This window comes from Anabaena sp. FACHB-1391 (assembly GCF_014696755.1).
Taxonomy (GTDB): domain Bacteria; phylum Cyanobacteriota; class Cyanobacteriia; order Cyanobacteriales; family Nostocaceae; genus Dolichospermum; species Dolichospermum planctonicum.
In genome coordinates this window covers 1-57,671 of record NZ_JACJQS010000028.1, presented here as the reverse complement: position 1 = coordinate 57,671, position 57,671 = coordinate 1, and the positions used below count along the sequence as shown (strand labels likewise).

The 57,671-nt window shown below is 36.2% G+C and carries 50 protein-coding genes and 3 pseudogenes (1 of these 53 running past the window's edge); 26 read left to right on the top strand and 27 right to left on the bottom strand.

Annotated elements, in window-relative coordinates; genetic code table 11:
• Window positions 1-1,413, bottom strand: partial view of a magnesium chelatase ATPase subunit D gene (bchD, locus tag H6F62_RS14025; RefSeq protein ID WP_137908867.1) — the 5' portion only. The gene continues 612 nt to the left of window position 1, outside the view; the window shows 1,413 of its 2,025 coding nt (coding positions 1-1,413); it begins with the start codon at window positions 1,411-1,413; its stop codon lies beyond the left edge, outside the window.
• A gap of 91 nt (window positions 1,414-1,504) precedes the next feature.
• Here bchD and H6F62_RS14020 point away from each other — a divergent pair.
• The 3 genes and pseudogenes from H6F62_RS14020 to H6F62_RS14015 all read left to right on the top strand — a co-directional run bounded on the left by H6F62_RS14020 (window position 1,505) and on the right by H6F62_RS14015 (window position 8,657).
• Window positions 1,505-1,976, top strand: a pseudogene (locus H6F62_RS14020) (Uma2 family endonuclease).
• Window positions 1,977-2,333: 357 nt separating this feature from the next.
• Complete coding sequence (locus H6F62_RS21235) at window positions 2,334-2,459, top strand: hypothetical protein (RefSeq protein WP_255501582.1); 126 nt, start codon at window positions 2,334-2,336, stop codon at window positions 2,457-2,459.
• Between the two features lie 24 nt (window positions 2,460-2,483).
• Window positions 2,484-8,657, top strand: coding sequence for an AAA family ATPase (locus H6F62_RS14015; RefSeq protein ID WP_190372298.1), 6,174 nt, complete (start codon window positions 2,484-2,486; stop codon window positions 8,655-8,657).
• A 181-nt stretch (window positions 8,658-8,838) separates the two neighbouring features.
• Here the strand turns inward: H6F62_RS14015 and H6F62_RS14010 are convergent, their stop codons facing one another.
• From H6F62_RS14010 to H6F62_RS13995, 5 genes and pseudogenes are all read right to left on the bottom strand, one after another.
• The gene (locus H6F62_RS14010; protein WP_137908869.1) at window positions 8,839-9,438 is read right to left on the bottom strand and encodes a superoxide dismutase; all 600 of its coding nucleotides are present in this window, start codon (window positions 9,436-9,438) and stop codon (window positions 8,839-8,841) included.
• 258 nt (window positions 9,439-9,696) lie between these two features.
• Complete coding sequence (locus H6F62_RS14005; RefSeq protein WP_228036429.1) at window positions 9,697-10,119, bottom strand: type I restriction endonuclease subunit R; 423 nt, start codon at window positions 10,117-10,119, stop codon at window positions 9,697-9,699.
• A gap of 494 nt (window positions 10,120-10,613) precedes the next feature.
• The gene (gene bchB, locus H6F62_RS14000) at window positions 10,614-12,140 is read right to left on the bottom strand and encodes a ferredoxin:protochlorophyllide reductase (ATP-dependent) subunit B (RefSeq protein WP_137908870.1); all 1,527 of its coding nucleotides are present in this window, start codon (window positions 12,138-12,140) and stop codon (window positions 10,614-10,616) included.
• 290 nt (window positions 12,141-12,430) lie between these two features.
• Window positions 12,431-12,782: pseudogene (locus tag H6F62_RS21005) on the bottom strand (BsuBI/PstI family type II restriction endonuclease).
• A gap of 19 nt (window positions 12,783-12,801) precedes the next feature.
• Window positions 12,802-14,712 carry an N-6 DNA methylase gene (locus tag H6F62_RS13995; RefSeq protein ID WP_242026019.1) on the bottom strand — a complete coding sequence of 637 codons (1,911 nt, stop codon included), beginning with the start codon at window positions 14,710-14,712 and terminating at the stop codon, window positions 12,802-12,804.
• 97 nt (window positions 14,713-14,809) lie between these two features.
• Here H6F62_RS13995 and H6F62_RS13990 point away from each other — a divergent pair, with 97 nt between their 5' ends.
• Both H6F62_RS13990 and H6F62_RS13985 read left to right on the top strand, forming a co-directional pair.
• A complete protein-coding gene (locus H6F62_RS13990; protein ID WP_190372297.1) occupies window positions 14,810-15,508 on the top strand; it encodes a Uma2 family endonuclease in 699 nt (232 codons plus the stop codon).
• Window positions 15,509-15,569: 61 nt separating this feature from the next.
• A complete protein-coding gene (locus H6F62_RS13985) occupies window positions 15,570-16,151 on the top strand; it encodes a Uma2 family endonuclease (RefSeq protein ID WP_137908873.1) in 582 nt (193 codons plus the stop codon).
• Between the two features lie 68 nt (window positions 16,152-16,219).
• Here H6F62_RS13985 and H6F62_RS13980 read toward each other — a convergent pair whose 3' ends face one another.
• From H6F62_RS13980 to H6F62_RS13970, 3 genes and pseudogenes are all read right to left on the bottom strand, one after another.
• Complete coding sequence (locus tag H6F62_RS13980) at window positions 16,220-17,290, bottom strand: HaeII family restriction endonuclease (RefSeq protein WP_137908874.1); 1,071 nt, start codon at window positions 17,288-17,290, stop codon at window positions 16,220-16,222.
• Window positions 17,268-18,305, bottom strand: coding sequence for a DNA (cytosine-5-)-methyltransferase (gene dcm, locus H6F62_RS13975; protein WP_137908875.1), 1,038 nt, complete (start codon window positions 18,303-18,305; stop codon window positions 17,268-17,270). Before dcm ends, H6F62_RS13980 begins: the two co-directional genes overlap by 23 nt.
• A 118-nt stretch (window positions 18,306-18,423) precedes the next feature.
• Window positions 18,424-18,600: pseudogene (locus tag H6F62_RS13970) on the bottom strand (DUF5615 family PIN-like protein); the annotation flags it as partial.
• A 152-nt stretch (window positions 18,601-18,752) separates the two neighbouring features.
• Between H6F62_RS13970 and murF the strand changes: the two are divergent.
• Both murF and H6F62_RS13960 read left to right on the top strand, forming a co-directional pair.
• A complete protein-coding gene (gene murF, locus H6F62_RS13965; RefSeq protein ID WP_137908876.1) occupies window positions 18,753-20,111 on the top strand; it encodes a UDP-N-acetylmuramoyl-tripeptide--D-alanyl-D-alanine ligase in 1,359 nt (452 codons plus the stop codon).
• Window positions 20,112-20,483: 372 nt separating this feature from the next.
• Window positions 20,484-20,702, top strand: a complete 219-nt coding sequence (locus H6F62_RS13960; RefSeq protein ID WP_190372301.1) for a hypothetical protein — start codon at window positions 20,484-20,486, stop codon at window positions 20,700-20,702.
• 143 nt (window positions 20,703-20,845) lie between these two features.
• On the opposite strand, the gene H6F62_RS13955 is transcribed toward H6F62_RS13960, so the two are convergent.
• Window positions 20,846-21,175 carry a hypothetical protein gene (locus tag H6F62_RS13955; RefSeq protein WP_137908877.1) on the bottom strand — a complete coding sequence of 110 codons (330 nt, stop codon included), beginning with the start codon at window positions 21,173-21,175 and terminating at the stop codon, window positions 20,846-20,848.
• Between the two features lie 202 nt (window positions 21,176-21,377).
• Complete coding sequence (locus H6F62_RS13950; protein WP_028082616.1) at window positions 21,378-21,779, bottom strand: fasciclin domain-containing protein; 402 nt, start codon at window positions 21,777-21,779, stop codon at window positions 21,378-21,380.
• A 114-nt stretch (window positions 21,780-21,893) separates the two neighbouring features.
• Between H6F62_RS13950 and H6F62_RS13945 the strand changes: the two genes are divergently transcribed.
• The gene (locus H6F62_RS13945; protein WP_190372296.1) at window positions 21,894-22,832 is read left to right on the top strand and encodes a putative 2-dehydropantoate 2-reductase; all 939 of its coding nucleotides are present in this window, start codon (window positions 21,894-21,896) and stop codon (window positions 22,830-22,832) included.
• A gap of 177 nt (window positions 22,833-23,009) precedes the next feature.
• A complete protein-coding gene (rpiA, locus tag H6F62_RS13940) occupies window positions 23,010-23,720 on the top strand; it encodes a ribose-5-phosphate isomerase RpiA (protein WP_190372295.1) in 711 nt (236 codons plus the stop codon).
• Window positions 23,721-24,118: 398 nt separating this feature from the next.
• Here the strand turns inward: rpiA and H6F62_RS13935 are convergent, their stop codons facing one another.
• The 3 genes from H6F62_RS13935 to H6F62_RS13925 form a co-directional block, all read right to left on the bottom strand.
• Entirely contained in the window at window positions 24,119-24,520 is a 402-nt protein-coding gene (locus tag H6F62_RS13935) for a transcriptional regulator (protein WP_236097162.1), read from the bottom strand.
• Window positions 24,504-24,803 (bottom strand): type II toxin-antitoxin system HigB family toxin, encoded by a 300-nt coding sequence (locus H6F62_RS13930; protein ID WP_137908881.1) that lies wholly within the window; start codon window positions 24,801-24,803, stop codon window positions 24,504-24,506. Before H6F62_RS13930 ends, H6F62_RS13935 begins: the two co-directional genes overlap by 17 nt.
• A gap of 66 nt (window positions 24,804-24,869) precedes the next feature.
• Window positions 24,870-26,180, bottom strand: a complete 1,311-nt coding sequence (locus tag H6F62_RS13925) for a hemolysin family protein (RefSeq protein WP_190372294.1) — start codon at window positions 26,178-26,180, stop codon at window positions 24,870-24,872.
• 417 nt (window positions 26,181-26,597) lie between these two features.
• Here H6F62_RS13925 and mfd point away from each other — a divergent pair, with 417 nt between their 5' ends.
• Window positions 26,598-30,092 (top strand): transcription-repair coupling factor, encoded by a 3,495-nt coding sequence (gene mfd, locus H6F62_RS13920; protein ID WP_190372293.1) that lies wholly within the window; start codon window positions 26,598-26,600, stop codon window positions 30,090-30,092.
• Window positions 30,093-30,188: 96 nt separating this feature from the next.
• Window positions 30,189-30,746, top strand: coding sequence for a Uma2 family endonuclease (locus H6F62_RS13915; RefSeq protein WP_137908883.1), 558 nt, complete (start codon window positions 30,189-30,191; stop codon window positions 30,744-30,746).
• A gap of 192 nt (window positions 30,747-30,938) precedes the next feature.
• Here H6F62_RS13915 and H6F62_RS13910 read toward each other — a convergent pair whose 3' ends face one another.
• From H6F62_RS13910 to H6F62_RS13885, 6 genes are all read right to left on the bottom strand, one after another.
• Window positions 30,939-31,751, bottom strand: coding sequence for a Uma2 family endonuclease (locus H6F62_RS13910; protein WP_137908884.1), 813 nt, complete (start codon window positions 31,749-31,751; stop codon window positions 30,939-30,941).
• A 124-nt stretch (window positions 31,752-31,875) separates the two neighbouring features.
• The gene (locus tag H6F62_RS13905) at window positions 31,876-32,829 is read right to left on the bottom strand and encodes an NAD-dependent epimerase/dehydratase family protein (protein ID WP_137908885.1); all 954 of its coding nucleotides are present in this window, start codon (window positions 32,827-32,829) and stop codon (window positions 31,876-31,878) included.
• Window positions 32,830-33,024: 195 nt separating this feature from the next.
• A complete protein-coding gene (locus H6F62_RS13900) occupies window positions 33,025-34,347 on the bottom strand; it encodes a CO2 hydration protein (RefSeq protein WP_028090925.1) in 1,323 nt (440 codons plus the stop codon).
• Window positions 34,348-34,523: 176 nt separating this feature from the next.
• Complete coding sequence (locus tag H6F62_RS13895; RefSeq protein ID WP_137908886.1) at window positions 34,524-36,017, bottom strand: NADH-quinone oxidoreductase subunit M; 1,494 nt, start codon at window positions 36,015-36,017, stop codon at window positions 34,524-34,526.
• Between the two features lie 50 nt (window positions 36,018-36,067).
• Window positions 36,068-37,927, bottom strand: coding sequence for an NAD(P)H-quinone oxidoreductase subunit F (locus H6F62_RS13890; RefSeq protein ID WP_190372292.1), 1,860 nt, complete (start codon window positions 37,925-37,927; stop codon window positions 36,068-36,070).
• 300 nt (window positions 37,928-38,227) lie between these two features.
• Complete coding sequence (locus tag H6F62_RS13885) at window positions 38,228-38,422, bottom strand: hypothetical protein (RefSeq protein ID WP_137908888.1); 195 nt, start codon at window positions 38,420-38,422, stop codon at window positions 38,228-38,230.
• A 198-nt stretch (window positions 38,423-38,620) separates the two neighbouring features.
• Between H6F62_RS13885 and H6F62_RS13880 the strand changes: the two genes are divergently transcribed.
• Window positions 38,621-40,162: an FAD-binding oxidoreductase gene (locus H6F62_RS13880; RefSeq protein ID WP_190372291.1), complete on the top strand. Its 1,542-nt coding sequence runs from the start codon at window positions 38,621-38,623 to the stop codon at window positions 40,160-40,162.
• A 74-nt stretch (window positions 40,163-40,236) separates the two neighbouring features.
• On the opposite strand, the gene H6F62_RS13875 is transcribed toward H6F62_RS13880, so the two are convergent.
• A complete protein-coding gene (locus H6F62_RS13875; protein ID WP_190372290.1) occupies window positions 40,237-41,421 on the bottom strand; it encodes a CBS domain-containing protein in 1,185 nt (394 codons plus the stop codon).
• Between the two features lie 246 nt (window positions 41,422-41,667).
• Entirely contained in the window at window positions 41,668-42,009 is a 342-nt protein-coding gene (locus H6F62_RS13870; RefSeq protein ID WP_137909622.1) for a recombinase family protein, read from the bottom strand.
• Between the two features lie 196 nt (window positions 42,010-42,205).
• Between H6F62_RS13870 and H6F62_RS13865 the strand changes: the two genes are divergently transcribed.
• The 4 genes from H6F62_RS13865 to H6F62_RS13850 all read left to right on the top strand — a co-directional run bounded on the left by H6F62_RS13865 (window position 42,206) and on the right by H6F62_RS13850 (window position 44,367).
• Entirely contained in the window at window positions 42,206-42,862 is a 657-nt protein-coding gene (locus H6F62_RS13865) for a nucleoside monophosphate kinase (protein WP_137909623.1), read from the top strand.
• Window positions 42,863-43,072: 210 nt separating this feature from the next.
• Window positions 43,073-43,432 carry a thioredoxin gene (gene trxA / locus H6F62_RS13860; protein WP_137909536.1) on the top strand — a complete coding sequence of 120 codons (360 nt, stop codon included), beginning with the start codon at window positions 43,073-43,075 and terminating at the stop codon, window positions 43,430-43,432.
• Window positions 43,433-43,444: 12 nt separating this feature from the next.
• The gene (locus H6F62_RS21340; RefSeq protein WP_306420261.1) at window positions 43,445-43,789 is read left to right on the top strand and encodes a hypothetical protein; all 345 of its coding nucleotides are present in this window, start codon (window positions 43,445-43,447) and stop codon (window positions 43,787-43,789) included.
• 11 nt (window positions 43,790-43,800) lie between these two features.
• Window positions 43,801-44,367 carry a CBS domain-containing protein gene (locus H6F62_RS13850; RefSeq protein WP_137909537.1) on the top strand — a complete coding sequence of 189 codons (567 nt, stop codon included), beginning with the start codon at window positions 43,801-43,803 and terminating at the stop codon, window positions 44,365-44,367.
• Window positions 44,368-44,505: 138 nt separating this feature from the next.
• Here the strand turns inward: H6F62_RS13850 and H6F62_RS13845 are convergent, their stop codons facing one another.
• Window positions 44,506-44,718, bottom strand: coding sequence for a bluetail domain-containing putative surface protein (locus tag H6F62_RS13845; protein ID WP_190372289.1), 213 nt, complete (start codon window positions 44,716-44,718; stop codon window positions 44,506-44,508).
• A gap of 335 nt (window positions 44,719-45,053) precedes the next feature.
• Window positions 45,054-45,626 (bottom strand): Uma2 family endonuclease, encoded by a 573-nt coding sequence (locus tag H6F62_RS13840; protein ID WP_137909538.1) that lies wholly within the window; start codon window positions 45,624-45,626, stop codon window positions 45,054-45,056.
• Between the two features lie 64 nt (window positions 45,627-45,690).
• Between H6F62_RS13840 and H6F62_RS13835 the strand changes: the two genes are divergently transcribed.
• The 3 genes from H6F62_RS13835 (at window position 45,691) to alaS (ending at window position 50,166) form a co-directional block, all read left to right on the top strand.
• Entirely contained in the window at window positions 45,691-46,371 is a 681-nt protein-coding gene (locus tag H6F62_RS13835; protein ID WP_137909539.1) for an ATP-dependent Zn protease, read from the top strand.
• A gap of 35 nt (window positions 46,372-46,406) precedes the next feature.
• Window positions 46,407-47,219 (top strand): Uma2 family endonuclease, encoded by an 813-nt coding sequence (locus tag H6F62_RS13830; protein ID WP_190372288.1) that lies wholly within the window; start codon window positions 46,407-46,409, stop codon window positions 47,217-47,219.
• A gap of 304 nt (window positions 47,220-47,523) precedes the next feature.
• Window positions 47,524-50,166 (top strand): alanine--tRNA ligase, encoded by a 2,643-nt coding sequence (alaS, locus tag H6F62_RS13825; protein WP_190372287.1) that lies wholly within the window; start codon window positions 47,524-47,526, stop codon window positions 50,164-50,166.
• Window positions 50,167-50,209: 43 nt separating this feature from the next.
• Here alaS and H6F62_RS13820 read toward each other — a convergent pair whose 3' ends face one another.
• Both H6F62_RS13820 and H6F62_RS13815 read right to left on the bottom strand, forming a co-directional pair.
• Entirely contained in the window at window positions 50,210-50,425 is a 216-nt protein-coding gene (locus H6F62_RS13820; RefSeq protein WP_137909542.1) for a type II toxin-antitoxin system HicB family antitoxin, read from the bottom strand.
• On the bottom strand, window positions 50,425-50,616 hold the full coding sequence (locus H6F62_RS13815; protein ID WP_137909550.1) for a type II toxin-antitoxin system HicA family toxin: 192 nt from the start codon (window positions 50,614-50,616) through the stop codon (window positions 50,425-50,427). Before H6F62_RS13815 ends, H6F62_RS13820 begins: the two co-directional genes overlap by 1 nt.
• Before the next feature lie 264 nt (window positions 50,617-50,880).
• Here H6F62_RS13815 and H6F62_RS13810 point away from each other — a divergent pair, with 264 nt between their 5' ends.
• The 5 genes from H6F62_RS13810 (at window position 50,881) to H6F62_RS13790 (ending at window position 54,431) form a co-directional block, all read left to right on the top strand.
• On the top strand, window positions 50,881-51,462 hold the full coding sequence (locus H6F62_RS13810) for a hypothetical protein (protein ID WP_190372286.1): 582 nt from the start codon (window positions 50,881-50,883) through the stop codon (window positions 51,460-51,462).
• Between the two features lie 100 nt (window positions 51,463-51,562).
• Window positions 51,563-52,723: an AAA family ATPase gene (locus H6F62_RS13805; protein ID WP_190372285.1), complete on the top strand. Its 1,161-nt coding sequence runs from the start codon at window positions 51,563-51,565 to the stop codon at window positions 52,721-52,723.
• A 2-nt stretch (window positions 52,724-52,725) separates the two neighbouring features.
• Window positions 52,726-53,382: a DUF3226 domain-containing protein gene (locus H6F62_RS13800; RefSeq protein WP_190372284.1), complete on the top strand. Its 657-nt coding sequence runs from the start codon at window positions 52,726-52,728 to the stop codon at window positions 53,380-53,382.
• Window positions 53,383-53,521: 139 nt separating this feature from the next.
• The gene (locus tag H6F62_RS13795) at window positions 53,522-54,106 is read left to right on the top strand and encodes a Uma2 family endonuclease (protein WP_137909546.1); all 585 of its coding nucleotides are present in this window, start codon (window positions 53,522-53,524) and stop codon (window positions 54,104-54,106) included.
• Window positions 54,107-54,176: 70 nt separating this feature from the next.
• Window positions 54,177-54,431 carry a hypothetical protein gene (locus H6F62_RS13790; protein WP_190372283.1) on the top strand — a complete coding sequence of 85 codons (255 nt, stop codon included), beginning with the start codon at window positions 54,177-54,179 and terminating at the stop codon, window positions 54,429-54,431.
• 76 nt (window positions 54,432-54,507) lie between these two features.
• Here H6F62_RS13790 and H6F62_RS13785 read toward each other — a convergent pair whose 3' ends face one another.
• Window positions 54,508-55,416: a pyridoxal-phosphate dependent enzyme gene (locus H6F62_RS13785; RefSeq protein WP_190372282.1), complete on the bottom strand. Its 909-nt coding sequence runs from the start codon at window positions 55,414-55,416 to the stop codon at window positions 54,508-54,510.
• Between the two features lie 202 nt (window positions 55,417-55,618).
• On the opposite strand from H6F62_RS13785, the gene rnhA reads away from it, so the two are divergent.
• Window positions 55,619-56,530: a ribonuclease HI gene (gene rnhA, locus H6F62_RS13780; protein WP_137909549.1), complete on the top strand. Its 912-nt coding sequence runs from the start codon at window positions 55,619-55,621 to the stop codon at window positions 56,528-56,530.
• 229 nt (window positions 56,531-56,759) lie between these two features.
• The coding region (gene iscB / locus H6F62_RS13775; RefSeq protein WP_190372281.1) for an RNA-guided endonuclease IscB at window positions 56,760-57,671 on the top strand (912 nt) is incomplete at its 3' end.

Here is a 57,671-nt window from a genome sequence, read left to right as displayed (position 1 = left end):
TACCAACCGCTTAGAACGAATATCTCCCTGTTCAACAATGACTTTTTTATCTGGCTGTCTAGCTCGGCGTGCTTTTTGATATGGGGCTGCGGCTCGCAATGTGGCATCTACGGCGATGCGTCGGGCTTTACCTTTGGGAATCATTGGCTTGATATACCGTCCCCGGTCGTCTGAGAAGATAATACTGCGACTTCCCGATTTACCTTGACGTTGTGCCATTTGAGTAAAATAAAGCACCTCTGGGTCAAGAATTACCCCTTCTGGGTCAAAAATAAACTCTTCGGGAATGTCTGGGGGTTCTTGCTGTTCTTGGTCTTCTTCTTTTTCCTCTTCCTGTTCTGACTCTTGTTCTTCTTCTTGTTCCGACTCGTCTTGGTTTTCTGGTGGTGGGGGTGGAGGTGGAGGTGGTTGCTGTTCGTCTGGTGGTGTTTGGATGATCGTGGTTCTCGGAACTATGACCAATTCCACAGCGCGACGTAAATCATCCGCTGTTACGGTATTACGTCCTTCTAAAGCCGCAGCGGCTTTGGCTACGCGCACTGCAAATAGTTCTGCGCGATGTCCTTCCACACCCCCGCGAATGGCTTCATTGACGAGGTAGGTAATTTGTTCTGGGGTAATGGTGACTTCCTTTAACCATTCCCGTGCCAGGATGATTTGGGTTTTCAGGGAGTCTATGTCTTCGCTGTATTGTTGCAGGAATTCTGTGGGAGACTTGGAATAGGCGATCGCTTGTGCAACTGCCTGTACTCTTTGATCTATACCCAGAACTCCGTCTGCTGATAAGGCGATCGCTATTCTATCAAGTAAATGTTCTCTTAATGCCCCTTCTTCGGGATTATAGGTGGCAATAAACAACGGTTTACAAGGATGTTGAAAACTAATTCCTTCCCGTTCAATTTGGTTACGTCCGTCCGATAATACCGATAAAAGTTGGTTACTAATTTGGTCATCTAATAAATTGATTTCATCTACATACAGCACACCTCGATTAGCTGTAGCGAGTAACCCCGGTTGAAATACTGTATCACCCTGCTTAACCGACTGTTCCACATCCACAGAACCCAAAAGCCGGTCCTCAGTCACACCCAGGGGAATTTGCACAAAAGGTGCGGGAATAATTTCCGTTTCTATCTCCTGTCTTTGTTCAGCTAAGAGTTTATCATCCCATTCTTCTGGATGGTTGGGGTCACAGTTGCTAACAGAAGCTTTCACAACTTCAATAGGTGGTAATAAAGCGTGGATTGCACGCGCCATTACAGATTTAGCAGTACCGCGACGACCTGCAATTACCACACCCCCCAAAACGGGGTCTACTGCTGTCAACAGCAAAGCTATTTTAATTGCTTCTTGGCCAACTACAGCGGCCAAGGGAAAAGCAGTCATTGTCGGGGTAAGAGTAGGCGATCGCATTGTTTCCTTAATAGTTACTATGATTCTAGCATAGCAATTCTTGGCACATTTTAGAATATATGTAATGGCAATTCCTCAAGGAGCAAGATATATGACTAGGATTCAGGTTAAAAGTTTTACTCTGGAAGAATATCACCAACTCACCGAAATCGGCTTTTTCAAAGAAGATGATAGCTGCGCTCGCCGTAGGCATCACATTCAATTAATTAACGGAGAATTGATAGAAATGGTATCAAAAGGTAGAGCGTATGAAACTTGTTTACGTAATTTATTGCGGGAACTTCCTAGAAGTTGCAGATGCTGCAATAGATTATGACCAAAAGGTAAAAATACCTCTGTATGCAAAAGCCGGAATTGTTGATTATTGGATATTTAATTTATTAGATAATTGCTGAGAATGTTACAGTAAACCATATCAAAATAAACAATGTCAATTTGGTTATGCAAATAGGCGAATTGTCTTACCAAATCAAGTGATATCTTTACCCTGTTTCCCTGATTTATCGCTAGACTTAAGTAAAGTATTTCCTCCGCAGATGGAAAAAAGTTTCTCACATTTCTAGAATTAAATCAACGTGCTGAACAAGAACGTCAAAATTATCAAGACTTATTAGCAAAATTAGAAGCTAAAGGTATTGATATTAATAGTCTCTAAAATTCATATCCCTGACTTATTAAAAAAGTTGGGGATATCAACTTTAGGATTATACAATTTAAGTGCGTAACAGCTGATGATCAGGGATAAATAAACATACTTACGTATAAATAATAAAATTAATAAAATTACGAACCAATAAACTACAAAGTAGCAAAGAACACGAAGTAAAGGAGGCTGCACAGATATGGGGCTTCCAAGCTTCTGTGTTATTGCTTCACAAATTGTTACAAATGAATTAACCACTGCAATTCAAGGATGAGGTATGAATAAAATTCTGTGGTTATTGGCAATATGGCAACTTTTGCGTTATGATATTTTTGATTTTGAATTGATGATCATGAAAAAAATAGCAGCCATTATCACAAGCACTTTTATTTCGCTATTGTGACAAACATTTGGTGAAAAAAATTTTATGGGTTTATGGGATATGCAAATGGTAAAATTAACAGGTTATAAAATAGTTGAAAAAATTTATTCTAGTAGTGAAACTTTGGTCTTTCGATGCATAAGAGAAAAAGACCAAATATCAGTAGTTATCAAATTTTTACGTCAGGAGTACCCAAAATTCGAGAAATTGGTGCAGTTTCGTAATGAATATACTATTATCAAAAATCTGAATATTGCCGGCATTATTAAAACCTATGGACTGGAAAATTATGAAAACGGCTATGCTTTGGTAATGGAGGATTTTGGGGGTGTTTCTCTCCAGGAAAAAATCAAAGAATGGGGGGCAGGAGGTATGGGAAACAGCGCAGTAGGATTAAAAGAATTTTTCACTATTGCTCTACAAATAGTTTCTATTTTACAAGAATTGCATCATCAAAGGGTGATTCACAAAGATATAAAAACCGCTAATATTCTGATTAAACCTAGCACCTTAGAAGTTAAGCTAATTGACTTTAGTATTGCTTGCTTACTTAAGAGAGAAACTCAAACTCTCGCTAGTCCTAATGTTCTGGAAGGAACTCTATCATACTTATCTCCAGAACAAACTGGACGTATTAACCGCTTGGTTGACTACCGGACAGATTTCTATTCTTTAGGTGTGACATTTTTTGAGCTTTTGACTGGAGAATTACCTTTTGCTAGTAATGACCCCATAGAATTGATACATTACCATATTGCTAAACAACCTCCATTATTACATGATATCCATAGTCATATTCCCCCGATTTTATCGGCAATTATTCATAAATTGATGGCGAAAAATGCTGAATATCGCTATCAGTCTGCCCATGGGATTAAGTATGATTTAGAAATGTGTATAAAAGCTGGAGAAGAAACTGGAAATATTCAGACTTTTGAATTAGGAAAAAGAGATATTAGCGATCGCCTAACTATTCCTGAAAAACTGTATGGTAGAGAAGTAGAAGTAAAAACTCTGCTCACAGCTTTTGAGCGTATTTGTGCTAATAATAAGGAAATGCTCCTGGTGGTTGGTTATTCGGGAATTGGCAAAACCGCTGTAGTTAATGAAGTTCATAAACCCATAGTTTGTGCTAGGGGTTATTTTATTAAAGGTAAATTTGACCAATTTCAACGCAATATTCCTTTTTTTGCATTTATACAAGCTTTCCGAAATTTAATAGATCAACTATTAACTGAAAGTGATACTCAATTGCAAAAATGGAAAACTAAAATTCTGTCTGCGTTAGGAGAAAATGCTCAAGTTATTATTGCCGTTATCCCAGAATTAGAACAAATTATTGGTAAACAGCCTCCTGTTCCAGAATTGTCCACCATGGCCACAGAAAATCGTTTTAACTTGCTATTTGAGAAATTTATTCATGTTTTTACCACTCAAAAACATCCTTTAGTCATATTTCTTGATGATTTACAATGGGTAGATTTGGCTTCTCTTAAATTGATGCAATTACTAATGACTACAAATGAAATTAGTTATTTATTGTTAATTGGTGCTTACCGGGATAATGAAGTGTCTGCTACACATCCTTTAATATTAACTATTGAGAATATCCGCAAAACTGTATCTATAACTGTATCTATAATTAATACTATTACCCTAAATTCTCTCAATCAATCTGATCTCAATCAACTCATTGCTGATACTCTCAATTGTCCGACTACAGTAGCTCTACCTTTTACTCAATTAGTCTATCTAAAAACCCAGGGAAATCCCTTTTTCAGCCACCAATTTATCAAATCTCTCTATGAAGATGGTTTAATTCGCTTTAACTTTGATTGTCATTATTGGCAGTGTGATATCGCACAAATTCAAGCTTTAGCTATCACTAATGATGTGGTAGAATTTATCGCACTGCAATTACAAAAATTACCTGAATCAACTCAATCAGTATTAAAGCTGGCCGCTTGTATTGGCAACCAATTTAATTTAGATACATTAGCAAAAATTAATGAAAAATCTCAGATAGAAACAGCGGTAGATTTGTGGAAAGCATTGTTAGAAGAATTTATAATTCCGACAACAAAAATTTACAACTTCTTTCAATCTGATTTACTTAATAATCAACAGTTATCAGCAGTTCATAACTACGAAGAACAGAAATTTAGTTACAGATTTTTACATGATCGTGTACAGCAAGCTGCTTATGCTTTGATTCCTGACCAGGAAAAACAATCTACCCATTTAAAAGTTGGGCAATTGCTCTTAAAAAATACCTCGGAAAAAGACATAGAAGAAAATATATTTGAAATTGTGAATCAGTTGAATATTGGCATGGATTTAATTACGATTCAGTCAGAAAAATATGCAGTAGCTCAACTAAATTTAATTGCCGGTTCTAAAGCCAAATTAGCTACAGCTTATGATGCTGCTTTTAGGTATTTAAAAAAAGGTTTATCATTACTTGCAGCAGATAGTTGGCAGCATGAATATAACCTAACATTAAACCTTTATATAGAAGCGGTGGAGGCAGCATATTTAAATATTCATCCTGAGCAAGCAATAACTTATATAGAAATAGTTAGGAAAAATGCAATTAGTGTACTAGATGAAGTTAAGGTATACAAAAAGCAAATGCTCATGCATGACATGGAATTAACCTTTGATACGGGTCTAAAATTATTAGAGAAACTAGAAGTTACTGTAGAAGAAGTACCCCTAATAAATGTTAATGTTGAGGATTTAATCCATTTACCAAAAATGACAGATCCTTATAAACTTGCAGCAATGGGGATACTAATGGGACTTGGTTTTATAGCTTATTTCTCACAATTGGAGATGGAATTGCCGATTATACTTACTATAATAAATCTGGCTATTAAATATGGCAATTCTGTGGAGTCTGCTTATACTTATATTTGTTATGGCTTGATAGTCTGCGATAGGTTTTCAGATATTAATACTGGATATAGTTATGGAAAATTAGCTCTTAATTTATCAGAGCAGTTTGATAATCAAGTGATCAGGTTCAGAATTTTAATATTATGGTATTCTCATATTATTTATTGGAAACAGCATTTTCGAGGATCTATAGTTCCTTTACAAGAAATTGCTGAATATGGCTGGAAAATAGGTGAAACAGACTTTTTAGGTTTTGCTTATACGTTTAATATGTTCATGATGTTATTTGCTGGGGAAAATTTAATAACTGTATCTGAATATCTAGAAAATTGTGCTGCTTTAATCTCTCATAGAAAACTCGATTGGCATACTCAAAATATCAAAACTTGGCAACAAATAATATTTAATTTGCAAGCAATAAATCAGGATAAATGCCAATTTAATGGTGATTTTTTTACTGAGGACTTGTTTCTATTTTTAGTTAATAATAAAAATTATCACTCTCTCTTTGGATTTTATCTAACTAAAACCATGCAATTTTATTTGTTTAAAGAATACAAAAAAGCTCTTGATAATGCTATTTTTGCTAAACAATATATAATATCTGTGCCAGGACAAATTACTGTCAGCCAACATAATTTTTACTATTCTTTGTCTCTTTTGGCTGCATATAATTATCAGTCTGAACATGAACAACTGGAGTCCATGAAACAAGTTTTAGCAAATCAGCAAAAGATGCAGTATTGGGCTGTTAATGCCCCAATGAATTATCAACATAAATATGACCTGATAGAGGCTGAAAAAGCTAGAGTTTTAGGGCAAATGCTTTTAGCAATGGAATATTATGACCGATCTATTCAAGGTGCAAATAATTATGAATATCTTCATGAAGAAGCTTTAGCTTATGAATTAGCGGCAGAGTTTTATTTATCTTTAGGTAGAAATGAAATTGCTTCATTATATATGACAAAAGCATATTATGGCTATTTACGCTGGGGAGGAAAAGCTAAGGTAGACCATTTAGAAAAATCCTATCCCCAATTACTTGCTAAGACTCTACAAGCAGGAAAAAAACCTGTATCAATGATGATTTCTAAAAATAATAGTATTTCGGAGGCTATTGATTTGAAAACAGTTATAAAATTCTCTCAAGTAATTGCTAGTGAAATCCACATAGATAAATTGCTATCAACATTAATGCAAGTGATGATGGAAAATAGCGGTGCAAGTAAATCTGTTTTAATTCTAGTTAAAAATAATCATCTATTTGTGGAAGCCATAAAAATAGATAATGCAAATGTTATCCAAGAATCAACCCCGGTGAATTTAAGTAAAGATATTCCTATCAATGTGATTAATTATGTTTATAATACGGCGAAAATATTCGTAACCGATGATATTAAAACTAATCTGTTAATAGCTGCTGATTCTTATATTGTCTCCCAGCAACCTAAAAGTTTGTTATGTCTTCCTATTATTCACAAAGGTAAATTTATGGGTATTTTATATTTAGAAAATCAGCTAACTGTAGGGGCATTTACATATAATAAAATTGAAGTTTTGAATTTGTTAATGACCCAAACTGCTATTTCCCTAGAAAATGCTCAGTTATATACTAATTTATCAGAACAAGCAGACAGCCTCAAACAAGCTAATCAACAATTAGAAGAATATGCTATGACTCTCAAAATCACTAATCGTTTGCAAAAGTTAGCTGATTTATCTCTGACTATTAATTCAACACTATCAACTCATAATATACTGCAATTGGTTACACAGCAAGCTGCGGAAATTATCGGAGCGCACCAATCAATCATTAGTATTAAAATAGATGAAAGTTGCACAAAAGCAGTTCATACAGTTCATCTTGCAGATAAATATGAACAGTGGCGGGAAAATTATGAAAAGTTTGATGAATCTGATTTTTATAGGTTAGGTTGTCAAATCCAAAATTCAATACGAATGACTCAGACTGAACTAGAAGCACATCCAGCCGCAATTAATAACATTAATAACAATTTACCCCTGCGCGGTTGGCTGGTAGCACCACTGATTGATATTAAAGGTAAACACATTGGTTTTATGCACCTTTCTGATAAATATGAAGGTGATTTTACAGAAGATGATGAAGCTATTTTAGTGCAGTTAGCGCAAATGCTATTATTAGCAATGAATAATGCCCATCTTTACGAGGAATCTCAACGAGTTAATCGCATTAAAGATGAGTTTTTAGCCATACTTTCTCATGAATTAAGATCGCCTCTGACTTCTATAATTGGTTGGTCACAAATGCTGCAATCTGGGAAATTAAGTCCCGAAAAAACAGCACTGGCTTTAGAAACTATTGAACGCAACGCCAAATCACAAACCCAATTAATTGAAGATGTAGTAGATATTTCTCGAATGGTTCGAGGTAATGTCAGCCTCAATATTCACCCAGTCAACTTAGTATCACCAATTGAAACCGCAATTAATACTATGTATTTAGCTGCCAAAGCTAAGTCAATTAAAATATTGCTGACAATTGCATCTCATAATGTGATGGTATTAGGTGATCCAATTCGTTTACAACAAATTGTCTGGAATTTGCTCACTAATGCGATTAAGTTTACATCCCCCGGAGGACAAGTTGAAATCAGACTAAACACAGTAGGCTCAGAAGCACAAATTCAAGTAATTGATACAGGATCTGGTATTAGTCCTGATTTTATGCCCTATATTTTCGACTATTTTCGTCAAGCTGATGCTTCCAATACCCGAAATTATGGCGGACTGGGACTAGGTTTAGCAATTGTCCGTCACTTGGTAGAATTGCACGGGGGAAATATTTGGGCTAAAAGTTTAGGTAAGGGACAGGGAGCAACTTTTACAGTTAGAATACCATTACTCCAGTCACAGCCAGAGCTAAACCCCTTGAGCAAGTCGCTCAACAATTCCCCACATTCAACTATTGATGGTGTAAAAGTCTTAGTTGTTGATGATAATATTGATGTCCGTGAGTTTTTGGTTTTTGCCTTGGAAGAGTATGGAGCAGTAGTCATGACTGCGGATTCTGTTAGGGAAGCATTAAAATGTCTCCAACAGTTTCCAGCAGATATCTTAATCACTGATATTGGGATGCCCGAGGAAAATGGCTATAGTTTACTAAACCAAATCAGGTCTTTAGAATCCACCCAGAAAAGACAAATTCCAGCGATCGCACTCACAGGTTATACTGCAAATGAAGTCATCAATCAAGTATTAAACGCTGGTTTTCAAAAGTATCTTCCTAAACCCATAGATGTATTTGAATTAATTACAGCTATTTCCGAACTGATCTAACTGACAAGAATGTCACGATTTATGGTAAAAAAAGATAGGTCAGCTATTCTCAATAAGACCTATCTAATGATAATGATACTTTTACAACTGCAAGTCAATGAGGTACCTGTCTGAGCCACAAAGCTTTGCACAAACAAGGGTTTTACTGCTAACTGCTGAAAGCTGCTGTATCAATTAAAATCTAAGCAGCAAAATTTGCAGCGACAAAATCCCAGTTCACCAAATTATCTAGGAAATTCTTGATGAATGCAGGACGAGCATTTTTGAAATCAATGTAATATGCGTGTTCCCAAACGTCAATGGTCAAAAGCGCTTTTTTACCATGAGCGAGGGGGTTTTCGGCGTTTGGTGTTTTCATGATTTTTAGTGTACCATGATCATCAATTAACCAAGCCCAACCACTACCAAATTGAGTAGCAGCAGCGGTAGAAAATTCTTCTTTGAATTTGTCAAAGCTACCAAAATCCTGTGCAATTTTAGCAGCTAATGCGCCTGTAGGAGCGCCACCACCTGCGGGTTTTAAGCAATTCCAGAAAAAAGAGTGATTCCAAACTTGAGCCGCGTTGTTGAAGATTCCAGCCTTAGCAGAGTCACCAAAAGCGATTTGAATTACTTCTTCCAAAGACTTGTGAGCTAATTCTGTACCATCAACTAGCTTGTTCAAATTATCTACATAAGCTTTATGATGTTTACCATAATGGTACTCAAAGGTTTCAGCTTTCATGCCGTAAGACTCTAAAGCATCAGAAGCAAAAGGTAAGGGGGGTTGTGTAAATGTCATGTTGTGAAATCCTCTCTTTACTGTTGTCTTGTTAAAAGCTATGAAAGAAGCTTCGGAAATTACAGGTTTTGTATGGTCTTGTTTTATATCCTCAAGGTCGGCACATAAAACTTAACATTGTTATTCTACTACTAAAGTGAAAATTTCCACGAATTAGCGAGGATTTACTTTTATCTACTCAATTATTGTACCAAAGTGTTATAGAAACTGCTGTAAATGAGCCTCAAACCCTTGTAGACTGGTAAAAATCGCTCCTTTTTAGTTGCTATTGCCGGTTTCATCTACATTTCGGTTCAATGTCTCATAAATACTAGATAGTAATTTTTCTAACACCATTGCTCTAAATTCTTCATTATTCATCACCTCCATAAATATTTTTTCATTCCCGTCCATGCGTTCAATAAAGAGGTTTTCTAGATGCTTTTCTAGCACAGGAGCAAAGTTTTCTTTAGTGTTGACTTGAGCAGCTTTTTTGATAGAATCATTAGCGATCGCTGTTTCGGTAATTTTTTCAAAAAACAGTTGATCTGCTAAGGTAAAATCTGTACCAAATCTTTCATTTAAGGAGTTAATTAGTTGGGATAGATGATCTAAAACAACCCCCTTATTACCAGCTTTTACAGGGCTGTTAGGAACATCTTGTTTTAGTTCCACCCATTGGAATAAGGTGGCTGTTGTCATCTTTTAATTCTCCTTTGATCTATCAGGTTTTAAAGTTATAAATCTTCATACTTCTGTTCCTTCATCCTGTTGCCAGATAGTGATAACCTAAGTAAGCGGCCATTTGGACCACGGCATTGACTTTTAACAGTAAACTGAGATCCATAACCAGTTGGGGTAACATCTGAAATTTCAGAACCTTTCACAGCTTTTATTATATCGTTTTTGAGAACTTCCCAGTTATCTAAGTTATATCCGGCTCAAGCCAAATATCCTGATTTATCACTTTTAGGCTGATACACCAGTAAGTATTTGGTGATCTTAGCATCCTGAATTACTAAATTCGATGGCATTGTCATCACACTTATGTATAATAAATTTATCTTTACTACAAAGATAGTAAACTAAGTATGAATATTCTGGGCAACTTAAATGAAGCTCAAATTAGCATTAAATAAGCAAAAAGGGCATCCATTTAGGATACCCCTTAATCTTATTAATCAACCACGGAAACCCTATGCTCCTACAGACTCCTTCGCAGCATACAAAACCTCAGCGGAGATATCCTTAAACCCACGTTCACGGGCAAACTTTTCCGTATTTCGCTTCACTTTCCCGCGCACAAAACCAGGAATCTTATTCAATTCTGCTTGTCCATCTTTTGTCCAATTCAAACCAGATTCTGCGGAAATTCCTTTGGTAATTACTTCCTTTGTATCGTGTCCACCAAATATCTCTAAAAGGTGATCTTCCATTCCCAAAGTGAAGGAATTGTAGATTAAATCTGTGATTTGATTTGTACCTTCATAACCCATAAATGGTTTGTAACCAATGGGGAAATTCTGCACGTGAATTGGTGCTGCAATCACACCGCAAGGAATATCCAAACGTTTACCAACGTGACGTTCCATCTGTGTACCAAAGATAGCAGCAGGTTCAACACGAGCGATCGCATCCCCAATTTCACCATGATCATCTGTAATTAATACTTCATCGCAATATTCGCTCACCTGTTCTCTAAACCAGTCAGCATCATATTTGCAATAAGTACCCGCCCAAACCACATGAATCCCCATTTCCCGCGAGAGAATCTTTGTTAAAGCCGCTGCATGAGTATTATCACCGAAAACCACCGCTTTCTTCCCAGTCAAGTTCTGACAGTCAATAGAACGGGAAAACCAAGCCGCTTGGGATACATGAAGAGTTTGTTCATTGATGAAGTCTTCATAATTCACCTCAGCACCTTGGGCGTTAATTACCTGCTGAATTTTACGTATACATCTAGCAGTTTCTACAACACCCATGGGCGTAATATCTACGTAAGGTGTCCCGAATTGTTCTTCTAGATATTTAGCCGTTGTTAACCCCAGTTCCCGATAAGGAACTAAGTTAAACCAAGCTTGGGGCATATTTTTCAACTCGTGAACCGAAGCACCTTCAGGAATGACAATATTGACCTCAATTCCCAAATCAGCCATTAACCGTTTAAGTTCGGTACAGTCGTGGTTATTGTGGAAACCAAGGGTAGAAACGCCGATAATATTAACCGAGGGTTTAGCGGTTTTCTGTGTTGATAATTCCCCCCGCTTCCGGGCTTTGTCAATGTAATATTGGACAATTTGTTGTAAAGTCCGGTCTGCGGCTTGTAGTTCATTGTAGCGGTAATGGTTTACGTCCGCCAGCATTACGTCCCCTTTTGCTTCCAACTGCGCCCGTTCCACAAAGTTGTGTAAGTCCTCTTGCAAAATACTGGAAGTGCAGGTAGGAGTTAAGATAATTAAATCGGGGTGTTCTTCCGCATCTTTGCGGGTGATATTGTCTACTACCTTTTCTTGAGAACCACGGGCTAAAACGTTTCTATCAACGACGCTGGTTGTCACTGGAGTGAAATCTCTCTCCCGCGATAGCATGGAACGCATGACGTTAAAGTAGTCATCACCCAGGGGTGCGTGCATTATTGCATGAACATTTTTAAAAGAACTAGCAATCCGCAAAGTACCAATGTGGGCTGGTCCTGCATACATCCAGTAAGCTAATTTCATCCGGTCTTCTCCCTTTGCAACTTAAATAACTATAAGTGCTTGATTATTAAATCGCTTCTGATTTTCTCAAATCTATTGGCTATGAACAAATAAGGTTTGTTACGGGGTTATTTGCTGTGAGAGATGCTAAAACCTAGTTACTGACTGGGTTATGGTCCCTAACTTAAACAATATTTATGTTGTTTAAGTAAATAAATCTTAATAATTTTTAGGGATATTTGTACTAAAACTAACAAAAATCATTTATATACTTACTTTCAATCATTGATAGAATTAGTACCGCCAAAATATCAAGAAAGATTTTCCCGGTTTTCGTATGGTCCAAGAAATCTCTCTCCGTTAAAATGAATTAAATGATCTGGTTGGTCTGCTACCCAAACTTCTGTTTCCCAAGAAATCTCAGCTAGATACCGAGTCATTTCCTTGCGAGTAGGAAAAGCAGTCATAAAAACTAATCCCTTGCTACTAAATTTAAACAGTTGTTTTAGTTCATTGTGTCGTTTTAAATTAACAGGACCATGACTTGACAGCTTCTATTAAGATTAGCCAGTCTTGTTGTTGATAATAAACTACAACATCTGGCATTTTACCATGAGGATCTAAGTCAATTCCTATTTCTCCAAACTTTTGAGTTTCATTAATAATGAATTTATCACCAGCATCACCTACATTCAGAGTTGTATGATTGTATCAGCGAAAGCGCTTGTGGCTGAAGTTGATAACACCATTTAGGGCTATTAATTGGTCGCTTTGGTTGATCTGGATTTTCCACAACTAAACCCATTTGTACAAACTGGTGCATTGTTTGTCTTCTCACAGTTTCTCGTGTATTTGGTGCGTATTGTTTTCCATAATAATCACGAAACCAATCCATCATTTCAGTAATTCTGCGTTTGGGAGTTGTTGCTTGATTCCAAAAAGTTTCCGGTCGAATATCTGCTAATGCAAGTAAGCACAGTGCGGATCTTTCATTCTGCTGTTCTTTTGGTGCAGAAATTTCTTTCAGAATAGTTAGTGCTTCTTGAATACGTTTACTAGCTTGAATTGCGTTTATTGCTTCACTCATAATTGACAGAGTTTTGTGAACAAGTGTATCAAGTTTTTCCTGGTCAAATACAAATTCATCAATTTGGCTTCCCAGTTGCATCAAATCCTCTTGAGAGGGATATCTAATTTTACGCAAATCTGTTGCATTGACTTGTGTATTACCACTAAACAGCCGAAAATAGTTATCAAATAAAGTTGAATTGAGAAATGCTGTTAAACCTCTTGCTAGGTCAGGATTCATTCCCTTTCCCTTAGCATGATAATAGTTAAGATGATTTTCTATACCCAGCGCGGGTGAATTTATAGGAGAACAGACAGCAGCAACAATACGACGTTTTTCTTCCTTAGCAGAAAATCGCTTGATTAAAACATACCATCCTGGTTTAATTAACCATTTTTGTGTTTGTTGATTATTTTCAATAGCAATTGATTTTTTCGGTTTTGTGGGAGGAAATAAAATTTTTCCTGGTTTTATAGATTCTGGGTAAATTAAGGGAACGTTTTGATCATCTAAGGAATTTCTTAAAGATGATTTAAGACGAAAATCTACAACTTGACCAGTTGAAATTTCTAAACCAAGTTCATCTAATGTAGATGAAAATTTATCTATTTGCACTTTTACAGCATCTTGCAGAGAGTTGGTAAGAATATGAATAAACATCTCAGGATCATTTGTTTCAATAACTTGGTTATATGGAACAAGTCTGATTTCTGAACAATTATCTAATTCTTGTTCTGAATTAATACTTATTTCTATACATTTAGGTTTAACTTCTGTTTTAGCAGCATGAAAAATAATATTTTCTTGTAAAACATTATCTTGTGCAAAAGCTAAGGAGCGACTTGCAAATATATGAATATTTTCAAATGCCATTTTTTCTAGAAAAGCTTTGCGAAAAGGCCGGAAATAACTACCATTGCAAAAGCTTCTGGGAGTAATTGCAACTATTTCACCATTTTGAGAAAGCTGTAATATGGATAGCCAAACAAATGCACTATATAAATTTACCGTTTCAATTCCCAGCTTTGATAGTATTTTTTTCTCAGTTGATTTACTACTTATTTTCTTATAAGGTGGATTTAGAATTGCATGGGTAAAATTGTGGTAATTTTTAGTAAAAAGCGGTAAACTGGTTTTACCAACACTCTCGATAAAACTTTGATTTTGCAAAGAATAATCTGCTTTTATTCCCTTGTTTTGTAAAGCATTACAACATTCTATAAGACATTGTTCTAAACAGGGTAAAAAGGTTTCTTCTACTTCATAGGTTGTAATTAAACAACTCTCAATTTGATCAGCATTTATTAATAATCGCTCTACAAAAGCAGCAGTTAAAGACCCAACACCCGCACCAGGATCTAGTAAACTAATATGACCAGATAAATTGTTAAATTGTCCTGCCATAAATCTCGCAATCGGTGCAGGAGTTAGAAACTGACCTAATTCACTTCTTTGTTTTAAGTTCAATCTTGAAGAAAAATGAAATCTATTTATATCTAGAGAATCTGTGAGGAAAGTTGTCATATTATCAATTTATAGAAAGTAAAATGTCCAGAAATTATGAAAAACTTGAATAATTTGTTATAATTCGTTCAGGGCTTCATTACTCATTCAGAAAATTATGGTAAAAATACCCTTCCCAGCTTCGATAATTCCTCCTTTGACAAACGGGGACAAACTCACCCGTTATGAATTTGAACGGCGATATAATGCCGTATCTAAACCGAAAAAAGCTGAATTAATCGAAGGGATAGTTTATATTATGCCTGCTGCTCTGCGTTTTAGAAGTCATGGACAACCTCATGGTCGCATCCTAACATGGCTTGGTAATTATGAAGCCATGACCCCTGGTGTGGCTTTAGGAGTTGAACCCACAGTCCGGCTAGATTTAGATAATGAACCTCAACCTGATGCAGTTTTGATTATTATACCAGAAGCAGGAGGTCAAACTCGCATCAGTGAGGATGATTATATTGAGGGTCCACCAGAATTAGTTGTAGAAATTGCTGCTAGTAGTGTGGCTATTGACCTCCATGGCAAAAAACAGGCTTATCGTCGCAATGGTGTGAGAGAATATATTGTTTGGCAAGTTTTGGACGAAAAATTAAGTTGGTTTTCCTTACAAGAAGGTGAATATTTAGAATTAGCACCTAATGAAGAGGGAGTTTTACAAAGTCGGGTATTTCCAGGTTTATGGTTAGCGGTAAATGAATTATTAACAGGTAATATGCAAGTTGTATTGAATGTTTTACAAACTGGTTTACAGTCTGTTGAACACGCAGATTTTATAGAGAAATTAGGTGATTTGAAAAGCGATTAGAAATAACGGTTATACATGGGAATTTAAGATACAATAAATTCAATCTCTTTGGGTTTAAATTATGATAACTACAATCATTGAACGCGAAGCAGAACCAATTTTAATTAGCGACTTAACCTGGAGAGAATTTAAAGCTGTTGAACAGCTAATTGACCGCCCAGGGGTAAAGTTATCCTTTTTAGATGGAGTTTTGGAGATTCGTAAAAACCCAGGTAAAAAATATCAAATTATCAAAGAACGTATTGGTGCTTTACTAGAAATTTATTTAGAATTTTTGGAGTTAGATTTTACTCCTACTGGTTCTGTTACTTTAGAAAATGAATTTGAAAAAGTTAAAAAAGAAGGCGATAAATCTTATGAATTTGGACCAAATAGCAAACGTGCTGATTTAGTAATTGAGGTGGTTGTTAGTAGTGGAGGAATTAATAAACTGGAAGCATATAAACGGTTACAAATTCCTGAAGTTTGGTTTTGGATGAATGATGAATTATTGTTTTATAGTTTAGGAAATGAGGGATATGAGGCTGTTAGTAAATCGCAACTTTTACCGAGTTTAGATGTAGATTTATTGATGCGTTGTGTTAATATAGAAAATCATGCTCAAGCACTGCGGGAATTTCGAGGAGGGATAAAAATTACATAACCTTTAAATATTCACATTTAGCTTGATCTGTATCAAAAAGATTTGTATTCTTGTATTTGAGCGATAACTTATCCTATAATGCGCCAATTTTCATTTAATGTATCTAAAGGTGGATAGTTTCTTTCTGCTAAAAATTCAGTTAAAGCAATAGAGTGAGGAAATTCTTTTCTAAAACTATCAGATAAACAATTAATTAATGGCTGAGATAATATTTGAGCATATTTACCTCTCAAACAAAGATCATACCAATTTATTAGTTCAGATTGACAAACAATACCTCTTACTCTTTGTCCCCATGAAATTTGTGTTGTAATCATTTTAATAACAGCTACATCAGCATCACGACAAACAATAACAATATGATCACTTTCTATCTGATCAACAATATTTTGTGCTAATTCAGGATTTAAAGTTAAATGCTTAATTTGAATTGCTGGTCCAAAATTCGCCCACATATCTAAACCTCTATCTGCGGCATTAGTTACTCCTACTCGATAGATATGAGCTTTAAATCCCCATGAGTTTTTCCCTTTTTCAATCCCTAATAATACTTTAGCTAAATCAGAAAATTCATTTAATATATCTTGTTTTGCAGGAGGGATAGAAATATTAATTTCTGCATCAAGAGCTACAACAATAGTTTCAAACAAACTATAGGCTACAATTTCATAGGCTTTATCAATACTTCTTCTAATTCCAGGTTGAGTAACAAATAATTCTAATAAATATTTTAAACTAAATTTATCTGTTGCTGTTTTATTTATATATTCAATCACGCTACTTATAGTGGATTGTCTTTCACCAAAACTTAGATATATGTAATGCTCTACTCCTCCTTCAGTACGTTTATTTTCTTGATCAAGAACTGAAAGTATTTCAGGAGGCATTGCTGTTTTAGTCCATATATCATCTTGATATTTAGATGAAGATGTAGATACTTTATTTAATAATCTGTCCGTAACCAAATCACGCCATTGGCGTGACTGAGTTCTATATGTTTCCTTGTCCAAGATATCAATATCTTTCTCTAAAGGTGAACGTCTCAAAACTTCTGCAATTTGAATAGGTTTATACATATCAACCCTAGCTTTTTTGATCAGCATATCAAGTTGTTTTTTAGCTTCTTGAATTGTGTACATAATTTTTTGAGATAGATGAATTATTTTCAAAAAGATTTAATTGATGAAATAGTGGATTTTTAGATACACTAGATTTGATACTTTTTGTTACCATCAGATTAATCATAACATCAATAACACTAGCCACACAGGGAATAGCAATAGCATTACCAGTCAATTTCCTCATAGTTTGATAACTTCCCACCACTTGATAATATTCAGGAAAACCCTGTAATCTCAACATTTCCCTTTCAGTTAACCTTCTTTCTCCATTAACTAATAGATAATTATAGGATGCTCCTGCTCTTAATGCACAAGAATAAGGATATACACTAATATTACCAGATTTATTTTCATGCCATATTGTTGGTTGATCATCTTGTTGATTAGGTTTAACTTTTTGTAACCGATTTTGTCTAATCTTTTCCGAAGCATAATAAAAGTCAGAAACGGAATTTTCTAATATTGTTGATAATGGTTGCATGGGAATTTTTATCAATGGCCATTTAAAATTCTCATAATGATGTTGATTTTTAAAACCTATAATTAAAATTCTTTCTCGTTTTTGTGGTAGTCCAAAATTTAAGGCATTAACAATTTTATAATCTGTGTAATATCCTAAATCTTGTAAATTATCAATAATAATTTTTAACGTTTTTCCCTGTTGATGTCCTTGTAACTGTTTGACATTTTCTAATATAAAAGCTGTGGGTTTTTTAGCTTGAATAATTCTAGCAATATCAAAAAATAATGTACCTCTGGTATCTGCAAAACCTTTAAGTTCTCCACAAATACTAAAAGGTTGACAGGGAAAACCAGCCAATAATATATCATGTTCTGGAATATCATTTTCATTAATTTTAGTAATGTCTCCCGCTGGAGTTTCTCCAAAATTTGCTGTATATATTTTTTGCGAGTCTATATCAATATCACTAGAAAAAACACATTGAGAGGAAATATTATACTGATTACAAATCATTTCAACGGCTATTCTAAATCCCCCTGTACCACAAAACAAATCTATGAATTTAATCATTTTTATCCTCATTGTTAAATATTGATATACACATGATTTTAAGCTGATATTATAATACTTATTGTTTCAGTATACAGCAAATCCTGTAGGGTGCGTTAATGAAATGTAACGCACCTTATTACTGGTTTGAATGCAGTTGCAAATTTTCAGTGCGATTATGAGAGAGCAAGCAATGGCAGGCATCTTTCGAGACAATCATCAAATCATTATCTTTTGCATCATTCCAAACTATCGGGTCTATTATTGCTTTCATCCCTACATCCCGAACATGAAGCGAGTTTCGATTGTAATATAGTCTCTGTAATTCATAAGTAGCAAGTGTATTTCTATTTTAGCGATTTTCTGAAAAAACTTGTAGTACAATATAAACTAAATTATAGCACTATGTCCACGTGACACAAAAAATGATAAGGTTATTACCTTTAAAATACCTTATCGTTTATCAGTATGTCAGTCTCTACCACTATCTCTCAACTGCTTGAAGTTCTTGTAGCTGAACCTGTGAATGTATCTGTATCTACCTTAGCCCAGTTGGCTGGTATACAAACAGATACCCGCATTTTGCAACCGGGTGAGGTCTTTTTGGCTTTGCGAGGGGAAAAGTTTGACGGACATGATTTTGTGCCAACAGCGATCGCTAAAGGGGCTATATTGGCTATAGTTGATTATGGCTATGAAAATCAAAATCCGGGTTTTCCGATTTTGCGGGTTAAAGATACTTTAAAAGCATATCAGCAAATTGCTAAATGGTGGCGGGAAACCTTTTCTATTCCTGTAATTGGCATCACTGGTTCAGTAGGTAAAACCACCACTAAAGAACTAATTTCCGCAGTTTTAGCTACAAAAGGAAAAGTTCATAAAACCTACGGGAATTTTAATAATGAAATAGGTGTTCCCAAAACTCTTTTAGAATTGACGAAAGGAGATGATTTTGCTGTTATAGAAATGGCTATGCGGGGAAGGGGACAAATTGCCGAACTCACAGAAATTACTAAACCAACAATTGGGGTAATTACTAATGTGGGAACAGCCCATATTGAATTACTTGGTTCAGAAGCAGCAATTGCTGAAGCTAAATGTGAATTATTAGCCACAATGCCAGATCATAGTATCGCCATTCTTAACTATGATAATCCCCGATTAATGGCGACAGCAGCGAAATTTTGGCAGGGTAAAGTTATCAGTTACGGTTTTTCTGGTGGTGATATTCAAGGAGAATTAATTAATAATGAAATCGTAGAAGTTGCTGGAAAGCGTTTACTTTTACCCTTACCTGGTCGTCATAATGCTAGTAATTTTTTAGCAGCTTTAGCCGTAGCTCAGGTATTAGAAATTGATTGGCAATTATTACAATCTGGTATCATGGTAAATATGCCCATAGGTAGAAGTCAACGCTTCACTTTACCTCATGATATCGTGATTTTAGATGAAACCTATAATGCCGCCCCAGAAGCCATGTTAGCTGCTTTACAGTTGTTAGCAGACACACCAGGAAAGCGGAAAATTGCGGTTTTAGGTGCTATGAAGGAACTAGGAGAAAGATCCGCAGAACTGCATCAAAAAGTCGGGGAAATGGTCAAAAATTTGCATCTTGATGGGTTGTTGGTGTTAGTTGATGGTCAAGATGCGGAAATTATTGCTAATAGTGCCGATAATATATCTTGTGAATGTTTTACTACCCATACTGATTTGGTAACAAGATTGAAAACATTTATGCAAACGGGAGATTGCTTATTATTCAAAGCCGCCCATTCTGTGGGATTAGATCGAGTTGTTAATCAATTACGGGCAGAATTTACCAATTAAAGACAATTGAATATTGGGTTTAGATATGTTGTCTATCTCATGTAATTTAGACAAAATAAACTTAATTAAGTCGGTATTTTCCGTAAATCTAATCCACAATAAAAATGACATTTTTTGTAGAGATGTTGCATGAAACATCTCTAAAATACGTTCCTGGTAAGTTTCAAAAACTGTAAATTAATAAACATCTTTTAACTGCTAATTACCATGAATAACTAGACAAAAATAGTTCAATTAAGTCTTATCCATTGAGGTCAAAGCCTTGAATTTATCAATGATTTTGGGAAGAATCAGAAGTAAGGTTAGTCTATAGCAAGTCTAATCTCATTTATCTTTTGTCAAGACAATTCATCAAATCAAGGAGTAATTATCATGGCTAATATCCAAATATCTGCACTACTTCCTATCGGTTATGATTTATTTAATGATGCTACTAGTTTTCTTAATGAACTAGCTACCGAGGAAGTACAAAACGTTGTTGGTGGACATAGGTATTATGGTTATGGCGGTTATGGCGTTTATGGCGGTTATGGCGGTTATGGCCGTTATTATGGCGGTTATAATCCCTGTTGCGGCTGGGGTTACTGCTAAAACCTAAAAAATAAGCTGTTGATTAACAGCTATTAACCATAGTCAGAATAGTGATTTATATTTTTAACTACTATTCTGACTGTTTATAAAAAAAGCCAAATATCCAGTTTTTGGTATTCCTGAAATTTTGACTTTTGTTGTAGTTACTTACCAAGAGAAAATAATTGTAGAGAATTTCTCCGCCAGATAATTAGCAAAAGATTGGTCAATAAACAAGTAACTGCTAGGGACAATAAAATATAAGTTGGTGCCATGACTACACCAATCATAAACCAAGTATAAACGTGCAGCACCATGACACTGGCAAATAAACAGGCTAATCCTGTAGATATCCATACTTGACCCAGGGGACGATTTAGGAAGGTGAGGATAATCGTTAATAAGGTTGTTAGGATATTGGCCGGGACAAGAAAGGCACAAATGCCTATACAGTTGTTGCGGGAAAACTCAGCTAAGGTGTTGAAATCTAACATTGATTTTTGGGGATAATTGTCGGTACTTATGATTAAGTTTTATTGTAAATAATAGATTAATAAGATTATAGTATATCAAAAGTGAGTAATCATAGTATTTATGTTACTTTTTTTAAAGAATTAGCCTTGACAACTAAATTTATTCATAATAGAGACGCTGTATAAAACGTCTCTATAAGATTTCCCAAGTGAAAAGGTGGGATTAACCCATCAAAATCACAGTATCAATAACATGAATCACGCCATTATCTGCAACAATATCGGCGGCTAAAACTGTAGCATTTTTCACCTCAAAACCATGATCACAATTAATTTTAATAGGAGAACCTTCCACAGAAGTTACTGTACCCAGTTTTGCCAAATCATCCTTTGTTAACTTACCAGGAACGACATGATAGGTTAAAATCCGTGCTAACTGGGGAAGGTTTTGTAATAAAGTTGTAATTGTGCCGGGGGGCAATTTGGCAAAAGCATCATCAGTGGGTGCAAACACGGTAAATGGACCGGGACTTTTTAATGTTTCTACTAACCCAGCAGCGGACACAGCCGCTACCAAAGTTTTAAACGCATCATTACTAACTGCAATATCAACAATATCAGCCATTAATTTTACCTCACCTTATATCTAGCAAAGGTTCTAGAAAATAGTAAATCATGTTTAAGTTTAATTAGCTACAATTCTGGTAAAATCTGACCTGATGATTTTTCTATACATAATATGGTTAAACGCACTTATGCAATATTGGGAACTGGTGCATTAGGCGGATTTTATGGTGCAAAACTGCAAAAATCCGGTTTAGAAGTTCACTATTTACTCAAAAGTGATTATCAACAGGTAAGGGAAAACGGTTTAATCATTGAGTCTAAAGACGGTGACTTTACCCTCCCCCAAGTTAATGCTTATAACAATGTAGAAAAGATGCCACAGTGTGATGTGGTAATAGTATCATTAAAAACTACTCAAAATCAACTTTTACCCGATCTATTACCACCAATAGTTAAGGATAATGGGACGGTATTAGTATTACAAAATGGACTGGATATAGAGGCAGAAGTGGCGGAAATTGTCAGCAATGTTAGCATTATTGGTGGCTTATGTTTTCTCTGTTCTAATAAAGTTGCACCAGGGCATATTCATCATTTAGATTATGGACAAATTACTTTGGGGGAATATACATCTAATTATCAATTAACTGGCATTACTCAAAAAATGCGGGAAGTTACAGCAGATTTTGAAAATGCGGGCATATCCATAGAACTATTAGAAGATTTACTATTAGGACGGTGGAAAAAATTAGTCTGGAATATTCCCTACAATGGTTTATCTGTAATTCTTGATGCGAGAACTGATGAATTAATGGCAGATATTCATACTCGACAATTAGTAGAAAATTTGATGTGGGAAGTAGCAGCAGGGGCAAAAAGTACAGGCAGAATTATTCCTGAAAGTTTTATTCAAACCATGTTAGATTACACTGTAAAAATGAAACCCTACCGCACCAGTATGAAAATTGATTTTGATGAATGTCGTCCTTTAGAGATAGAAGCAATTTTTGGCAACCCATTTAGGAAAGCCGAAGCAGCGGGTGTATATTTACAACAAATTCGCTGTTTATATCAACAATTGAAGTTTTTGGATATGAGAATGAGAAAATAAATTTTAAGTTTAACTAATTTAGGACTTAGGTACAAGTCACTGAATAATGAACCACGAAGGAAAGAGTTTCTCCAGATATTTTGCATAACTCCTATAATTACTAAGCTAAATTGATCCTCTTTTGTAGTATAGTCGGCTGTAACAGTACCTTGGCATGAGTTTTTCAGGAGTTAAAGAATGTCCATACCAGCAGACCCAGTTAAATTGATGAAGCAAGAAGTTGGCAAGGCCGCGGCCAATTTGGTAAAATCAGGTTCGATAGTCGGTTTGGGTACAGGTTCAACCACAGCCTACACAATTCAGTATTTAGGAGAACGGCTCAAATCTGGAGAACTTGAGGATATTGTCGGTATTCCCACCTCATTTCAGTCAGAAGTTTTAGCAAAAGAGTATGGCGTTCCCCTCACTACTTTAGACGCTGTGGACCATATTGATATTGCTATAGATGGTGCGGATGAAGTAGATCCCCATAAAAACTTAATTAAAGGTGGTGGTGCCGCGCATACCCGCGAAAAGGTTGTAGATTACTTGGCAACACAGTTTATTGTGGTCGTTGATAGTGGTAAACTAGTAGATAAACTGGGTTCTGTGTTTGCTGTCCCTGTAGAAGTCATTCCTATGGCGCTTACTCCTGTCACTAATGCTATTAAAGCGCTCGGTGGTAAGCCAACACTGCGTATGGGTGTAAAAAAAGCAGGACCTGTGATCACTGACCAAGGTAATATGGTTTTAGATGTGACATTTGATCAGATCGAAGATCCTGTAAATCTAGAAAAAACTCTGAATAATATTCCTGGTGTTCTGGAAAATGGTATTTTTGTCAATTGTGCAGATATCGTTCTTGTCGGTGAGGTTATTGACGGTAAACCTGTTGTTAGACAGCTTTAATTTCCTGATGTAATGGTGTAAGTTAATGGTTAGAAAAAAGGAAGAAAATGGTTTTTTAGTACCCTTTTTTCTAACTGAAACTCAATAAATTATCTATTGAGTCTGGTATCAGTGAACGGGATTTTTTGTCTCACGCAGAGGCGCAAAGGTCGCAGAGGAAGAGAGAAATACCTGAACATATTTGATTATTTATATGTTATTTATATGGTTAATACAGCAGTTTCCGAAGTTAGGAGGTAAGCCCAGAAAGAATAAAAATAGATATCGTCATGAAAGCATATTTAACCTATCTCTGATATTTTATTTCATAAAAACGGGAATTGCTGTGATTGTGGGAGTGTTTCGGAATCAGAAATACCCATGATACAAAAATGGGATTTTGCTGAAAAAGTCGTTTTTTAGCTAACAAACAAACTAGCATCGACTTTTAAAAATTTCCCCAAAATATTAGCTTGTTCTTGCGTCACTCCCACCTCACCATTAATTATCTGAGAAACCAAATTACTTGAACCAAAAATAGAAATTAAATCATCTGTTTCCAAACCCTGCGCTTCCAGCAAATGCAAAATTCTTGAAGCAGGAGTAGAAATATTTAACTGATAATGCTGACTTTCAAAGTCTTCAATTAGCCTCATTAATAACTCCAATAAGGTATCTTCTTCTGAAGTTAGATGAGAACGAGAAAGTAAATCTTCCACAACTGCTAAAAACTGCTCATTTTCTTCCTCCGTTTTTATTACTCGTGGTTGATACTGGGACAGTAATTTGCTGTAAGCGTCTGAATTAAAAGTAAGGGTCATTTTTCCAGTAGTCTTTGTCATATTCTGCATGAGTTAAGACATATTTAATATAGATTACCTGTTTATCATAATTAATACTAGAAATCAAACGGTATTTATTGCCTTTAATATTGAAAACTGTGAAATTACCAACAGCTTCAGCTTTAGGATAAACAGATTGTACTTGTACTAAATTACGCCAATCAGCTTTACTAGCAGTAATATACCAGTCGTCAAGAATTTCACAACTGTTTGCGTGTTCCTGACAAAAATCTCTGAGCTTTTTCCGGCTGATAACGTGCATTAAACAAGAAAAATTAAAGACAATAAATAGATAATTTCTAGTTTATCACCAATTACCAATTACCAATTACCCATTATTCATTCTCCTGGGTACAACTAATACTTTATCAACCCGATTTCCGTCCATATCCATAACTTCAAAGCGCATATTATCCCATTCAAAATGATCTGCTGCTGCGGGAATACGTCCTAAATGGGTGATCACAAAACCTCCTAATGTTTGATAATTTCCCCTTTCTTCAGTTTCTAATTCTTCGAGATCAAATAGTTCTAAAAACTCTTCTATTCCTAACATTCCATCTACTAACCAAGAACCATCTTCCCTTTGTACTGCTTGGGGTTCTTCTTGTCCTGGTCCTGCGGGAACATCACCGACTATTTCACTCATGATATCATTCAGGGTAACTAATCCCTGTATGACTCCATATTCATCTACGACTAAGGCCATGTGAGTCGCGGTTTGTTTAAACAGTTCTAAAACTCTTAATCCCCGCGTACTTTCGGGAACAAATACGGGTTGACGTAATCCCAGGGTTAGATCTAAGGGTTCATTACGTAAACTTCTGGCTAGTAAGTCGGTGACAGGAATTATACCCAGAACTGTATCCAATCCCCCTTGACAAACTGGATACCGAGAGTAGGCGCTTTCGGTCATTTTTTGGCGGTTTTCTTCAGCAGGATCTTCCAAGTCTAACCAGACTATATCAGGTCTGGGTGTCATAAAGGAGGTAACGGGGCGATCGCCTAATCGGAAAACCCTTTCTACCATGTCTTGTTCGGCTTCTTCAAAGGTCCCTGCTTCCGTACCTTGTTCGATTAAGATTTTAATTTCTTCTTCTGTGACTTGGGGTTCTTCTGAGGGTGTAATTCCTAAAATTCGCAATACTAGGTCTGTAGATGCACTTAAAAGATAAACTACAGGTGAGGCGATTCTTGCTAAAGCCCGCATAGGTATAGCTACAAAAGCGGCGATTTTTTCGGGGTTATTTAAAGCGAGACGTTTGGGTACGAGTTCACCGACAATTAGGGAAAAATAGGTAATGAGTAAAACAACTATCCCAAAGGCGATCGCATTACTATAATTGGCTAAAATGGGGACTAGCTTAATATAGTCTTCTAGTCTTTTGGCAATAGTAGCACCTCCGAATACACCATTAAGAATATTAATCAGTGTAATCCCCACCTGGACAATAGACAAAAAATGATTGGGAGATTCTGCTAATTTTAATGCAGCCCTAGCGTTAATATCCCCTTGGTTAACTAACTGCTGTAGTCTAACTTTCCGGGACGAGACTACGGCCATTTCCGACATGGAAAACACACCGTTGGCGAAAATTAGCACCAAAATTGTGAAAAGTTCAAAAGAGAGGGAAGACATTTTTAAAATTGCTGGTATAAAGAGTAAAATTATACGGAGTTCCAAAATTCGGGCTAATGTTAATTAAATCTGACTTATTTTAGTATCCATTATTTTAGGTGATTCTCTTAAATACTTTGACTATAAACAAAGTAGTGGTCAGATTTCTTCTATCTATTAGCAGTTAAGAGTCTAATTATCAAGTAAATATTCAGTAGGGTGTGTTACGCTGAAAGTAACACGCTTTAGTAAGATGTTACTAGAATTATACAAGTTAAATCCAGTCTGGTTGATCTAAGGTTGACTTGATAAATCATTTCTAGGCTAGATTTTTTGCCCCTTCACTGTCAAGAGAGCGATTAAAACTTTTAAAATAGTTGATATCAAGGGCTTCTAGATTTTCATATCGGTAACAACTGCCAATTTAGCGTAAAACTTATGCCATTTTCTTCTATTGTCCGTGCTTTGTCCCGATCTTTGCTGACCGCAGAACTAATCACTAAACTCAACAAACAACAGGAATTGCGGTTAAATGGGATTTCTCGTTTCCCCAAGGGACTGGTAGCTTCAGCATTAGCAAATTATGAAGATCAAAATTTGTGCGTGGTCTGTGCTACTCTGGAGGAAGCTGGGCGGGTTTTCGCCCAAATGGAAGCCATGGGCTGGAAAACTGTCCATTTTTACCCTACTTCGGAAGCTTCTCCCTACGAACCCTTTGACCCTGAAAATGAGTTAAGTTGGGGACAAATGCAGGTTTTAACTGATTTGGTTAATTGTCAGTCGTCAGCGGTGGCTGGTCAATTAGCTAAGAATAATAATAATATAGCCATTATTGCCACTGTAAGCGCATTACAACCACATTTACCACCACCGGAGGCGTTTAAGTCATTCTCTGTGACTTTGGAAAAAGGAATGGGTTTTGATTTGGATGAATTTGCTCTAAAAATCACTGTTTTGGGATATGAACGAGTTCCCCTGGTGGAAACTGAAGGACAATGGAGTAGACGAGGGGATATTGTGGATGTGTTTCCGGTGTCTTCGGAGTTACCTGTGCGATTGGAATGGTTTGGAGATGAAATTGAACAAATTCGGGAATTTGACCCGTCTACCCAGCGTTCAGCTTTGGATAAGGTAGAAAAAATTACCCTCACTCCCACAAGTTTCGCACCAATTATTTTAAACGGATTAAAGGATGATACATTATTAAATTCAGACGCTTTACCCCTTTTAGAAGGGGATATGAAGGAGGACAATATAGAGGGGAGTCGGCGGCTTTTGGGGTTGGCTTTTACAAAACCCGCTTCATTACTTGACTATTTACCTAAAAATACATTTGTGGCCATTGATGAGCCAGAGCAATGTTATGCTCATAGCGATCGCTGGGTGGAAAATGCTCAAAGTCATTGGTCAGTGGTCAGTGGTCAGTTATCTGTTGAATTACCTAAAATTCATCGTTCTTTTAATGATTGTTTAGGGGAAATTGGGAATTTTAAAAAATTATACTTATCAGAATTATCAGAAGAAAATAGTGGTTTGAATTTAGGGAGTAGACCTTTACCGGTAACTCCTCACCAATTTGCTAAATTAGCGGAGACAATTAGGAAAGAACGCGATCGCAATTTTGCAATTTGGATACTTTCGGCTCAACCTTCCCGTTCGGTTTCTCTGCTACAAGAACACGATTGTCCCGCGCAGTTTATTCCCAATCCTCGTGATTATCAAGCCATTGATAAACTACAAATTAATCATACACCAATTGCTCTAAAATATTCTGGTTTAGCTGAATTAGAAGGTTTTATTTTACCTTCTTATCGGTTAGTTATTGTCACTGATAGAGAATTTTATGGACAACATTCCTTAGCTAATTTCGGCTATGTCCGTAAACGTCGTCAAGGGACATCTAAGCAAGTTGATCCTAATAAATTACGTCCAGGGGATTTTGTTGTTCATCGTAGTCATGGAATTGGCAAATTTGTCAAATTAGAAAGTCTGACAATTAACGAGGAAACCCGTGATTATTTAGTTGTGCAATATGCAGATGGTTTATTAAGAGTTGCTGCTGATCAAGTTGGTTCTTTATCTCGATTTAGAACCAATGCAGATAAACCTCCAGAACTGCATAAAATGACTGGAAAAGCTTGGGATAATACTAAGAATAAAGTCAGAAAAGCGATTAAGAAATTAGCAGTAGATTTGTTAAAATTGTATGCAGCGCGATCGCAACAACAGGGTTTTTCCTATCCCGCAGATATGCCTTGGCAAGAAGAAATGGAGGATTCTTTCCCTTATCATCCTACCACAGATCAACTAAAAGCAGTACAAGACGTAAAACGGGACATGGAAAGTGAGAGACCCATGGACAGGTTAGTATGTGGAGATGTGGGTTTTGGTAAAACTGAAGTAGCAATTAGGGCAATTTTTAAAGCTGTCACCGCAGGAAAGCAGGTGGCACTTTTAGCACCAACCACTATTTTAACTCAACAACATTATCACACAATTAAAGAACGTTTTGCACCTTATCCAATTAATGTAGGTTTACTCAATCGCTTTCGTAGTGCGGAAGAAAAACGGAATATTCAAAAACGTCTCGCAACTGGGGAATTAGATATAGTAATTGGTACACATCAATTATTAGGAAAAAGTGTGCAATTTAAAGATTTAGGACTTTTAGTAATTGACGAAGAACAAAGATTTGGAGTTAATCAAAAGGAAAAAATCAAAAGCTTGAAAACTGAAGTTGATGTTTTAACTCTTTCCGCTACCCCTATTCCCAGAACCTTATATATGTCATTATCAGGAATTAGGGAAATGAGTTTAATTACCACTCCACCTCCAACGAGAAGACCAATTCAAACCCACCTCGCACCCCTAAAACCGGAAATTGTCAGAAGTGCAATTCGTCAAGAATTAGATCGAGGTGGCCAGGTATTTTATGTAGTTCCGCGAGTAGACGGAATTGAAGAAACCACTGCAAATTTGCGAGAAATGGTCCCCGGAGGAAGATTTGCGATCGCTCATGGTCAAATGGACGAAAGTGAGTTAGAATCAACCATGCTGACTTTCGGAAATAATGACGCGGATATTCTTGTTTGTACGACAATTATCGAATCTGGTTTAGATATTCCGCGAGTCAACACAATTTTAATTGAAGATGCTCACCGTTTTGGTTTATCTCAATTATATCAATTGCGGGGACGAGTGGGACGTGCGGGAATTCAAGCTCACGCATGGTTATTTTACCCCAAACAAAGAGAATTATCCGATGCCGCTAGACAAAGATTAAGAGCAATTCAAGAATTTACTCAACTCGGTTCTGGATATCAATTAGCAATGCGAGATATGGAAATTCGCGGTGTGGGTAACTTGCTAGGTGCAGAACAATCTGGTCAAATGGATGCAATTGGCTTTGATTTGTATATGGAGATGTTAGAGGAAGCAATTCGAGAAATTAGAGGTCAAGAAATACCCAAAGTTGAAGATACGCAAATTGATCTTAATCTCACTGCATTTATTCCTGCCAATTACATTACTGATCTTGATCAAAAAATGAGTGCTTATCGCGCTGTAGCCACGGTAAAATCAAAATATGAATTAAAACAAATCGCTGCTGAATGGACTGATAGATATGGTACTATACCCGTACCAGCAAATCAATTATTGCGCGTGATGGAATTAAAACAATTAGCTAAAAACCTGGGATTTAGTCGCATTAAACCAGAGAATAAACAGCATATTGTTTTAGAAACACCCATGGAAGAACCAGCTTGGAATCTATTAGCAGAAAAGTTAACTTCAAATATGAAATCTCGGTTTGTTTATTCTCCTGGAAAAGTGACAGCAAGAGGTTTAGGAGTTTTTAAAGCAGATCAACAATTGCAGACTTTAATTGATACTTTCATGAAAATGCAAGGAGCAATTTCTGAAACTCCTTGAGTTTGATTTTGTAGATTTTGGAGGTTGGGTTAAGTAACAGCGCAACCCAACAACAGTTTTTTATCAATCTCAATTAAAATCTAAATAGAGGTGACAATGGTTTTACAACTAATCAGACATCAATTTACAGTTAAACAATTTCACCAAATGGCTGAATTTGGTATTCTGTCAGAAAATGAGCGAGTAGAATTAATTCGGGGGGAAATGATTGATATGTCACCTATTGGAAGAAGACACGCTGGTTGTGTAAATAGATTAGTTAATCTGCTAATTCAGCTTTTAGGAAAACGGATCATTCTTGCACCTCAAAACCCAGTAGTTTTAAATGAAACTTCTGAACCCCAACCAGACATAGCTTTATTAAAACCACGTCCAGATTTTTATAGAAATTCACACCCCCAACCAGAAGATATATTTTTGTTAATAGAAGTGGCTGACACAACTGTAAAATATGATCGGGAGGTGAAAATTCCTTTATATGCAGAAGCAAATATTCCTGAAGTTTGGTTAGTAGATGTTAATCAGGAAATTATCGAAGTATATCGAAATTCTCTTGAGGTAATTTATCAAGATGTACAGAAGTTAACAAAAAATCAAAGTTTATCAACTTTAGCTTTTCCTGATGTGAGTATTCATCTGAGTGAACTATTTTAGTTAAATTTTATGCCCTCTTTGCGGTTAGAAACCGCTTTTACAACAGCCAAAACTGAAACTCCTTGAGTTTGATTTTGGAGGTTGGGTTAAGCGACAATGAATTTCCCAATTGGGATTAATTAGGTATCCCGCAAAAAAGAATGTAGAGACGTTCTATGAAACATCTCTACAACAATTTTAGAAACCGCACATTTAATCAATTGGATCAATACCCAGTGCGCGTAACTGTTCTGCTAACCTTTTAGCCCGTTGGCTTTCCTGTTCAGCCCGTTGACGTTCCTGTTCAGCCCGTTGCTGTTCCTGTTCAGCCCGTTGACGTTCCTGTTCAGCCCGTTGCTGTTCCTGTTCTACCTTTTCTACAGCCCAGGGTAACAAATTACCTGCTTGATCCCACCACCGTAGCCAGTAACCTATGCGACCTTCCTTTTCCCCTTCCCACAATCCCAAAAATAATCCCATATCTGTAATCCAGTAACGATTATTTGGGTCTATTGGCTGTAATTTATACTGTCCTGACTCAAGTTGATGAACTTCTAATACAGCAGTCAGGGGATCAAAAATTACATAAGTAGGAACTTGGAGAATTTGTTCATAAAAAAACCATTTTCCGGGGGGGAAAGTGCGTCTAGCTGAGTATTCTTTTCCGTCAGTATCTGAGCAAAATTCCATGACAATACTGGGAATTTCCCCTTCTAGGTGGGGTGTATAGCTGCGTCTATCTGTCACCCCAGATAAGGGTAAAACTGTCCGCACAAAAAACCAATCTGGAGCTTTGACAACAAGTTTACCATCCATGGTGGCACAGATGCCCAAATTTGCCGCTATGAGCATGGTGGGTTGAATATATCCACTTAATTCTAGACTTTCTCGTAATGCTCCAGCAATTAATGGTTGTGCAGTGTTTTCCACAGGTTCTTCTTCTAAGATAAAATCTTCGGGTAATGCTTCCCAAGAAATTGTCACTTTTGATAGTTCGGCAACGGTCGGTATTGGAGTAGCAACCATAACTCTAACTCCCTGGGTATTTTGGGGATTTTTGGTAATCTAAGATTTATATTGTCTTATTATAGCTGAATATTTACCAGGTTCAGATCCCCGACTTTTTTAGGAAGGGGGGGATCTTTGTTAGTTATACACTATACAAACTCTTCACCCATTCCCATTCCTGGGTTAAGCCATTTTTTAAGGATACTTGGGGTTGATAATTAAGGATTTTTCGGGCTTTGGATACGTCAGCAGCGGTGTGACGGGCATCTCCCATGGCTTTTTCGATATAATGGCGTTTGATGGGTTTAGCGACTATTTCCGCCATGGTATCTAAAACTTCTGATAAAATGACTCTACTGCCGCCGCCAATATTGAAAATTTGCCCTACTGCTTCTGGTACAATACTAGCAGCTAAGTTAGCAGCGATCGCATCACTGACAAAAGTAAAATCTCTGGTCTGTTTTCCGTCACCATAAACGGGAATTGCTTCGTCCTGCAACACTGCTTTAAAAAACTTATGAAATGCCATATCTGGCCGTTGTCTTGGTCCATAGACCGTAAAATAACGTAAGGATACAAACGGGACACCAAAGTTTTTATGATATAACATTCCCAACTGTTCAGCCGCTAATTTAGTAATACCATAAGGTGACACAGGTAAAGGTTTAATTTCTTCATGGGTTGGTAATGTTTCCGCGTCACCATATATGCTAGATGTAGATGCAAACACTAATCTTTTTAAATTTTCAGCATCTTTAACAGCTTCTAATAAAACTTGTGTAGCGTTAATATTCCGTTCAGTATAAGCTCGAAAACCCTTCCCCCAACTGGCTCTAACTCCAGCTTGGGCCGCTTGATGATAAACTAATTGGACATCTAAAAGCAGTTTTTGCCAATCTAAAAATTGTATATCCCCTTCTACTAAAGTAAAATTGGGGTAATGTTGAAAATTGGCGATATTTTTCCACTTCAACAGGGGATCATAATAATCATTAAATTCATCAATACCAATTACCTCTTCTCCCTGTTTTAATAATGTTTCAGCTAAGTGAGAACCAATAAAACCCGCAACTCCAGTGACAATGATCTTAGTCATTTTATATTTTGTGATTTGGCTGTAATTTTGTTTAACAGCCTAATATTAATTATTTATAACTTAGTCTAACTAAGGACATAATTTTTCCATAGATATTCAATAATTTACTGAAAAAATATAAATCTTTACAAAATCAACAAATAGGGAGATACCCAACTTCTGCAACAAGTCGGGTATCTATTTTCTCCGCAGATTCTATCTATAATCCTGTCTTTGAATATCCCGTAATCTAGCAGCATCACGCATATTATAATCACTACGAGTAAAGCGATTTAACTGCATTTCAAAAAATTCTCGATTTGCTTGTAAATGCTGGGGATTTTCATCATCTAAAGGATATAAAAGAGCAGTTCTTAAAGCTTGAATTACCGCAGATGTTACATTGTACATGGAACGTTGAAAAGTAATTCCCAATTGAATTAAAATATCCTCTTCTCCTCGACAATATTGTTGATAATAATCAACAAGATATTGAGGCAAAAAATGCAACATATCTTGCATTAATAATGTCGGAGGAATACCTGCTGTACCGACGGGAAATACATCAGCATAAAGAATACCATAATGGAAGTCTTTTTGGTCTTCTGGAACTTCCCCTGCTTGGGCATTATATGACTTTGTGCCTCTAAATGGTGCGGTGCGATAAAAAACGGCTTCCACATAGGGTAAAGCGGCTTCATATAACCAGGTAAACGCTTTTGATTTGGGGATAATTTCATAACATTCACCGTCAATATAAACATGATGGTAAATGGGGCGACCTGCAATAGCAAATATACCATTTATGAGAAAGTTCATAGCGTCAGGTACACTTTTGAAACCACCTTCATCATAAATATCTGACATTTCAAAAAATACCGGTGCCATGACTTCCCAGAAAAGTCCTAAATTAGAATAATAGGACATCATCCGACACTGTTCCAAAAACATATCAGGAAACAGTTTATAAAGTCCCAACATTAGAGGATTTTTCCGAAAATAAGCTTTAATTGCTTTATCTGCATTGGCTTGATATTCGGCTGAATCTAAATAAGCATCAAATTGGTTTACTGGTGCATACATTTTGCGGTGCCAAAGCATAGCCTGCATACAAGCTTCGGCAAATTCCATGTTGATTCTATCATGGAATAAATGATGGAATATTTTCGGCATTTTAATGGTTTCACCTTTTTCCATAAATGCCAAAAGTTCTGGGTGTGCAGTAGCTTCACCTCGCCAAATTCTTAAATCAGCATCATCACCTGCATAGTGATTATGCAGGTCTAAATATTCTTGTGGTAGGAAGTATTTAAAAGCTGGTAAAGGATCTAAAAATACCCTTTCAGCAATATATAATAAATCTCGCCAATAAAAATCCATCGGTACGGCATAAGCTTTATAAATACCGATAATTTGCATTAAATTTTCTGGTGTATCTGGTAACATTGAACCACCAGCTTCTAAGCGATGAATAATTTCTGCAAATTCGTGTTTTGAAGGAGGAATTTTGGCTTTTGGTTTTTCTGAAGTTTGTACCATAATATTTTTTGTGTTTGTTAAAACAATAGTGTATCTGTTAGTTTTCAAACCCTCCCGGAAATTCATTTCCGGGCTAATAATCAAAGTAAACTTTAGTTTACTAAAAAATTTTCGGGTTATTTAGTCATCTTGAGATGATTTTTGCTATGAGCCTGGGAATTTATTCCCAAGCTATATCATTTTAAGGCAATTACCGATTTTTCAGTAGGGGAAATTGCGGCTACCATAGCGGTAGTTGTGGTTTCACTCCAACGAACTAACCAGGTGGGTTGTACTCCCAAAAAGATAATTAACAATGCTAAAATTAGTGCAGGAATTTTTTCTGCCCAGACGACTCTAGGGTAGTAAGCTAGGTTATTTTGCAATTTACCAAAACAGGTACGGTTAAGAAGAATGACAAAATAAACTGCCGTTAAACCAGAGGCAACTACACATAAAATTGTGGGAACTGGAAAGCTGGAAAAACTGCCTTGAAAGGAAATGAATTCAGCAATGAAACCTGTTAAACCGGGAATACCAGAACTTGCCATACCACCTAAAACTAGCAAGGCACTAATTAATGGTAAACCGCGAATAGGACTCATTAAACCATTGAGTTTATCTAATTCTCTTGTACCAACTTTAGTTTCAATAATTCCCACTAAATGAAAGAGAATAGCGAGAATGATTCCATGACTAAACATTTGGGCTACTGCACCAACTAATGCTAAAGGTGTGGCTGCGGCTGCTGCTAGTAAAATATAGCCCATGTGGCCGATAGAACTATATGCTACCATGCGTTTGATGTCCTTTTGGGCAATGGCTACAACCGCCCCATAAATCGCGCTAATTGCTCCCCAAATTGCCAATGTTGGGGCGATAATATGCCAAGCTTGGGGAAACATTCCTAAACCAAATCTTAATAGGCCATAAGTTCCTAATTTGGCTAATATTCCACCTAATAAAATAGCGATAGGTGCGGAAGCTTCTACGTAAGCATCTGGTAGCCAGGTATGGAAGGGAATTAAGGGAATTTTGATCCCAAAACCTAGAACTATTCCTGCTAATAATATTAATTGCATTCCCGCAGAAATCTTTTCAGTGGCAACAGCATCAAAAGCAAAACTGTGAGAACCTGTTAACCATACCATTCCTAAAAATGTGGCTAAAATTAAAGCCCCGGAAATGGCTGTATAAATCAGAAATTTCATGCCGGCATAAGCTCGTTTTTCCCCGCCCCAAATGGAAATTAGTAAATAAAAGGGGATTAATTCCAATTCATAAAACAGGAAAAACAGAAGCAAATTTTGTGATAAGAAAGCACCGGCTACCCCACCACTAACAAACAAAATCAGGGCATAAAATAACCGAGGACGTTCTGTATCTTTACTGCTGCTGTAAATAGCAATCCAAGTGAGGAAGCTATTTAATACTAACATTAATATTGATAATCCATCTACTCCTAATTGATAACTCAACCCCAGGGTTTCATTCCAGGGTAAATATTCGGTGAATTGCGTCCCCGAATTGCTGATATCAAATTTTAACAAAATCAAAATATTCCACAGCAAAACTAACCCTGTAATGATTAAAGATGCTAAACGAATTCGACTCGCGGGAATATCTTTTCTTGGATAAAAACCGATGATTATAGCGGCTATAATTGGCAGCCAAATTAAAACACTCAACATATTTATGATCTGGGAATTGTTAATTGGTAATGCTATAAGTCGGGTGCAAATTAAAAAATTAATTTCATGAACTGCACACCCCAAAAAGGCCATGACAACCAAGCACCTAAAACACCTACTCCTAAAAGCACTGTCAGGGCATAGGTTTGAGTTTGTCCATTGTTACTATATTTCAATCCTTCACCACCTAAAAGAGAGAATAAACCCACAAAGTTGACAATACCATCTACTACGAATCTATCTAGGATATCGGCAAATTTAGAAAGTTGGGCAACGCCGAAAATAATGGTGATTTTGTACAGTTTGGGAGTGTAAAAGTCATAAGCAAATAAATTTTGTAAACCTTGCCAGGGTAAACGAATTGGTTTAGGAATGTTGCCTAAATAGATGATGCTGCTAATACTGCAACCAAATATACTTGACCAAATTAATAGTAGGGCGACATCTTTATTTAATGTTGCCCAGTCGGGAAGCAATGACAAGCTTTGTAATACTAAAGGCAGGTGTAAAACAAAGCCTGATAAAATCATCATTGGTAAAACCATTAACCAAATAGCTTCAGGAGAACGTTCACTCATTTGTTTAGGTTTACCAGCAAAAATTAAACCAAATTCCCTAGTTAAACTGAATGTAGTTAAGGCATTGACAATAATAATTATTCCTACTAAAGTCGGATGTGTTGCCCATAAACCATCAGCTAATTTGAATAATGCCCAAAAACTACCTAAAGGGGGAAAACCTATTAAACCCAATGTACCAATAATAAATGCTAAACCGGACATGGGACGACGTGACCATAATCCACCTAATTGGGTAACATCTTGGGTGACACTATTCCAAACAATTCCCCCGGTACTCATGACCAGTAATGCAGAGGATAAAGCATGGGTGAGGACTAATAGTAGCGCAGCTTCATTTTGTTGTGTGCCTACGGCAATAAATACCAAGCCCATGTAAACACTAACAGAATAGGATAAACAGCGTTTAATGTCAATTTGAGCGATCGCAATTAACGCCCCACCAATGGCTGTTACTGTACCAATAGCCACCATTACAGAAGCTGCTAAGGGAGATAAACTAAATATAGGTTGTAATTTAATTAACACCCATGCCCCACTGGCGACGACCACCGAATTTCGTAAAATTGTACTAGGAACAGGTCCCTCCATTGCCTCATCTAACCACAAATGTAGGGGAAATTGGGCGCATTTACCCATCGGACCGGCAATTAAGCCCAAACATACTAAAGTAATAATTGTGGAGTCAACATTTGCAGTAGCCGCCCAAGCAGTCAACTCTGTATAATTCCAAGTCCCTGAAAGTGTCCAAAGTCCTAAAACACCCATTAATAAAAACAAGTCTCCGACCCGTTTGGTTAAAAAAGCATCTCGCGCCCCAGTCACTACCAAAGGCTGACTAAACCACAAACCTACTAATAGGTAAGTTCCCAAGGTAAGGACTTCCAGAATTACATAACTAAAAAATAAATCATTACACAATACTAAAGCACAAAGACCCGCTTCAAATAATCCTAATAAGGAAAAGAAACGTCCCCAACCCCAGTCCATTTCCATGTAACCAATAGCGTATATCTGCGCCAGCAAATTTAAGCCGGTAATAATAATTAACGCCCCCACACTAACAGCAGAAATTTCTAAATTAATGGTGAGATTTAAACCCGCTGTTGACAACCAAGGAATAAATACTTCTTGGGCTGGATGATTTCCAATTACAAAGAAAGCAAGAACAGCATGAACAAATGAGCAAAAGGTCATGACTACATTTACGTATCCCGCTGGTCGAGGACCTGTTTTGCGAATTATTCCTGGTGACCAGGGTATGGCTAAAAGCCCACCTATCAAAGCATAAACCGGGACTAGCCAAATAGTATCTAGTAAATACTGACCCATTCAATTACCTCTACAATTTGCAGCAAAACTTAAAGAAAACACAGCAAATACCGTTGATCCCTATTAATCTAGTGATCATTGATAATCGCAATTTATTTTTATTTAATATTATTATGAACAGTTTACCCTTATCTGTAACAAAAATAAATTATTTAAGTAGATGAATTTGCAATGATTTCTGTAAGTGATTCTTATATTTCTGTACATTCGATTATTAAATAGTAACCATCATGTTTAATCTATAGATTAACTTTTCAAGCAGTATCTATAATCTAGGGGCAGTATTTACCACCCCATTTTTTATACTTTAACAAGTAACTTACATAGTGACCCAGGTAAATTACTGACTGTAATAACTACTTGTGGGCTGAGTTGACTAGTAGGGGCTGGTTTCATATCCCGATAATCAATAATTTGGACAACAATGAGGTAAGCAATAGCCAGAAGTATAGAAATTACCCCTGTAATAATCGCAACTATCTGAGAACGGTTCATAAGTGTTTCCTGTAAATTAAGTAAATCCTGCAAATTTAAGTAAATAATGATTTTAGAGACTTTTCATGGCTGAATATGGCTACTCCACCCCGGCTATCGGCAACGTTAAAGATAGTATAGTATCAATATTAGGACTTATGCAAGATGTGGCTAAAAACCTTATTTTTGTGTAACAGAACTTTTCTGAAATTAAGCTTTATGTCACTAACTGAAGAAATTCTTTCTCAACTCCCAGGGGATATTTTAGGCGGCTTGCGTCGTGCAGATGCCATTTTAACATCTCTAAGAGATAATAACTCACCCATACCAAATGTAGTTCAAGAAAATCCCGAAAATTTAGAATCATTACAATTTGATGTCATTATTTGCGGTGGAACTTTGGGAATTTTAATTGGTTGCGCTTTAGCTGTGCGGGGTGTGCGCGTAGCATTATTAGAAAGGGGAATTTTGCGAGGAAGAGAACAGGAATGGAATATTTCTCGCCAAGAGTTAAAAGTATTTCGGGAATTGGAATTACTAACGGAAGCGGAATTAAACCAGGCTATTGTTACTGAATATAATCCCGCACGAGTTAGCTTTCCAGGAGGTACGGAAGTTTGGGTGGAAGATGTTCTTAATATTGGTATAAGTCCTATTTATTTACTCGAAACCCTAAAAAAACGCTTTCTGAATGCTGGAGGAAAATTATTTGAAAATACACCATTTAGTAATGTAGTAATTCACAAAAATGGAGTTATTATCAATAACCAATTTACCGCAAAATTGTTATTAGATGTCATGGGAAATCTATCACCAATTAGCCAACAAGCACGTCAAGGAAAAAAACCAGATGCACTTTGTTTAGTTGTGGGAACTTGTGCTACAGGATTTCCTGAGAATAAAACTGGTGATTTATTATTATCTTTTACAGCATTGGAAAATCAATGTCAATATTTTTGGGAAGCATTTCCCGCTAAAGACGGGAGAACAACTTATTTGTTCACTTATTTAGATTCAGCGCCAGAAAGATTGAGCTTAGAAACTTTATTTGCTGAATATTTCCGTCTATTACCAGAATATCAAGGTGTGGAAATTAATCACCTCAATTTTCAACGGGCCTTATTTGGTTTCTTTCCCAGTTATCGTCAAAGTCCTTTACAAACTCCTTGGAATCGGATTTTATTTGTAGGAGATAGTAGCGGAAATCAATCTCCTTTAAGTTTTGGTGGATTTGGGGCTATGGTGCGTCATTTACAAAGGTTAACTTTGGGAGTTCATGAAGCCTTAAAAACTGATCAATTATCTGCCAAATCTTTAGCAATTCTCCAACCATATCAACCGAGTTTAAGTGTAACTTGGTTATTTCAAAAAGCCATGAGTGTAGGAGTAAATCAGAAAATTGATCCCAATCAAATTAACCAATTACTCTCTGCTGTATTTGCACAAATGCAGGAGTTAGGAACACCTGTTTTAAAACCTTTTTTACAAGATATTGTCCAATTTGGGGCGTTAACAAAAACTTTGTTAAAAACTGGTTTATCTCATCCTTTATTAGTTGCAAAAATCATTCCCCAAGTGGGTTTATTAAGTTTATTAGATTGGATGTTACATTATGTAAATTTAATTGTGTATACTAGGTTGTTTACTTTCAGTCCAATGTTAGAAATATTAGTTAATAATCTACCACAAGAAAAACAATATTATTGGCATCGGTTAATAGATAAATGGCGGTTTGGTTCTGGTAGTGATTATCATGAATAAGTAGGTGAACACAATCAAACAAATCTCTGTAAAAAACAGTAAAATCTCCCAAAAATTCAATTTTTGAGGATTTTTCAGTTATTAAGACAATGACGGATTTTCTGTATCTCCGTTGTCGCTAAACTTAAATACATTTGCTGTAATTCTCTGGATAAATCAGGATTTTTGATCAAATGTTCTATCCGGCTTTCAACAGTAGAAATCAAGGTATCTAAATTTTCATTAGTAACTATGTTTTGTTTCCCTATCTCCTTTAAACTAGGCTGTATAGATAGTTCTCTAACATTATTTTGTTTCTGCAAATATTTAGCTTTTTCTGTTTCTAATTGAGCTACAGTTAATTGTAAGGTTTCTATGACTCCATACATCTCCAATGGGTCAAATATCCGCAATAAACTGGTTTGAGTGACGATAGCTAACTTTGCGCCCCAATCCCAGGATACAACCAATCGCTGCACTCGTCGCTTTTGCATTTCTTGATGGGCAGACCATAGGGAATCTTCTGGACTCAGTAAAAATAACGGTGTACTCATCACTGTTTTTGCTTGAATTTCAGGCAAATTTAAGCCCAATGCTTGAAATTGTACTATGTCTCTTTCTGTAACAATTCCTACTGGTCTCCCAGCGGATTCAGCATCATTCCCAGAACCACTTTTCGTTATCACCACGCAACTAACTTGATGTTCTGCCATCATCTGCGCCAAGCTGAGTACGGAGGCTGTGGGTGCTGCATGAATTACCTGGTTTGTCATGACTTCTGATACCCGTCGCATTTTCAGTAAATTGGTGGGGCGCAAAACTTGTCTAATACTCTCTGGGGAAACAATTCCTACTACTCGTGTATCTTCATTGACTATCACTAAATGGCGAATCCGATACCGCCGAAATAAAAACAGTGCCGCAAAAATATCCCGAAATGAAGTTTCCACTAAGGTTATTACTGGATGTATCATGACATCAGCTATTTTCACACCAGTAAAATCTCTACCCATGGCGGTAAGTCTAACAACATCTCTTTCTGTGAAAATGCCCAGTAATTTGTTTCTTTCTATGACTAAAATACAACTTGACCGCGTACCTTGCATGGAACTAAAACCCATTTCTGAATCAAAATCAGGTAAGAAACAACTATTACCTCGCGTCTGATTCATTAAATTGACAACATCAATTAGGGAAGTATTCGGTGTAACAACCAGTGGACGCTTATCTATCGCATCTTCTAAGCAAGGAACGCCAATGAGTGGGTCATCAATTTCCATATTTGACAATAGCCGATGAAGTTAATTTATAAAGTTTTGTAAAGTTTTTTGTGATATACATATTATTTTCTATAAATTTCAGGTACAATACGAGGGATGTAAAGGATGAAAGGGGGGAAACAGTTTCTATATAAAGGATTGAATTATCAAAAGGTAAATATGGGCTAAAATTCGGGGTTATCTATCTCAGTAGGGGTAAAAAAGACATTTTTACTTTGTGGTTCTAAATTAGAGCCAATATGTACATCAGTCTTCGTCCATACCGGAAATTCTTTGTATTTTACCATAGAGCCTGTCTAAAACCCTTTTAACTGATACAGGTTGCCATTGACTCCCCCGCTTGGTTTGATATCCTTGCTGGTTAAGCCAAGCGGCGATTTGTGGAAGTGATTTTCCTGACTTGTGGTGACGGCGAATTAATTCAATAATCTGTTGTTCAGATGGATCTTCCACTAATTCACCATTAACAGACTGTTGACCAAAAGCAGGTGAACCATAGCCGGCATAGCCGCCACTGGCTGCTTTCGCTTTTCTGGCTTGGTCTAGCTTGTCTCTGATGTAAGAGTCTTTTGATTTTTCAGTTGCCATTGTTTTTAGAAAAAAATCATTTCTATTCTATGGGGATTATATCTCAAATATTGGTCTTTGCCAGTTGATGAGTGAGAGTTTTGTTTACGTCTTTCTATCTTTGCATTTACTTTATCAATGCTAGTATTAATTTTTGCATAGCTATTGAGATCTGTTCTGTCCGTCTGATCTGCGGTTGAAAATAGGGGGTGTTTAAATGCGATTGATTTTCTTGGGAGTACCAGGTGCTGGGAAAAGTACACAAGCGGCTGCAATATCAAGCCAATGGCAAATTCCCCATATATCTATTGATGATATATTCCATCAGGCGATCGCCAAAGAGACTTATTTGGGCTTAAAAGTCAAGCCCTATGTAGAAAAAGGTGATTTAATTCCAGATGATTTAATCCTTGATATCATCCGCAAACGCTTAAGTCATTCCTCTGCCCAAAGGGGTTGGGTTCTGGATGGATTTCCTAGTAATTTGTCCCAGGTGAAACTTCTTGATCAACTACTATTAGAAATCCTACCTCAAGGCAGATCTGTATTACCAGAAAAGCTTTACAACCAAGTTTTTAGCTTTTATGTCCCCATTGATGTTTTGGTACAAAGGTTACTGGAACGGGGTCGTTCAGACGATAATTATCAAGTTATTTACAGACGAATAGAAGTCTATCAAGAGCATTCTGCTCCCCTAATTCAGCATTATCGCCAACAAGGTTTTTTAACTGTGATTAATGGCGATCGTTCAGTGGAAGTAATAACTCAATTTTTGCAAGATGCTGTTTCTAAACCTCGGTTAATAATAGACAAAAAAACTTTAAATATTAGGAAGAAATCAATCAAGGAAGGAAAACAGATTTTATCTGCATAACCCAAAAATCAAGTAAAAGTCGTGAGTATTTTATGCGAAACAAAAGAAACATCAAAAGATTGAACTTTCTATGGCATCAGGGTTACTGTAATTCTGGTGTTCGCTTGACCTCAATCAATAATTTAACTCATGAACATTCTATTTTATCATTGACCATTTTCCATTTCCCGACCAGATAATCACCAATTTTAATTTTTGCTGGAGAAACTTATGGCTAGTTCTGAAAGTCCGAATGAAACTCTTGTTCAATATATCCAAAAATCAGACTTTGAATCGCTTTTAGAGGAGAAAGAATTGTTTGTGATGGACTGTACCGCAACTTGGTGCGGACCTTGTAAAATCGTTGCTCCTTTAATGGATAAACTAGCCCAAGAATACAAAGATCGGGTAAAAGTGGTCAAATTAGATGTTGGTGACGGCGAAAATCAAAGCGTTGCTAAAAAGTACGGTATTCGCAGTATTCCCGCAGTTATGTTTTTCAAGAATGGTGAATTATCAGAAACAGTTGTGGGGGTAGTTCCCTATGAGAAATTCACCACAGCTTTAAACAAAATACTTTCACCTTCTTGAGGGGGTTTTTCCATGCAGAGAGCGTATATATTTCCATGTCCTAATTGCGGTAGTGAAGCAAAACGTCAGTTTTTAACTGATGGAAAACTAGCTCACAAGCATTCTTTGATGAATCAAATTATCCGTACAGAGTGTCCAGTTTGTGACTACCTGATGGTAATGCGCTCTCTGGATGGTAGTGTAATTGAAGCTTATGCACCCGGAATACCAAGCAATTTTAAACCATTAACTACATCTCATCTTTCTCCGGAGGTTTGTGAAGAAGAAATATTAATGATGAGTGAATCTATTTCATTCTGCTCGATATTTTTCCATTTACCCAATCAAAATTCCACAGATTCATACTCATTACTTTAAGGATTTTAACCATGATGAAAGCTGAAGATATAATGACCACAGAAGTAATTACAATTCGTGGTTCAGCAACTGTAGCGGAAGCTGTAAGTTTGATGAAATCTAAAGGTTTACGTTCTTTAATTGTCGAACCTCGTACCGAAAATGATCCCTATGGCATGATCACCGAAACTGATATTGTTTATAAAGTTGCTGCCTATGGCAAAGACTCCAAACAAGTGCGAGTTTATGAAATTATGACCAAACCTTGTATTGTCGTCAATCCTGAGCTGGGAGTAGAGTATGTAGCTCGTTTATTTGCTCACACCCATATCCGTCGCGCTCCTGTAATTAAAGGTAAGTTATTAGGGATAATTTCTATTACTGATATTCTCAGAAAAAGTGACTTGTTTGAAAATCCTAAACGCATCTTTATTGAGGATGAAATAGAAGTGGCACGGGAAGAAGCGAGAGCAACTTGTACAGCCAAAGGTGATTCTTCTCGTGAATGTGCATCTGCTTGGGATATAGTAGAGGAACTTTTAGCAGTAGCATCTCATCAACGAGTAGCAAAGGAAAATATTCAGGAGAATATTGAATAATAGGCGTTGCTGAATTTGGGTATGATATTTATTAGCGATCGCTAGATGAATCGCACCTTTCGCCTATCATACCGGAAATCAGCAACGCCATTTCATGAAACGTCTCTACAATGTGGTTTACCTCAAGGATACCAGAAGCTACGCTAGGGCAGTGGTAAAGTTATTAACTGTCAGAGTACCAGTTAAACCTGTCACCTCAATGATGGCATCCGTAGTGGCACTAAATCCGGCGGTAGCGTCGTTAATAGCGACAAAGCTGCGACTACCAAAGGTAAATTGAGCAGCAGAGTTAGCTGTAAACACAGCAGTAGTTAACCTAGCTGCAATTCCGGTTGCATCAAGTGTTGTCACAGATCCGGCATTAGAGAATCCGCTGCGGGCAGTGGAAACGGTGAATTATCAAAAACAATTGTGGGGGTAGCTCCCTACGAGGAATTCACCACAGCTTTAAACAACATACTTTAACATTCTTCAGGGGGTTTTTCCATGCAGAGAGCGTATATATTTCCATGTCCTAATTAACGCAAAGGTATCAAGCTGTCGCCAGTAGTTTCCAAATCAACCGCAAGGAGAGATGATACTTATAACTAATAGATTAGTGTGTTTTAGATAAGGTATTGTTTTGAAGTAAAAATTTAATTTTGGGTTTTATTCTACCATTTTAGGAAAGCAAGCTAGAACCAAAATTACTTTTTAAATTCCGCTATCACATCTTCATAAATATCTGCCATTGTCAAAGTTAACTTCACTGAATCTAAATGTAATTTATCATCTTTTCCTAATACTTCCGTTGACCAATTTCCTTGATCATCTTGACGATAAACTTCTACTTTTATTTGATTTTGGTAAATTAGAACATATTCCTTTAGACTCTCTATAGTTTGATAATTAATGCGTTTTTCACGTTTGTCTATTGTTGCTGTGGAATTAGATAAAACTTCTATAATCAAATTAGGACGAGTTTTAAAGTACCTTTCCTTATCTTCAGGATCACAAGTAACAATAATATCAGGATAGTAGAATATATTAGCATTCCTGATTTTAACTTTTACTTTCATATCTGACACGAAAGCACGACAGGAACTCCCACGCAAATGGGGACGTAGTATAGCGTAAATATTACCAGCTATCAGGTTATGTTCTTCGCTTGCACCCGCCATTGCAAAAACTTGTCCCGCCACATATTCATGGCGAATATCGCTAGATTTTTCAGCTTCTAGGTATTGTTCAACACTAAAAATACTTAATGGAGATTGCATAATTTTGATTTGATGGCTGAGAAATTAGGTATAATTCTATTTTATTATATTAAAAAAACTTCCCATGAGCCAAACTGCGATAAATCTCGTTGCTATATCTATTTTCCTGATGACTTTTTCCACTTTATTAGGACCGTTAATACATCTTTCTCCCACAATACCAGCTTTAGCTACAGTGACGTTTTTAGGAATTGCAACTTTAGATAATTTCAGTTTTCAAGGTAAGGGAGGAACGATATTTTTAGACTTCCTGGCACGATTTTCTCCAGAATATAAAGAACGCATTTTACATCATGAAGCGGGTCATTTTCTCGTGGCTCACTTATTAGAAATTCCCATAACTGGCTATACTCTTAGTGCATGGGAAGCTTGGAAACAAGGACAACCAGGACAAGGAGGGGTATCAATAGATGATAAAGGGTTAACAACGCAAATAGAAAAAGGTGAAATTAGTACCCAAATTTTAGAGCGCTATTGTACAATTTTAATGGCGGGAATTGCTGCGGAAACTTTGATCTTTGATGCTCCTCAAGGTGGTGATGATGATAAAATTAAGTTAATGCAATTTTTACAAGTTATTGGTCTTTCTGAGCATATTTATCAGCAAAAACAACGCTTTCATTTGCTTCAATCTAAAAATCTGATTCAGGAGAATTGGGAAAGTTATCAAGCTTTGGTGGAAGCAATGAAAAAAGGGGTTGATGTTGAAGAGTGTAAAAAGGTGATTCGTGAGAGTGCGGCATAATAGAAATATAAATTATAGCTTGAGGACAGTGAAAAATGTATCAAACAGATCCGCCACTTTCCCCTAAAGAAACATTACCCACAATGTATGATCTACCGAGTGAAGATCCAGAGGAGAAAGGTTTGCCAGATCAATTCCATTTATTGCAACCACAATTATTATCAGAAACATTTGCACCTGCTAATTATCACAGTCAGGAAATATTTACAGGTAGTGACATGAATCTGTATTATGATTCTCGTCATCCATTGTGGTATAAACGTCCTGATTGGTTTGCGGTTTTAGGTGTACCATATTTATATGGTGATCATCAAGATTTAAGATTAAGTTATGTAGTGTGGCAAGAAGCTGTTAATCCCTATATTATCGTTGAATTGCTATCACCAGGAACAGAAAAAGAAGATTTAGGTCAAACATTGCGAGATGTGGAAAAACCCCCTGTTAAATGGGAGATTTATGAGCAGATTTTAAGAGTACCTTATTACGCAATTTTTGATCGTTATCAATCTGAGTTTAGAATGTTTCAGTTAAATGGCGATCGCTATATTGAAGCAAATTTAACAAATTCCCGCTTCTGGATACCCAGTATAGAATTAGGTTTAGGAGTTTGGGAAGGAAGTTATAAAAACGTCAATATGCCTTGGTTGCGTTGGTATGATAAAAATGGTAATTGGGTATTAACTCCCGCAGAATGGGAAAAACAACGCGCAGACCAAGAAAAACAACGCGCAGACCAAGAAAGACAACGCGCAGACCAAGAAAAACAACGCGCAGATCAAGAAAGACGAAAAACAGAAAAATTAATTGCACAATTGCGTGCTTTAGGTGTTGAACCAGAGATAAATTAAATAGACATCTTTGGTCATTAAATGTGCATAACCTGGAACTCTTGTAGGGACAATTCATGAATTGTCCTTACGATAATTTTCACAAGATGTCTAATATTTTTATATCCAATCTCCATCAGATCCTTGGAAATATAATTAAAGTATAGGAATTGATGGTAATTTCTATACTAATCTGTCATGGGAAATTCTGACAAAAAATGCTGAAAGCTGAATATTTTTCATCTTTGCTGTCATAAGTTATAAATAGTAATGATGCTTTTTGCAGATTTTCCTCAATTAATTAAATTTGATTTCTTAAACACTCATGTCTTCAACTCTCCAGTTTCTTAGCGGTAACGATATTCGTCAATTATTCCTCGACTTCTACACACAGCGAGAACACCAACCGCTTCCAAGTGCTTCCCTTGTTCCTGAAGATCCTACTGTGCTGCTGACTATAGCAGGTATGTTACCATTTAAGCCGATTTTTCTGGGACAACGGACACCGGAATTTAAACGCGCTACAACTTCCCAAAAGTGCATTCGTACCAATGATATCGAAAATGTGGGACGCACTAAACGCCATCATACATTTTTTGAGATGTTGGGGAATTTTAGCTTTGGTGATTATTTTAAAGCCCAAGCGATCGCCTGGGGTTGGGAATTATCTACTCAAGTGTTTGGGATTTCCCCTAAAAATCTCGTTGTCAGTGTGTTTGAAGAAGACGACGAAGCTTTTGCTATTTGGCGCGATACTATTGGTGTAACAGAAAAACGCATCAAGCGCATGGGTGCTGATGATAATTTCTGGGTATCGGGTATTACTGGTCCCTGTGGTCCTTGTTCGGAAATTTATTATGATTTTCACCCGGAATTAGGTGATGATCATATTAATTTAGAAGATGATGGGCGTTTTATCGAGTTTTATAACTTGGTATTTATGCAATATAATCGGGATGCTTCGGGAAATTTAACGCCGTTACAAAATCAAAATATTGATACGGGAATGGGTTTGGAAAGAATGGCGCAAATCCTGCAAAAAGTTCCTAATAATTATGAAACAGATTTGATTTTCCCAATTATCGAAACTGCGGCGAAAATTGCTAAAATTGATTATCACAAAGGTGATGAAAATACGAAAGTTTCTTTAAAGGTAATTGGTGATCATGTGCGTGCTGTAGTTCACATGATTGCTGATGAAATTCGCGCTTCTAATGTTGGTAGGGGTTATGTTTTACGGCGCTTAATTCGTCGGGTAGTTAGACATGGCCGATTAATAGGAATTGCTGGGGAATTTATTAACCAAGTTGCAGAAACCGCCATTTCTCTTTCGGAATCAATTTACCCCAATTTGCGACAAAGAGAAGCTGCTATTAAAGCCGAATTACAAAGAGAAGAAGTTAACTTCTTGAAAACTCTTGATAGAGGTGAAAAGCTATTAGCTGAAATTATCCAAGATATCAAACAAAAAGGATTAACTTCTATTAGTGGGGAAAGTGCTTTTACTCTCTATGATACCTACGGTTTCCCCTTAGAATTAACCCAAGAAATCGCAGCCGAAAATAACCTCACTGTTGATGTTGATGGTTTTAATGCAGAAATGCAAAAACAGGTAGAACGAGCAAAAGCAGCACACGAAACTATTGATTTAACTGTACAAGGTTCTTTGGATAAACTTGCAGAACATATTCACTCTACACAATTCATTGGTTATACCCAATTAACAACTACTGCAAAAATCGAAGTTTTGTTAGTTGCTGGTGTTTCCCAAGAAGCAGCAGAAGCAGGAACAGAAGTACAAATTGTTCTCGATAAAACTCCTTTTTATGCTGAATCTGGGGGACAAATTGGGGATAAGGGATATATTAGTGGTGATGGTGTTTTAGTCAGAATTGAAGATGTGAAAAAAGAATCTGATTTCTTTATTCATTTTGGATATATTGAACGTGGTACAATTAGGATTAGTGACAATATTACCGCCCAAATTGATCGGGGTTGTCGTCGTCGCGCTCAAGCTAATCACACAGCAACTCATTTATTACAAGCTGCATTAAAGAAAGTTGTTGATGAAGGAATTTCTCAAGCTGGTTCTTTGGTTTCTTTTGATAGATTGCGGTTTGATTTTAATTGTCCTCGCGCTTTAACCGGTGAGGAAGTTATCCAAATTGAAGAATTAGTAAATAGTTGGATTTCTGAAGCCCATGGTGCTACAATCGAGGAGATGCCCATAGCAGAAGCAAAAGCGAAAGGTGCAGTGGCCATGTTTGGGGAAAAATACGGTGATCAAGTGCGCGTGATTGATTTCCCAGGTGTTTCCATGGAATTATGTGGGGGAACTCATGTTAATAATACGGCGGAAATTGGCGTTTTTAAAATCATTTCTGAAGCGGGAGTTGCTTCCGGGGTGAGAAGAATAGAAGCGGTTTCTGGGGCGGCGGTATTGGATTATTTGAATGTGCGTGATATAGTAGTCAAAGATTTGTGCGATCGCTTTAAGGTCAAACCCGAAGAAATACCCGACAGAATCACCACTTTACAAACCGAACTTCGCAACAATGAAAAAGAAATTCAAAGCCTGAAATCACAAATAGCAATTGTTAAATCTGACAGCTTATTACAAACTGCGGAAATAGTAGGAGAACATAAAATTATTGTTGCTCAAATGGCAGATATTGACCCAGAATCATTAAAAGATGCTGCGGAAAGATTACTGCAAAAAATCGGTAATGGGGCGGTGGTTTTAGGTTCTATTCCCGAAGCCGGAAAAGTGAGTATCGTTGCAGCTTTTAGTTCTGAAGTGAATCACAAAGGTGTCCAAGCGGGGAAATTTGTGGGAACGATAGCGAAAATTTGTGGAGGTGGAGGTGGTGGAAAACCCAATCTCGCGCAAGCTGGGGGACGTGACGCAAGTAAATTACCGGAGGCTTTAGAAACAGCGAAAAATGATTTGTTAGCAGCGTTGAAATAGGATTTAGATCCCCGATTTTTTAATAGAAGTCGGGGATTTGAATTTATATTGTCACTGCAACTTTACCAACTTCTGTAGAAGGTTTGGGTATAGGTTTTCCATCTTCTTTCAATACTTCCAAATACAATTCTATAGCTTCTTTAATATTTTCTTGTACTTCTGCTAAAGTATCCCCAATGCTGACACAACCGGGTAAGTCAGGAACATAAGCACCCCAGTTTGTTTGACCACGTTCATAAATTACTGTGTATTCAATCATTATATTTCTCCTAATTTTGCTTGCTTCCAAATTGATGAAAGTGTACCTATGGGAATATCATCACTTGGTTTTCCAGGTACAACTACGATACCTGATTTATTTTCATTTTTGAGGATACGATGACTACCTCTAATGCGATCTATATACCAACCATCTTCTTCTAGGATTTTGAGAACTTCTTTAACTTTTATTGTTTACTATCATAGCGTGATTAGTGATTTATTCTGTTTAGAGAAACAGCACTAAGTAGGTGGACAGAGAAAAACCTAAGTATGTAACAAAAAGTAAAGTTGCCCAAAACCTCTTGTCTGTTCCCTGTTCCCTTGTCATAACGACAATTTTCAACGCCAACCTACTACAGAGGTTGTGTGTTAAATTTTATTAAATCCATATAAATTACTACATTTAGTATGATACAATATAAGTATTAAAAAACTTACCGGATAACTCTAATCATGATGATAATACAAAAAATCAATGAATATCAAAAATATTCATTTGAGCAAAAAACTATTCTTAGAGGAGCATTCACAAAGATAGACAGAGAAATAAAACGGATAAGATGGATGATTTATGAACAAAAAGGTTTTTGGATATTTAAAACCCATATATATTCTAAGGAGACTTTAATTAATGAATTACATTATGGAAAAATTGTAAAAATACTGGATAATGTTGAGCATCTCACAATGACGTGGAATGGACATGGTATTTTAACTCGTGATGGTATTGATTTTTTAAACCTAAAGCGCAAGGATATTCTAACGGAACTTGACAATATTCATAATGAAATAGCTAGGAGAGATCCAACTTGGTGGGAGCAAATTTACGGTATTTTTATAGAGTTTACAAATTTTGTGAGAAATCATATTCCTCAATTTGCAATCGGTTTTCTCATGGGAGTTGCAAAGTATCCAGTTCTTCAGCCTTTAGTTAGTTTATTTTTACCATCTCCTAACTTTTCTAGTGTTGAAACTAAACTATTGGAACAAGCAATAGAAGATTATATAGATATTAATGCTGATGCTATAGACTAATTTATCCCCTTAGATACCCCACTTGTAAAAGAAATCAGGTATCTGAATGTTATAATAATTCTACTATCATTATTTCTCTGTTGTCTTCATTGAAAAAACTATGTTAAAAAGTGTAAAAATAGAGAATTTTCGAGGTTTCAAGTCTTTTGAACTTCAGCAATTAGGCAGAATTAACTTACTGGTTGGTGAAAATAATAGCGGAAAAACATCAATACTAGAAGCTATTCAGCTTTTATCTTCACGAACTAATCTTGAACCACTCGGCGAAATAATGATTAACCGAGGTGAGTATTTTTGGAGTGATGATCCAAGAGAAGAACGCGAACTTGATATTTGTCATTTATTTTATGATCATCAATTTGATATAGATAGTCAGTTTTCTATTTCAGGAATTAACGACAATGTTAAAGAAGAGTTTTATGTCAATATAGGAAGCCGAAAGTTACATATTGATGCTGATTTAGAAGAGTTGAATGAGTTAAATGAAGAAGTAAAAAGAGAACTTATTGACGAGTTATCAAGTAATCTCAAAAGCCTAAACTTCAGAGTAGTTTGGAATATAGAAGATGAAGCTAAAGAAATTTTAAATCTGCCTTTATTAGATAATAATTGCTTATCTTTAAGATATATTAAACGTTCTAGCCGGGACAAAAAAAATCAATTGTCTAGGACTGTATTTGTCAATTCTGCTTCTTTAAATACCACAAATATGAAAGAATTATTTGAGGCAGTTGTATTAACTCCCGAAGAAGAACTAGTAACAGAAGCTCTGAAAATTATTGATCCAAAAATTGAACGTATTGCTACAGCAAATGTTCAAAAATCTACTCAGATGGCAAGATTACGTTCTGCTGCTGATTCACATACTGGTTTTTTTGTGCGTCTTAGTGATAAAAAACAACGTGTACCTATTGGCAGTATGGGAGATGGAATTTGGCGAATATTAGGACTTGCACTAGCTATAGTATCAGCTAAAGATGGATATTTATTTGTAGATGAAATAGATACTGGACTTCATTTTACTGCAATGTCTGATATGTGGAAAATGATTTGGGATACAGCGAAAAGACTAAATGTCCAAGTTTTTGCCACTACACATAATAGTGATTGTTGGCAGAGTTTAGCTGATATTGCAAAAACAGAAAATGTAACTAATGATGGTATTAGAATTCATAGAATTGAAAAAGGTAAAGAAAAAAGTATAGTTTTTAATGAAGCACAAATTGTTATTGCTGCTGAAAGAGAATTAGAGGTACGTTAGCAATGGCAAAACATTATCACCCCAAAAGTCTATTAGTTGAAGGTCAAGATGATTTACGAGTCATACCAGAATTAATTGAAAAAAATGGAATTTATTGGGGAGCGAAAAAAGAGGAAGCAATTATATCAATTCAAGAATGTGGAGGTTATGAAAATATTACTTATGACCTGATATATACAGAATTACAAACTGGAAGATGTACACATTTAGGTTTAATGGTAGATGCAGATGATAATGCGTCTTTACGTTGGCAAAGTATCAGAAATGCTTGTTTGCAAATTGAAAGTATTTCTCATCTTCCTGAACAAATACCAGAAACAGGATTAATTATTAATACACAAGATGATAAGAAAATTGGTGTTTGGATTATGCCAGATAATATTATCGAAGGGATGTTAGAAACATTTTTAGGTTATATGATTCCAGAACAGGGAGAATATATTTGGCAATATGCACAGGATGTAGCAAGAGAAGCAAAAAATAAAGGTGCAACATTCAAAGAATCTTATATTGATAAAGCGGAAATTTATACCTGGTTAGCATGGCAAGATGAACCAGGTAGACAAATACATCAAGCCATCAAGTATAATATTTTAAATCCGCAGACTCCCAAGGTGCAGGGTTTTATTAATTGGTTTAAGGATTTGTACGATTTGTAATTTCAAAATTTAAAGACAAAAATATCACCATAAATTTTTTGTCAAATCAAACAAACTGCTAGACTATAATTATAACTTAGTTGAGCAAGTAGAAGCGATCGCCTACATTGACAACCGATAAAACCTATAAATTAAAATTATGACCCTCGCACAAGAAACACCCTACTATTCACCCCAAGAATACCTAGAATTAGAGGTAAACTCAGAAATACGTCACGAATATATCAACGGATTAATTATACATAAGACAGGTGGAACACCCAATCACAACCAACTTGCACTTAATTTCAGTGGTACACTCAATTATCTTCTTAAACGTCAACCTTATCAAGTCTTTGTCACAGATCAACGTCTTTGGATTCCCAGCAGAAAAATTCATACCTATCCTGATATTATGGTCGTGAAAACTCCCTTAGAGTATGAAGAAGGAAGAACCGACACTTTAGTAAATCCTGTAATGATTGCCGAAGTCTTATCAAAATCTACTAAAGGCTATGATAGAGATGAAAAATTTGCAGCTTATCGGACAATTACCACCTTACAAGAATATATTTTAATCGACCAGTACACAATGCACATTGAACAATATTGTAAAACCGATAATAATCAATGGATATTTTCCGAATTTACAGATGGAAATATCAACTTAAATCTAGCCTCTATTTCCTGTCAAATGATATTATCAGATATTTATGATAAAGTAGATTTCAACATACAAGAATAAAAATAAAAACCTCAATCTGCGCCTCTGCGTGAGATCATCATAATTATAAATATCAAAGGAGTCAATAAAAATGAGTCGCATTAATCCCTATAGATTACAAATGCAAATTACCCAAATGTTCGCCCAAGGACAATCATTTTTTGCACTTACTAAAGTCCAAGATTGGTTAAAAGAACATAATCACAATCCTTTAGATTATGAGGTTATCTTCCACAAAAAACCCGCACCTCCCGGTTCTCAAGAAGTCATGGTCATAGAAATAGAACTCAAACGTAAGGACGGACAACCTGTAGATTCTTGGTTACAACAACAAGCAAATTTATAAGCCTAATTAGTGAAAATCATCAATCTTAAATCCCTGCATTTTGAGAAAATCAGGGATGAAAAATTATCTATAAAAATTATCTAAATCCGCTATTACCTTGTAAACCTCCTGTATGTATTAATAGTAAAGATTCTGACTTGAAAAAACCTTCTTTGATTAAATCCATAACTCCATAAAACATTTTTCCGGTATATATATAATCTAAAGGTATGTGATGTTGTTGTTCAAAATTATCACAAAATAGTTTTAATTCATCTTTTACTTGAGCATAACCACCAAAATGATAATTACAAATTAATTCCCAATGTGCGGGAGAATTAACAGGTGTAGGTAAGTCAGAATTTAGATAATTTCTGAGTAAATTATTAATATCTTGATTGAGAAAATCACCACCTTTTAAAACAGGAAAACCAATCACTTTTTGTGGTTGATTTAATGATAGTGTTATCCCTGCTAATGTTGTTCCTGTACCACAAGCTAAACAAACAGTATTAAAGTCTTTAATTGTTTCTAATATCTCTATACAACCACGCATACCGTTTAAATTACAACCACCTTCAGGAATAATAAATACTTTCCCAAATCGCTGTTTTAATTGGTTTTGTAATTCCTCTGTATGGCGTTGTTTATATGTCTGACGATCAATATATACTAATTCCATACCTTGTGTAACTGCAAATTGTAAAGTAGGATTTAAAGGGATATTTTCTTCTCCACGAATTACTCCAATAGTGCGGAAACCAAATATATTTCCTGCGGCTGCGGTAGCATAAATATGATTAGAATAAGCACCACCAAAAGTCAGAATTGTGGATAAATTTCTCTGTTTAGCTTCGACAAGGTTATATTTTAGCTTAAACCATTTATTACCGTTAATTTGGGGGTGCATCAGATCAAGACGCAAGATGTATATTTTAACACCTGCTTTGTCAGCAATTGGCATATTAATTTTTTGAATGAGTGGTGTAAAAAAAATTGACGACATTTCCAAAATAAGATAATTAAATATATGTGTTACCAAAATCGAATTGGGTAAAATTCTTTTTTGATCTACACCACTGATATATTGAAAATATTACTTTTTTCAGTTGGGCAGAAATGATCCCATTTGCTCAAATTTGCGGTTTCACTGATGTTGTCAAGTTAAAATTAATGTAACGTTATCAATAATATAGCAATTCTTGATCATGTCTAATCAACGCCTAATTCAAAGTATATACACAGATGGTGCTTGTACAGGTAATCCTGGTCCTGGGGGTTGGGGTACAGTTATCTATTTCTGTGATGGTTCAGTTCACGAAATGGGTGATTCATTCCAGCATACCACTAATAATAAAATGGAAATGCAAGCGGCGATCGCGGCCTTGGAATTTTTTAAATCATCTGGACAAACTCAACCTATTACCCTGTACACTGATAGTGAATATCTGATTAATTCTATTACTAAATGGATGCCCGGTTGGAAAAGGAAAGGCTGGAAAAAATCAGATGGTAATCCTGTACAAAATCAAGACCTTTTGGAAACCCTCGATCAACTTAATAGCCAATTGATAAAATGGCAGCACGTTCGCGGACATTCTGGTAATATTGGTAATGAACGCTGTGATGCGATCGCTCGCTGCTTCGCTAATGGTAAAACCCCTAACCTACAACAGTTATTCTCCAACTCTGTTTACGAAACTTTACCTAAAATCAGTGAAATGAGTGAATCACTAGTATCTGATTATCCGATCAACTCTACAATAATAATTAATCAAAATACACTGGAAAGCAGTTCATCTGTATCAGATATAACCATTATGGAACCTTCTACCGCTCCAACCGCGACTACAACCAACGAACAACCCATTGAAATGAGGGTTTCACAACTTCGTAACTTAGTGGAAACTTTGCGTATTGCGGACGAAATTGCCGAAAAAGGCTACCTAATCACCAGTTCAGAATTAGCAGACTTAATGAGTGTTCACTCTAGCGCCGTTACTAGCAGAGGTGATGAATGGCGCTGGCGAAATTGGATAGTTTCACGGGTAAGACGTGAAGGTAATCAAATTCTTTGGGAACTTGAACGTGGAGACAAAATAGAAACCGAAGTAGAGTAAATTACCCACCACTTCCCTTCGGGTAAGTGGGGGCTTTTAAAGCCCAGAGTTTACCCGACTAAGTGTTAAATCACTACGATTTTCAGGTCATCTCACCTACAAATACGCAGCCAGTTTGTAGCTGCTGAGGTTAACAGTTAAACAGGCTTATTGGGTTAATCCAGTGCTGTTAGCGTAAAAAGCCTTTAAATCTTTGTCCAGGCTAACATTACCCGCAAGGAGGGACAATATGTCCAAAGTATTTGTTTTAGATACCAACTTCACGCCATTAAACCCAATTCATTCAGCACAAGCTAGACAACTATTGAGAAACAAAAAATCAGCAATATTTAGACAGTTTCCGTTCACAATTATTCTCAAAAAATCCCGTCCTGACTCCCCAGTATCGTCGCCAAGGCTAAAGATTGACCCTGGTGCAAAATTCACGGGAATGGCATTAGTTAACGATTCAACTGGCGAGGTTGTATTTGCTGCTGAATTAAAACATAGAGGCTTTGCAATTAGAGATGCTTTAACTTCTAGAAGGCAATTAAGACGTTCTAGACGTGCAAGAAAAACTCGTTACAGACAACCAAGGTTCTTGAATAGAACCCGTCCAGAAGGATGGTTAGCACCAAGCCTACAAAGTCGGGTTGATAATATTAAAACTTGGGTTGAAAGATTGCGTAAACTCGCACCAATTGAGGCTATTAGCCAAGAATTAGTCAGGTTTGATATGCAGTTAATGGCTAATCCTGATATTCAAGGTAAGGAATATCAGCAGGGAACTTTAGCTGGTTACGAAACCAGAGAATACTTACTAGAAAAGTGGGGTAGACAATGTGCTTACTGTGGAGTAAAAGACGTTCCTTTTCAAGTAGAACATATTCATCCACGAGCAAAGGGGGGTAGTAATTCAATTACAAATCTCACTTTAAGTTGTGAAAAATGTAACACTAAAAAGGGAACGAAAGACATCAAAGATTTTCTCAAAAAAGACCCTTCAAAGTTAGAAAAAATCTTGAAGCAAGCTAAAAAACCACTGGCTAATGCAGCAGCAGTAAACACGACTCGTACTGCATTACTAGAAGTTCTAAAAGCAACCGGACTACCTGTAGAAACAGGTTCAGGAGGTTTAACTAAATTTAATCGTAGTCAACAA

Bases quoted from the DNA above. Each gene is read 5' to 3' on its own strand.
- mfd (WP_190372293.1), top strand. From the start codon at position 26,598: ATGCCATTTTCTTCTATTGTCCGTGCTTTGTCCCGATCTTTGCTGACC.
- H6F62_RS13915 (WP_137908883.1), top strand. From the start codon at position 30,189: ATGGTTTTACAACTAATCAGACATCAATTTACAGTTAAACAATTTCAC.
- bchB (WP_137908870.1), bottom strand. From the start codon at position 12,140: ATGAAATTAGCTTACTGGATGTATGCAGGACCAGCCCACATTGGTACT.
- H6F62_RS13990 (WP_190372297.1), top strand. From the start codon at position 14,810: ATGGTAAAAATACCCTTCCCAGCTTCGATAATTCCTCCTTTGACAAAC.
- trxA (WP_137909536.1), top strand. From the start codon at position 43,073: ATGGCTAGTTCTGAAAGTCCGAATGAAACTCTTGTTCAATATATCCAA.
- H6F62_RS13790 (WP_190372283.1), top strand. From the start codon at position 54,177: ATGAGTCGCATTAATCCCTATAGATTACAAATGCAAATTACCCAAATG.
- H6F62_RS13835 (WP_137909539.1), top strand. From the start codon at position 45,691: ATGAGCCAAACTGCGATAAATCTCGTTGCTATATCTATTTTCCTGATG.
- H6F62_RS13935 (WP_236097162.1), bottom strand. From the start codon at position 24,520: ATGACCCTTACTTTTAATTCAGACGCTTACAGCAAATTACTGTCCCAG.
- H6F62_RS13805 (WP_190372285.1), top strand. From the start codon at position 51,563: ATGTTAAAAAGTGTAAAAATAGAGAATTTTCGAGGTTTCAAGTCTTTT.
- H6F62_RS13945 (WP_190372296.1), top strand. From the start codon at position 21,894: ATGGTTAAACGCACTTATGCAATATTGGGAACTGGTGCATTAGGCGGA.
- H6F62_RS13960 (WP_190372301.1), top strand. From the start codon at position 20,484: ATGGCTAATATCCAAATATCTGCACTACTTCCTATCGGTTATGATTTA.
- H6F62_RS21340 (WP_306420261.1), top strand. From the start codon at position 43,445: ATGCAGAGAGCGTATATATTTCCATGTCCTAATTGCGGTAGTGAAGCA.
- H6F62_RS13930 (WP_137908881.1), bottom strand. From the start codon at position 24,803: ATGCACGTTATCAGCCGGAAAAAGCTCAGAGATTTTTGTCAGGAACAC.
- H6F62_RS13850 (WP_137909537.1), top strand. From the start codon at position 43,801: ATGATGAAAGCTGAAGATATAATGACCACAGAAGTAATTACAATTCGT.
- H6F62_RS13810 (WP_190372286.1), top strand. From the start codon at position 50,881: ATGATGATAATACAAAAAATCAATGAATATCAAAAATATTCATTTGAG.
- H6F62_RS14005 (WP_228036429.1), bottom strand. From the start codon at position 10,119: ATGACAACAGCCACCTTATTCCAATGGGTGGAACTAAAACAAGATGTT.
- H6F62_RS13880 (WP_190372291.1), top strand. From the start codon at position 38,621: ATGTCACTAACTGAAGAAATTCTTTCTCAACTCCCAGGGGATATTTTA.
- H6F62_RS13840 (WP_137909538.1), bottom strand. From the start codon at position 45,626: ATGCAATCTCCATTAAGTATTTTTAGTGTTGAACAATACCTAGAAGCT.
- H6F62_RS21235 (WP_255501582.1), top strand. From the start codon at position 2,334: ATGAATAAAATTCTGTGGTTATTGGCAATATGGCAACTTTTGCGTTAT.
- H6F62_RS13885 (WP_137908888.1), bottom strand. From the start codon at position 38,422: ATGAACCGTTCTCAGATAGTTGCGATTATTACAGGGGTAATTTCTATA.
- H6F62_RS14010 (WP_137908869.1), bottom strand. From the start codon at position 9,438: ATGACATTTACACAACCCCCCTTACCTTTTGCTTCTGATGCTTTAGAG.
- rpiA (WP_190372295.1), top strand. From the start codon at position 23,010: ATGTCCATACCAGCAGACCCAGTTAAATTGATGAAGCAAGAAGTTGGC.
- H6F62_RS13875 (WP_190372290.1), bottom strand. From the start codon at position 41,421: ATGGAAATTGATGACCCACTCATTGGCGTTCCTTGCTTAGAAGATGCG.
- H6F62_RS13795 (WP_137909546.1), top strand. From the start codon at position 53,522: ATGACCCTCGCACAAGAAACACCCTACTATTCACCCCAAGAATACCTA.
- H6F62_RS13870 (WP_137909622.1), bottom strand. From the start codon at position 42,009: ATGGCAACTGAAAAATCAAAAGACTCTTACATCAGAGACAAGCTAGAC.
- H6F62_RS13895 (WP_137908886.1), bottom strand. From the start codon at position 36,017: ATGTTGAGTGTTTTAATTTGGCTGCCAATTATAGCCGCTATAATCATC.
- H6F62_RS13800 (WP_190372284.1), top strand. From the start codon at position 52,726: ATGGCAAAACATTATCACCCCAAAAGTCTATTAGTTGAAGGTCAAGAT.
- H6F62_RS13820 (WP_137909542.1), bottom strand. From the start codon at position 50,425: ATGATTGAATACACAGTAATTTATGAACGTGGTCAAACAAACTGGGGT.
- H6F62_RS13910 (WP_137908884.1), bottom strand. From the start codon at position 31,751: ATGGTTGCTACTCCAATACCGACCGTTGCCGAACTATCAAAAGTGACA.
- H6F62_RS13995 (WP_242026019.1), bottom strand. From the start codon at position 14,712: ATGACAACTTTCCTCACAGATTCTCTAGATATAAATAGATTTCATTTT.
- H6F62_RS13950 (WP_028082616.1), bottom strand. From the start codon at position 21,779: ATGGCTGATATTGTTGATATTGCAGTTAGTAATGATGCGTTTAAAACT.
- H6F62_RS14015 (WP_190372298.1), top strand. From the start codon at position 2,484: ATGGGTTTATGGGATATGCAAATGGTAAAATTAACAGGTTATAAAATA.
- murF (WP_137908876.1), top strand. From the start codon at position 18,753: ATGTCAGTCTCTACCACTATCTCTCAACTGCTTGAAGTTCTTGTAGCT.
- H6F62_RS13785 (WP_190372282.1), bottom strand. From the start codon at position 55,416: ATGTCGTCAATTTTTTTTACACCACTCATTCAAAAAATTAATATGCCA.
- H6F62_RS13980 (WP_137908874.1), bottom strand. From the start codon at position 17,290: ATGTACACAATTCAAGAAGCTAAAAAACAACTTGATATGCTGATCAAA.
- alaS (WP_190372287.1), top strand. From the start codon at position 47,524: ATGTCTTCAACTCTCCAGTTTCTTAGCGGTAACGATATTCGTCAATTA.
- H6F62_RS13985 (WP_137908873.1), top strand. From the start codon at position 15,570: ATGATAACTACAATCATTGAACGCGAAGCAGAACCAATTTTAATTAGC.
- rnhA (WP_137909549.1), top strand. From the start codon at position 55,619: ATGTCTAATCAACGCCTAATTCAAAGTATATACACAGATGGTGCTTGT.
- H6F62_RS13925 (WP_190372294.1), bottom strand. From the start codon at position 26,180: ATGTCTTCCCTCTCTTTTGAACTTTTCACAATTTTGGTGCTAATTTTC.
- H6F62_RS13865 (WP_137909623.1), top strand. From the start codon at position 42,206: ATGCGATTGATTTTCTTGGGAGTACCAGGTGCTGGGAAAAGTACACAA.
- H6F62_RS13900 (WP_028090925.1), bottom strand. From the start codon at position 34,347: ATGGTACAAACTTCAGAAAAACCAAAAGCCAAAATTCCTCCTTCAAAA.
- H6F62_RS13890 (WP_190372292.1), bottom strand. From the start codon at position 37,927: ATGGGTCAGTATTTACTAGATACTATTTGGCTAGTCCCGGTTTATGCT.
- H6F62_RS13830 (WP_190372288.1), top strand. From the start codon at position 46,407: ATGTATCAAACAGATCCGCCACTTTCCCCTAAAGAAACATTACCCACA.
- dcm (WP_137908875.1), bottom strand. From the start codon at position 18,305: ATGATTAAATTCATAGATTTGTTTTGTGGTACAGGGGGATTTAGAATA.
- H6F62_RS13905 (WP_137908885.1), bottom strand. From the start codon at position 32,829: ATGACTAAGATCATTGTCACTGGAGTTGCGGGTTTTATTGGTTCTCAC.
- H6F62_RS13955 (WP_137908877.1), bottom strand. From the start codon at position 21,175: ATGTTAGATTTCAACACCTTAGCTGAGTTTTCCCGCAACAACTGTATA.